41 protein-coding genes are annotated in these 55,093 nt (G+C 71.5%); 25 read left to right on the top strand and 16 right to left on the bottom strand.

Going from position 1 to position 55,093, the window contains the following annotated elements:
- The 4 genes from QLQ12_RS43885 to QLQ12_RS43870 form a co-directional block, all read right to left on the bottom strand.
- Positions 1-200: hypothetical protein (locus QLQ12_RS43885; RefSeq protein ID WP_282767011.1), on the bottom strand; the 200-nt coding region annotated here is incomplete at its 3' end.
- Between the two features lie 881 nt (positions 201-1,081).
- Positions 1,082-1,882 (bottom strand): SWIM zinc finger family protein, encoded by an 801-nt coding sequence (locus QLQ12_RS43880; protein WP_282767010.1) that lies wholly within the window; start codon positions 1,880-1,882, stop codon positions 1,082-1,084.
- 178 nt (positions 1,883-2,060) lie between these two features.
- Complete coding sequence (locus QLQ12_RS43875) at positions 2,061-5,096, bottom strand: DEAD/DEAH box helicase (protein WP_282767009.1); 3,036 nt, start codon at positions 5,094-5,096, stop codon at positions 2,061-2,063.
- Between the two features lie 84 nt (positions 5,097-5,180).
- Positions 5,181-5,624, bottom strand: coding sequence for a DUF5990 family protein (locus tag QLQ12_RS43870; RefSeq protein WP_282767008.1), 444 nt, complete (start codon positions 5,622-5,624; stop codon positions 5,181-5,183).
- 67 nt (positions 5,625-5,691) lie between these two features.
- Here QLQ12_RS43870 and QLQ12_RS43865 point away from each other — a divergent pair, with 67 nt between their 5' ends.
- The 4 genes from QLQ12_RS43865 (at position 5,692) to QLQ12_RS43850 (ending at position 11,491) form a co-directional block, all read left to right on the top strand.
- Positions 5,692-6,666, top strand: a complete 975-nt coding sequence (locus tag QLQ12_RS43865; RefSeq protein ID WP_282767007.1) for an alpha/beta hydrolase — start codon at positions 5,692-5,694, stop codon at positions 6,664-6,666.
- A gap of 20 nt (positions 6,667-6,686) precedes the next feature.
- Positions 6,687-7,922, top strand: coding sequence for an ATP-grasp domain-containing protein (locus QLQ12_RS43860; RefSeq protein WP_282767006.1), 1,236 nt, complete (start codon positions 6,687-6,689; stop codon positions 7,920-7,922).
- Between the two features lie 32 nt (positions 7,923-7,954).
- Positions 7,955-10,147 (top strand): glycoside hydrolase family 9 protein, encoded by a 2,193-nt coding sequence (locus QLQ12_RS43855; protein ID WP_282767005.1) that lies wholly within the window; start codon positions 7,955-7,957, stop codon positions 10,145-10,147.
- Positions 10,148-10,210: 63 nt separating this feature from the next.
- Positions 10,211-11,491, top strand: coding sequence for a cytochrome P450 (locus tag QLQ12_RS43850; RefSeq protein WP_282767004.1), 1,281 nt, complete (start codon positions 10,211-10,213; stop codon positions 11,489-11,491).
- 1,020 nt (positions 11,492-12,511) lie between these two features.
- Here the strand turns inward: QLQ12_RS43850 and QLQ12_RS43845 are convergent.
- Entirely contained in the window at positions 12,512-12,691 is a 180-nt protein-coding gene (locus QLQ12_RS43845) for a hypothetical protein (protein WP_282767003.1), read from the bottom strand.
- Between the two features lie 347 nt (positions 12,692-13,038).
- On the bottom strand, positions 13,039-13,365 hold the full coding sequence (locus QLQ12_RS43840; RefSeq protein WP_282767002.1) for an STAS domain-containing protein: 327 nt from the start codon (positions 13,363-13,365) through the stop codon (positions 13,039-13,041).
- 281 nt (positions 13,366-13,646) lie between these two features.
- Here QLQ12_RS43840 and QLQ12_RS43835 point away from each other — a divergent pair, with 281 nt between their 5' ends.
- The 6 genes from QLQ12_RS43835 to QLQ12_RS43810 all read left to right on the top strand — a co-directional run bounded on the left by QLQ12_RS43835 (position 13,647) and on the right by QLQ12_RS43810 (position 19,044).
- Positions 13,647-15,137, top strand: a complete 1,491-nt coding sequence (locus QLQ12_RS43835) for an amino acid permease (protein WP_282767001.1) — start codon at positions 13,647-13,649, stop codon at positions 15,135-15,137.
- On the top strand, positions 15,134-16,021 hold the full coding sequence (locus QLQ12_RS43830) for a universal stress protein (RefSeq protein WP_282767000.1): 888 nt from the start codon (positions 15,134-15,136) through the stop codon (positions 16,019-16,021). Before QLQ12_RS43835 ends, QLQ12_RS43830 begins: the two co-directional genes overlap by 4 nt.
- Positions 16,022-16,109: 88 nt before the next feature.
- A complete protein-coding gene (locus QLQ12_RS43825) occupies positions 16,110-16,631 on the top strand; it encodes a cysteine hydrolase family protein (RefSeq protein ID WP_282766999.1) in 522 nt (173 codons plus the stop codon).
- Entirely contained in the window at positions 16,628-17,062 is a 435-nt protein-coding gene (locus QLQ12_RS43820; RefSeq protein WP_282766998.1) for a MerR family transcriptional regulator, read from the top strand. Before QLQ12_RS43825 ends, QLQ12_RS43820 begins: the two co-directional genes overlap by 4 nt.
- The gene (locus tag QLQ12_RS43815; protein WP_282766997.1) at positions 17,059-18,093 is read left to right on the top strand and encodes an aldo/keto reductase; all 1,035 of its coding nucleotides are present in this window, start codon (positions 17,059-17,061) and stop codon (positions 18,091-18,093) included. The genes QLQ12_RS43820 and QLQ12_RS43815 overlap by 4 nt, the downstream gene beginning before the upstream one ends.
- A 96-nt stretch (positions 18,094-18,189) precedes the next feature.
- Positions 18,190-19,044 carry a GNAT family N-acetyltransferase gene (locus tag QLQ12_RS43810; RefSeq protein ID WP_282766996.1) on the top strand — a complete coding sequence of 285 codons (855 nt, stop codon included), beginning with the start codon at positions 18,190-18,192 and terminating at the stop codon, positions 19,042-19,044.
- 60 nt (positions 19,045-19,104) lie between these two features.
- Here the strand turns inward: QLQ12_RS43810 and QLQ12_RS43805 are convergent, their stop codons facing one another.
- From QLQ12_RS43805 to QLQ12_RS43795, 3 genes are all read right to left on the bottom strand, one after another.
- Entirely contained in the window at positions 19,105-20,091 is a 987-nt protein-coding gene (locus QLQ12_RS43805; protein WP_282766995.1) for a serine/threonine-protein kinase, read from the bottom strand.
- A gap of 333 nt (positions 20,092-20,424) precedes the next feature.
- On the bottom strand, positions 20,425-21,336 hold the full coding sequence (locus QLQ12_RS43800; protein ID WP_282766994.1) for a hypothetical protein: 912 nt from the start codon (positions 21,334-21,336) through the stop codon (positions 20,425-20,427).
- A 47-nt stretch (positions 21,337-21,383) separates the two neighbouring features.
- Positions 21,384-22,337 (bottom strand): sulfotransferase family protein, encoded by a 954-nt coding sequence (locus tag QLQ12_RS43795; protein ID WP_282766993.1) that lies wholly within the window; start codon positions 22,335-22,337, stop codon positions 21,384-21,386.
- 927 nt (positions 22,338-23,264) lie between these two features.
- Here QLQ12_RS43795 and QLQ12_RS43790 point away from each other — a divergent pair.
- From QLQ12_RS43790 to QLQ12_RS43765, 6 genes are all read left to right on the top strand, one after another.
- Positions 23,265-24,230 (top strand): glycosyltransferase family 2 protein, encoded by a 966-nt coding sequence (locus QLQ12_RS43790; protein ID WP_328518348.1) that lies wholly within the window; start codon positions 23,265-23,267, stop codon positions 24,228-24,230.
- A 116-nt stretch (positions 24,231-24,346) separates the two neighbouring features.
- Positions 24,347-25,303, top strand: a complete 957-nt coding sequence (locus QLQ12_RS43785) for a glycosyltransferase family 2 protein (RefSeq protein ID WP_282766992.1) — start codon at positions 24,347-24,349, stop codon at positions 25,301-25,303.
- Positions 25,300-26,625 carry a glycosyltransferase family 2 protein gene (locus QLQ12_RS43780; RefSeq protein WP_282766991.1) on the top strand — a complete coding sequence of 442 codons (1,326 nt, stop codon included), beginning with the start codon at positions 25,300-25,302 and terminating at the stop codon, positions 26,623-26,625. Before QLQ12_RS43785 ends, QLQ12_RS43780 begins: the two co-directional genes overlap by 4 nt.
- An 86-nt stretch (positions 26,626-26,711) precedes the next feature.
- Positions 26,712-29,159 carry a hypothetical protein gene (locus tag QLQ12_RS43775; RefSeq protein WP_282766990.1) on the top strand — a complete coding sequence of 816 codons (2,448 nt, stop codon included), beginning with the start codon at positions 26,712-26,714 and terminating at the stop codon, positions 29,157-29,159.
- Positions 29,156-29,935, top strand: a complete 780-nt coding sequence (locus QLQ12_RS43770; RefSeq protein WP_282766989.1) for a DUF1616 domain-containing protein — start codon at positions 29,156-29,158, stop codon at positions 29,933-29,935. Before QLQ12_RS43775 ends, QLQ12_RS43770 begins: the two co-directional genes overlap by 4 nt.
- Before the next feature lie 21 nt (positions 29,936-29,956).
- Positions 29,957-31,129 (top strand): glycoside hydrolase family 26 protein, encoded by a 1,173-nt coding sequence (locus QLQ12_RS43765; protein ID WP_282766988.1) that lies wholly within the window; start codon positions 29,957-29,959, stop codon positions 31,127-31,129.
- Here the strand turns inward: QLQ12_RS43765 and QLQ12_RS43760 are convergent.
- Together QLQ12_RS43760 and QLQ12_RS43755 are read right to left on the bottom strand one after the other, a co-directional pair.
- A complete protein-coding gene (locus QLQ12_RS43760; protein ID WP_282766987.1) occupies positions 31,119-32,183 on the bottom strand; it encodes a glycoside hydrolase family 26 protein in 1,065 nt (354 codons plus the stop codon). The genes QLQ12_RS43765 and QLQ12_RS43760 overlap by 11 nt on opposite strands.
- The gene (locus tag QLQ12_RS43755; protein WP_282766986.1) at positions 32,180-32,989 is read right to left on the bottom strand and encodes a polysaccharide deacetylase family protein; all 810 of its coding nucleotides are present in this window, start codon (positions 32,987-32,989) and stop codon (positions 32,180-32,182) included. Before QLQ12_RS43755 ends, QLQ12_RS43760 begins: the two co-directional genes overlap by 4 nt.
- 251 nt (positions 32,990-33,240) lie before the next feature.
- On the opposite strand from QLQ12_RS43755, the gene QLQ12_RS43750 reads away from it, so the two are divergent.
- The 7 genes from QLQ12_RS43750 to QLQ12_RS43720 all read left to right on the top strand — a co-directional run bounded on the left by QLQ12_RS43750 (position 33,241) and on the right by QLQ12_RS43720 (position 43,012).
- The gene (locus QLQ12_RS43750) at positions 33,241-33,909 is read left to right on the top strand and encodes a hypothetical protein (RefSeq protein WP_282766985.1); all 669 of its coding nucleotides are present in this window, start codon (positions 33,241-33,243) and stop codon (positions 33,907-33,909) included.
- Between the two features lie 187 nt (positions 33,910-34,096).
- Positions 34,097-34,771 carry a nucleoside/nucleotide kinase family protein gene (locus tag QLQ12_RS43745; protein ID WP_282766984.1) on the top strand — a complete coding sequence of 225 codons (675 nt, stop codon included), beginning with the start codon at positions 34,097-34,099 and terminating at the stop codon, positions 34,769-34,771.
- A gap of 131 nt (positions 34,772-34,902) precedes the next feature.
- Positions 34,903-36,090, top strand: a complete 1,188-nt coding sequence (locus QLQ12_RS43740; protein ID WP_282766983.1) for a metallophosphoesterase — start codon at positions 34,903-34,905, stop codon at positions 36,088-36,090.
- A 111-nt stretch (positions 36,091-36,201) separates the two neighbouring features.
- Positions 36,202-39,684: an ATP-binding cassette domain-containing protein gene (locus tag QLQ12_RS43735; protein ID WP_282766982.1), complete on the top strand. Its 3,483-nt coding sequence runs from the start codon at positions 36,202-36,204 to the stop codon at positions 39,682-39,684.
- Between the two features lie 224 nt (positions 39,685-39,908).
- On the top strand, positions 39,909-40,640 hold the full coding sequence (locus tag QLQ12_RS43730) for a hypothetical protein (RefSeq protein WP_328518347.1): 732 nt from the start codon (positions 39,909-39,911) through the stop codon (positions 40,638-40,640).
- A gap of 124 nt (positions 40,641-40,764) precedes the next feature.
- A complete protein-coding gene (locus QLQ12_RS43725) occupies positions 40,765-41,919 on the top strand; it encodes an acyltransferase family protein (protein WP_282766981.1) in 1,155 nt (384 codons plus the stop codon).
- Positions 41,879-43,012 carry an NADAR family protein gene (locus QLQ12_RS43720; RefSeq protein WP_282766980.1) on the top strand — a complete coding sequence of 378 codons (1,134 nt, stop codon included), beginning with the start codon at positions 41,879-41,881 and terminating at the stop codon, positions 43,010-43,012. The genes QLQ12_RS43725 and QLQ12_RS43720 overlap by 41 nt, the downstream gene beginning before the upstream one ends.
- Before the next feature lie 87 nt (positions 43,013-43,099).
- Here QLQ12_RS43720 and QLQ12_RS43715 read toward each other — a convergent pair whose 3' ends face one another.
- The 4 genes from QLQ12_RS43715 to pgi form a co-directional block, all read right to left on the bottom strand.
- The gene (locus QLQ12_RS43715; protein ID WP_282766979.1) at positions 43,100-44,275 is read right to left on the bottom strand and encodes a dienelactone hydrolase family protein; all 1,176 of its coding nucleotides are present in this window, start codon (positions 44,273-44,275) and stop codon (positions 43,100-43,102) included.
- Positions 44,276-44,393: 118 nt separating this feature from the next.
- Positions 44,394-45,701: a glycosyl hydrolase family 18 protein gene (locus QLQ12_RS43710; protein WP_282766978.1), complete on the bottom strand. Its 1,308-nt coding sequence runs from the start codon at positions 45,699-45,701 to the stop codon at positions 44,394-44,396.
- A gap of 76 nt (positions 45,702-45,777) precedes the next feature.
- The gene (locus QLQ12_RS43705) at positions 45,778-46,848 is read right to left on the bottom strand and encodes a winged helix DNA-binding domain-containing protein (protein WP_282766977.1); all 1,071 of its coding nucleotides are present in this window, start codon (positions 46,846-46,848) and stop codon (positions 45,778-45,780) included.
- A 33-nt stretch (positions 46,849-46,881) separates the two neighbouring features.
- The gene (gene pgi, locus QLQ12_RS43700) at positions 46,882-48,513 is read right to left on the bottom strand and encodes a glucose-6-phosphate isomerase (protein WP_282766976.1); all 1,632 of its coding nucleotides are present in this window, start codon (positions 48,511-48,513) and stop codon (positions 46,882-46,884) included.
- 239 nt (positions 48,514-48,752) lie between these two features.
- On the opposite strand from pgi, the gene QLQ12_RS43695 reads away from it, so the two are divergent.
- Both QLQ12_RS43695 and QLQ12_RS43690 read left to right on the top strand, forming a co-directional pair.
- Positions 48,753-50,093: an SWIM zinc finger family protein gene (locus tag QLQ12_RS43695; protein WP_282766975.1), complete on the top strand. Its 1,341-nt coding sequence runs from the start codon at positions 48,753-48,755 to the stop codon at positions 50,091-50,093.
- Positions 50,090-52,795, top strand: coding sequence for a DUF6493 family protein (locus tag QLQ12_RS43690; RefSeq protein ID WP_282766974.1), 2,706 nt, complete (start codon positions 50,090-50,092; stop codon positions 52,793-52,795). Before QLQ12_RS43695 ends, QLQ12_RS43690 begins: the two co-directional genes overlap by 4 nt.
- Before the next feature lie 1,313 nt (positions 52,796-54,108).
- Here QLQ12_RS43690 and QLQ12_RS43685 read toward each other — a convergent pair.
- Positions 54,109-54,795, bottom strand: coding sequence for a WapI family immunity protein (locus QLQ12_RS43685; RefSeq protein WP_282766973.1), 687 nt, complete (start codon positions 54,793-54,795; stop codon positions 54,109-54,111).
- Between the last annotated feature and the right edge of the window lie 298 nt (positions 54,796-55,093).

Raw genomic sequence — 55,093 nt, 5'->3', positions numbered from 1 at the left:
GGGACCGCCGCCAGGACCGCCACCGGGACCGCCACCGGGACCGCCGCCAGGACCGCCGCCAGGACCGCCGCCAGGACCGCCACCGGGACCGCCGCCAGGACCGCCACCGGGACCGCCGCCAGGACCGCCGCCAGGACCGCCACCGGGACCGCCGCCAGGACCGCCACCGGGACCGCCGCCAGGACCGCCGCCAGGACCACCCGGGAATCCGGGCTTCTTCCACTTAGGGAAGCCGTGCGGGAAGCCCTTCAGCGGTCCGTACTTGATGCCCTTCTTCCACTTGAAGGGATGCGTGTACGGGCCACCGATGTGGTAGTTCCCGTGGACCAGGTAGGCAGGCCTGTAGGGCCAGCCCCTGGGCCATCCGCCCATCCAGTTGTCCCAGTACCAGTCGTCCTCTTCGACCTCGAGGACCCACACCCAGCCGTAGCGGGGAACGAACGCCGGGTAGCAGTAGTAGTCACCCCAGGCGCCGGACTTCTCACCCCACCAGCCGGCCTTGTTGCACTGCCATTCGGAGCTGAAGTAACCGACCACGTAGTCGTCGTCCCAGCCGAGGTTCTGGGTCTGGGTCTGCGTCTGGATCTGCGTGTGGGTCTGGTTCGGGGTCTGTGTCGACTTCTTGGTGGCGGCCGCCTTGACGGCTGGTTCCGCGTGGCTGGGAGCCGGAGCCCCGATCAGCGCCGCTGCCGCCAGGCTCATGCTGGCGGCTGCCGCTAGCATTCGCTTTGGGTTTTTCATGTCACACCTTTTCAGGACAAATCGCCATGACACGCGTAGCCCATCACGGTGCCGAAAGCCGGATCGGCCATTTACCGGAAAGCTGACCGTTCGGACGACCCGCCCGGTGTCCGTAAAGTCAGGGTTGCCATCGTCGCGTTTAGCCAGCGAAAGTCCTCTGACCTGGTCTTTCGCCGCAGGACATAAGGGTCCCGCCGAGCAGCGCGACGCCCTCTTTCGTCCGCAAACCCCACGCGGGCACGGCAAGGGAAGTCACCGCCGCAACAGCAGTCCCATCCGTACAGCGGCAATCAATTCCGGCCATAGGAGACCGGGATTCCCACACCCTTACGGACCCTCCTCAATCGAGGGTCGGATTATCCGGCAAGGCGCGGTACGCCTCTCGCAGCACCTCGACGACGGACTGTCCATGATGGGTGATCGGCGGCGCGTCGAGCTGGTCGAGCAACGCGTCCGGCCGCACGCCGGGGCCCCCCGGCTCCGGTTCCGGCTGGAGCGCCCGGCCCCAGAAGGTGGCCGGGTCCGATGCTGCCGGCGGCCGGGAGTCGCGCTCCGGAACCTCGCGCCCGGAATCGGCGCCATCGGACGCCGCAGCGCCGGGGGTGTCGACGCCCGCCGCTCCGGTCGCGGCCGCCTCGCGCAGCCGCCGCAGGCGCATCAGCAGCTCGTCGCGGGACCGGCCGCGCCACGTGAAGACCTCGAACGGATCACTCTCGAACGTCCTGGCCAGGGCGTAGCAGGTGGCGGCGAGATGAGCGCACGGCATCGGCCACCGCTCGCAACTGCAGTCCATCGCCACCTCGTCGAGCGAGAGCGGCAGCAGGCCCAGTCCCGCGCCGGCGAAGATCGCCTCGATACCCGGTGGCATCCGTCCGTCGAGCAGGTCGGCCACGAACCGGGCCTCAGCGACCAGGGCCGTCTCCACCCGCGCCCACTCGGACGCCCCGAAGGCGCGGACCGCGATCCGCGACCGGAACGCGACCGGATCGTCCGGCCCGCGCACCAGAGCGACGACCAGGCTGCCGGAGACGGTGAGGCTGCGCACGTGCCCGGCCCGCTCGTCGCGCCGGCCCCGCGCGAAGGTCGGTCCCATGCGCAACGCCTCGAACATGCCCAGGAAGGCGAGCGGGAAATCGGTCATGACCCACCCCCGCTCCGTGAGGCGGATCCGCCATGCGAGGAGGCGCCGACCGCCCGCGGCCACGATGACCGGCGGCGGCCGCGGCAGCGCTCGACACGACCGGGCCGACGGCCGGCAAGGTGGTCAGTCAACGATCGCCTCCGGAAGAACACGACCCGGCCGACAGCCGGCGAGATGGTCAGTCAACGATCGCCTCCGGGGAGAGAGCGAACAGGTCGCGGATCTCCTGGGCGGAGAGGGCGCTGAGCCAGCCCTCGCCGGTGCCGACGACGCGTTCGGCGAGGACGCCCTTGTCGACGAGCACCCGGTCGATGCGCTCCTCCAGGGTGCCGAGGCAGACCAGGGTGTGGATGTGCACGTCACGGCGCTGCCCGATGCGGAACGCACGGTCGGAGGCCTGGGTCTCGGTGGCCGGGTTCCACCAGCGGTCCACGTGTACGACGTGGTTGGCGGCCGTCAGGTTGAGCCCGGTGCCGCCGGCTTTCAGCGAGAGCACGAACACGCCGGGCTGCTTCGCCTCCTGGAATTCGGCGACCATCGCGTCGCGCGCGCCACGCGAGGTGCCGCCGTGCAGGAACCGCACCGGCACGCCGAATCGTGCCGACAGATGCGGGGTGAGCATCGCGCCGAACCGGGCGAACTGGGTGAAGCACAGCACGCTCTCCCCCGCTCCGAGCGCATGGTCGACGATCTCCTCCAGCCGGTCGATCTTGCCGGATCGGCCGGGCAGCGGCGAACCGTCCTTGAGCAGGAGCGCCGGGTGCACGCACGCCTGTTTCAGCTTGGTCATGGCGGCCAGGACCAGGCCCTTGCGCCATTTCTCGCCCGGTTCGGCGAGCCGTTCCACCAGTTCGTCGAGGACCGCGCGGTAGAGGCTGACCTGCTCGGTGGTCATGCCGCACAGGTGCCGGACGTGCCGTTTCGACGGCAGCTCGGCGGCGATCGCATGATCGGTCTTGGCGCGGCGCAGCAGGAACGGCCGGGTGGCATGGCGCAGGCGGGCGGCGGCGTCCTCGTCCGCGTATCTCTCGACGGGGACCGCGAACCGGGCGCGGAACGTGTGCGCCGACGCCAGCACGCCGGGGTTGACGAAGTCGAGGATCGACCAGAGCTCGGCCAGCCGGTTCTCCACCGGGGTGCCGGTCAGCGCGATCCGGTTGCGGGCCGGGAACCGGCGCACCGCCTTGGCCGCCGAACCGCCGCTGTTCTTGATGTGCTGGGCCTCGTCGAGCACCACCCGGTCCCAGGAGATCGCGGCGAGCGCGTCGGCCTCGCGCACCGCGGTGCCGTAGGTCGTGAGCACCACGTCGGCCTCGGCGGCGAGGACGGCCGGGTCTTCCCGGTCGGCGCCGTGCAGCACCCGCACTCGCAGCGACGGCGCGAACCGGCCGGCCTCGCGCTGCCAGTTGCCGAGCACCGACAGCGGGCAGATCAGCAGAGCCGGGCCTTCCCGGTGGTGCAGCAGCAGCGTCAGCAGCTGGACGGTCTTGCCGAGCCCCATGTCGTCGGCGAGGCAGGCCCCCAGCCCGAGCGAGTCGAGGAACGCGAGCCAGGAGAAACCACGGATCTGGTACGGCCGGAGCTCACCGACCAAGCCCTCGGGTGGTGGCAGCACGTCGAGGCGCTGGTCGAGACGCCCGCTCAGCAGGTCGGCCAGCCAGCCCTCGCCGCGCGCGTCGGTCACCGGCAGAGGGAGCCCCTCGGGCGGGAGCAGGCGCATCATCCGCAGCGCGTCGCCCGCGGTCATCCGCCCGCCGCCGCGCCGCAGGAAGGCCAGACCGGCGGCGAGCCGCTCCGGATCGAGGAACACCCACCGCCCGCGCAGCCGGACCAGCGGCACCTTGGCCCGGGCGAGGTCGGCCAGGTCGTCCTCGGTGAGGGTGCGGCCGCCCAGCGCCAGCCCCCACCGGTAATCGACCAGCTCCCGCAGCCCGACCGCCCGGTCGCGGAGAACATGTGAGACCGGGTCGCGGCCGCGCACCTCGAGCGACAACCCGAGGTCGGGGCGGCGACGCCACCAGGCCGGCAGGAGCACGCCGTAGCCCGCGTCCTCCAGCAGGGCGGCGTGGCTCAGGAACCGGTGCGCGCCCTCGGTGTCGAGCAGCATCTGCCCGGGATGGGTGCCGCGCAGCGCCTCGCCCAGATCGGGATAGAGGCGGGCGGCCCGCCCCAGCCCGGCGAGCAGCCGCTCCTGCGGGTGCGAGGTCCATCTGCGCAGCGGCGCCGACCGGTCACGCCACACGTCGGCGGCCGGGACCAGCACGCTCGGCTCGTCGACCGCCTGCAGCAGGAACTCCAGCCGCCACGCGTCCTCCGGCAGCGGCACGTCGTCGGGCATCACCGGCTCGTGCTCGCGCGGATCGCTGAGACGGAAGCAGAGTCGCACCTCGGCGCCGCGCGCCGCCTGCTCGAACCAGGCGTCCAGCCGGTCGGCCAGCTCGTCGGCCAGCGCGGGTGCCGCCTCGAACTCGGGCTCCCCGGTCAGGGCGGCCAGCCACCCGTAGTCGGCGAGGGTCACCCCAGCCTCGGCCAGGCGGGTCCGCACCAGCCCGTCGACCAGCCGCTCCAGCGCGACCGCCAGCACGTCGGCCGCCGGCGCCCCGGCGGCGCCGGACACCGGCTGCTCGGCACGGCAGGCCGGGGGCATGCGGTCGAGGAGGGCGGCGTGCCGGACCGCGTCGCCGCCGGCCACCACCGGCCGCCAGCCCGCCACCGGGTTGCGGCCGCCGATGCGGACGCCGGGCAGCACCCGCCCGCGCCGGACCAGGCCCGCCGCGAACCCGCACAGCTCGACCAGCCACTGCGCCGACGGCGCGACCCGGCCCTCGAACTCGGCGACCAGGTCGACGTCGACGAACGGCACACTGACCGCCGGCACCCGCCAAGCCCGAGCCCGGGGCACGCCGCGCCGCTCGGGCAACCCCAGGTGCGGTGACGGCAACGGACCCGACCCGGTCGAGGGGAGCGTCAGCGTGGCGCCGGCCCGTGCCTGCCCCGCCGGCAGCGCGTCGCCCGGCACGGCGAACGGGTGCGCCGGCGCCGCTCCACGGCCGGCGGTGAAGCCGGCGGCGGCCGTCGCGTCCTCGGCCCAGAGGCTCAGGCCGCCGTCGGGGCCCACCAGCCCGTGCAGCACGCGCACACCCGGCCCGCCCACCACGACGGACCGGTCCGGTGAATCCCCGGTTTCCCGCTGCGGCAGGTGGTCGCTGAACATGTCGCCGACTCTAGGCCGACCCCCTGACAGTTCCCGGCCGCGGCGACCCGGAAAGCCCACAGGCGCCCCGAAGAGTAACCACCGTCACCGCAGAGTCCAGACGATGTCGGGTGGGCGGACCCGGGCGCAGCGCGGCCCGCCGTCCGGTCCGGTCAGCCCGAGCCGCCCCACCAGGACGCCGTCCCCGCCCGCGGCGGCCCGCAGCAGGTCCCCGGGGACGTCGCCGAACAGCAGTTTCGCCCGCCGGAACCCGGCGAACTCGCCGGTGCTGGTGCTGCCCCAGCTCAGGTAGAGGAAGCGGGCGCCCGGACGGCCGTGCACCCACGGTCCGCCGACGTCCATCAGGTCGTCCACCTCGCGGGTGTCGACCTCCAGCTCCCAGACGGCTTGGGCGGCGTCGACCGCGACGTGGCCGACGACCTCCCGGCGGCGTTGCACGCCGACCTGGACACCGCCCAGCCGCAGCGTCTCCGCCTGCGGCGCACCCGCCCGCCCGGGCAGGTCGTACCCCTCGATCCGGATCCGCACGCCTGCGACTATAGGGCCGCGCCGGCAACGGTGAGCGGTCCGGCGCGGGCGGCGCTAGGGTGCGTTCATGGAGGGTACGGACGGGGCCTGGTGCGACGGCTCCGTGCTCCGGTTCCGGCGCGCCGATCCGGGGCGCAGACTGGCCGGGGTCCGGGTGCTCTCCTCGGCGTTCCGCGCCGACCTGCGGTTCCGTTCCGGAGCCGGCGCGTGGGAGCTGAGCCGCGAGCGGCCTCCGCTGTGGCGGCTGGAGTACCGCCTGGAGCTGACCCACCGCGACGGCGCCCGCGAGGATGAGGGGCCACGGGAACTGCGCTGCCCCGGCTATGCGGAACCGGACTGGCTGCGCCTGCCGGCCGCGCCGGGCCGGTGGCGATCTCTGCGGCTGCCGGTGGGCGAGACCCGCGTCTGGTCGCCGGCGGCGCCGACCGACCGGGTGCTGGTCGCCCACGACGGTCCTGAATACCAGCACCGTGGTGCGCTTGCCGACTACACCGCCGCCGCGATCGGAGATGGGCGCGTTTCCCCGTACCACCTGGTGCTTCTGCCGATCAGCGACCGGGAGCGGAATTTCTCGGCCGACCCGGGATATGCCCGGGTGCTGGGGTCGGAGACGCTGCCGCGGCTTCGCGCACGCCTGGGCGGGCGCCCGGTGGTGGGGGCCGGGGCGAGCCTGGGCGCGCTGGCGATGTTGCACGTCCAGCGCAGGTTTCCGGAGGCCTTCGCCGGGCTGTTCCTGCAGTCGGGCAGCTATTTCCAGCCGCGGCACGACCGCCAGGAGTCAGGCTTCCGATATTGGGGGCGGATCGTGCGTTTCGTCAGGGAGGTCCGGCACGCCCGGACCGGCCCGGCGGCGCCGACGGCGCTGACCTGCGGCGCGGCGGAGGAGAACCTGGCGAACAACCGCGACATGGCGGATGCTCTGCGCGAACAGGGGTACCCCGTGGACTTCACCGAGAACCCGGACGCCCACACCTGGACCGGGTGGCGCGACACGCTGCATCCACACCTGACCGGGCTCCTGCGGCGGGTGTGGCCGGACTGATCTCCAGAAGGGGAGGCGACGTGGCCGACGTCGAGCACACCATCGGAATGCTGCTGGGCACCGAGGACGACTGGCCGCGCGCCTACGAGCAGCTGCTGCGCCGGGTGGGCAACGTCAGCGGGCCGGACGGGCGCAGCCACCGGGCGCTGCCGGTGCGGGTCACCATCGAGCCGTTCAACCTGCGTGACAAGCCGCGGCACGACCTGGTCATCGACCGCCTGGCGTACTGGTACTACCACCCCCGCGAGTGGCTCAAGAAGATCGCGCTGATGGACGACGTGTACCTGCTGAACAGCCCGTTCACGTTCCAGTCGATGGAGAAGCACGCCGCGTACTGCGCGATGATGCGGCTCGGTCTGAAGGTTCCGGAGACGGTGCTCGTCCCGTTCAAGAACCCACTGGAGAACTCGCGGTGGGCGTACACCGCGGCCCGGTACAACCGGCCGTTCGACCTGGAGGCGACGGCGGCGTCGGTCGGTTACCCGCTCTGGATGAAGCCGTACGACGGCGGCGCCTGGGTGGGGGTGTCGAAGATCCGGAACCTGGACGAGCTGCACTCCGCCTACGACGCCTCCGGGGAGCGGCTGATGCACTTGCAGGCGTCGGTCGAGGGGTACGACGTCTTCGCCCGGTCCCTGAGCATCGGCCCGGAGACGATGGTGATGAAGTTCCGGCCGGAGCAGCCGATGCACGCCCGTTACGAGGTGGACCACGGCTTCCTGTCGGCGGACGCCGGCGACGAGGTGGTGACGATCTCCCGGCTGGTCAACGCGTTCTTCCGGTGGGAGTTCAACTCGTGCGAGTCGCTGGTGCGCGGCGACGACGTGCACCCGATCGACTACGCCAACGCCTGCCCGGACGTGGCGCTGACCTCGCTGCACTACTACTTCCCGTGGGCTATGACGGCGCTGCTGCGGTGGACGGTCTTCTGCGTGGTCACCGGCCGTAAGCCCCGGCTCGACATGGACACCCGCGCCTACTTCGAGGTGGCCGACTCGGACCGGACCTACGCCGAGAAACTGCGCGAATACCGCAGGCTCGCCGACGACTACTTCGAGATCGACAGATACCGGGAGTTCTGCGAGAAGAACCTGAAGAACGTCGATGACATCGTGTACGACTGGGTCACCTCCGAGGAGTTCCGGTCGCTGCTGCGCGAGACGGTCCGGGCGATGTACCCGGTGCACGAGCACGAGAAGTTCCTCGCTCACTTCGGCGGGTTGATCGACGCCTGGATTAGCGATCAGGGGCGTTGACGCGGCAACACGCTCGCAACCAATATGTTTCCATGCATCTATGGGAGCGCTCCCTGAAGGTAGCCACCATCACCGTCCTCGTGGTCGCGGGCGCCGCTGCCCCGGCCCATGCCGAAGAAGTCGAACAGGTCGTCAACGGCGGTTTCGACAACGGCGCCGACCCGTTCTGGACCAACGCCGGCATGACCATCGCCCTCGCCGACGGGCGGGCCTGCGTGGACGTTCCCGGCGGCACCACCAACCGCTGGGACGCCGTGGTCGGCCAGAACGACGTCGATCTGGTCGCCGGTGAGACGTACCGGTTCAGCTTCGAGGCCTCAGGAGACGCCGGCCACGTGGTCCGGGCCGTCACCGGGCTCGCGGTCAGCCCCTACGACACGTATTTCGAACAGTCACCGGTCCTCGGCGACTGGCAGCACTACGAGTACACGTTCACCGCCAACGCGAGCACCGCACAGGGCCAGGTCGCCTTCCAGGTCGGCGGCAGCCCTGACCCGTGGCGGTTCTGCGTCGACAACGTGTCGCTGGTCGGCGGCGTCCCGCCGGAGGTCTACGAGCCGGACACCGGGCCCCGCGTACGGGTGAACCAGGTCGGCTACCTGCCGGACGGCCCGAAGGGCGCCACGCTGGTCACCACGTCGACGACCGCCCTGCCGTGGGAGCTCCGCTCCGCCTCCGGCCGCACCGTCGCACGGGGCGCCACCGCCCCGCGCGGCATCGACGCGTCCTCCGGCCAGAACGTCCACACCATCGACTTCAGCCGTTTCACGAAACGGGCGCAGGACCTCACCCTGGTCGCCGACGGCGAGACCTCACGGCCGTTCGACGTCGGTTCCTCGGCGTACGAGCGACTGCGCACCGACGCGTTGAAGCTCTACTACACCCAGCGCAGCGGCATCGAGATCCGTGACGACCTGCGCCCGGGGTACGCGCGTCCCGCCGGCCACGTCGACGTGGCCCCGAACAAGGGCGACGGCGCGGTGCCCTGCCAGCCGGGCGTCTGCGACTACACCCTGGACGTGCGCGGCGGCTGGTACGACGCCGGCGACCACGGCAAGTACGTCGTCAACGGCGGCATCTCGGTCTGGGAACTGCTCGCCGAGTACGAGCACAACCGCGGCTCCCGCAAGGTGAACCTGACCATCCCGGAGAGCGGCGACCGCGTGCCGGACATCCTGGACGAGGCTCGCTGGGAGCTGGAGTTCCTGCTCAGCATGCAGGCCCCGACCGGCCTGGTGCATCACAAGATCCATGACCAGGCGTGGACCGGCCTGCCGCTGCTGCCGCATCTCGACCCGCAGCCCCGCGAACTGCACCCGGTCTCGACCGCGGCGACGCTGAACGTCGCCGCCACCGCCGCCCATGCCGCGCGTCTCTACAAGCCGTACGACAAGGCATTCGCGGCCCGGGCCCTCGCCGCCGCCCGCACCGCCTATGACGCCGCCAAGGCCAACCCGGCGTTGTACGCGCCCGCGTCCGACGGTGTCGGCGGCGGCGCCTACAACGACGACAAGGTCACCGACGAGTTCTACTGGGCGGCGGCCGAGCTCTACCTCACCACCGGTGAGAAGAAGTACGCGGCCGACATCCTCGCCTCGCCGGAGCACACCGCCGACGTGTTCGGGCAGGTCGCGTTCGACTGGGCGGTCACCGCGGCGGCCGCGAAGATCGACCTGGCGCTGGTCCCGAACCGCCTGCCCGGCCTGTCCGCGGTGAAGAACCAGGTGGTCAAGGGCGCCGACGAATACCTCGCGATCCAGCGCCAGCACCCGTACGGCGTCGCCTACGCCCCGGCCGGCAACGTCTGGGACTGGGGCTCCAGCAGCGTCATCGCGAACAACCTGGTGGTCGTCGCGGCCGCGCACCGGCTCACCGGCAAGGACCGTTACCGCAACGGCCTGCTGACCGGCCTGGACTTCCTGTTCGGCCGCAACGCGCTAAACATCTCCTACGTCACCGGGTACGGCGAGGTCGCCGCCCAGAACCAGCACAGCCGCTGGTACGCCGCCCAACTCGACCCGTCGCTGCCGCACCCGCCGGCCGGCACCCTGGCCGGCGGCCCGAACTCGTCCATCCAGGACCCGGTGGCGCAGAGCAAGCTGAAGGGCTGCACCGGCCAGTTCTGCTACATCGACGACATCGGATCCTGGGCGACCAACGAGCTGACCATCAACTGGAACGCCGCCCTGGCCCACCTCATCGGCTACGTCGCCGAGCTTGACTGACATCTGTCACTTACGGTACGGGTTCCCCCTGCCCTAGGCTTCGGTCAGGGAGAGGGGGAACCCGTGCGGGCTCTACGATTCGCCACCGCCCTTTATGCGAGCCGGCTCGACATCGCCTTTCACGGCTATGTCCGCCACGATCCGATGTCCCGGCTGCACCTGGCGCCGGGCCGCAACGACCCCTATGCCATCTACGAGGGTCTCCGCGCCCAGGGCGACCTGGTCCCCACCCGCCTGGGCAACTATGTGAGCACCAGCCACACCCTCTGCAACGCGATCCTCCGGGACAGGCGGTTCGGCGTCCGCGCGACGGACACGCTCGGTCCGATGCCGGGCGACGAGGTCGACATGTCGTTCCTCGACCGCAACCCACCCGACCACACCCGGCTGCGCCGCCTCGCCCAGCCGTCGTTCAGCCCGCGACAGATCGCCGGGTTCCGCCCGCGAGTCGAGCAGACCGTCGACAAGCTCCTCGGGGCCGCGCTGGAGCAGGGTTCATTCGATCTGGTCAGCGCGTTCTCCGCGCCACTGCCGATCGCGGTCATCACCGACCTGCTCGACGTCCCCGACGCCGACGCCACCCGGTTCGCCGAGCACGGAGCGGTGATCGGCAGCGCCCTCGACGGCATCCGGTCGCTGCGCCACGCGGCCCGGCTCCAGGCCGCCAGCGACGAGCTCGACGACGTGTTCGTCCGGCTGATCACCGTGCGGCGAGCCCGGCTGGAAACGCCCGGCACCCCGCCGGTCGACGACGTCATCGGCCGCATCCTGGCCAGCGAGGGCGACCAGATCAAGCCCTCCGAGATCCTGCCCATGCTGCGGCTGCTGCTGGTGGCCGGGTTCGAGACGACGGTCAACCTGATCGGCAACGCGGTCAACGCCCTGCTCGACCGCCCCGAGCAGTGGGAGGCCCTCCGCGCCGACCCGGCCGGCCTCGCCGAGGCCGCGATCGAGGAGACGCTGCGCTGGGATCCCCCGGTCCAGCGCACCGCGCGGTGCGCGCTGGAGGAGACCGAGGTCGCCGGACGTGTGATCCAGCGCGGCCAGTTCGTGGTCACCCTGCTCGGGGCGGCCAACCGTGACCCGGCCGTCTACGCCGACGCCGCCCGGTTCGACATCCACCGCCGGCCCGAGGTCGACCACCTGGCCTTCTCCAGCGGCATCCACTACTGCGTCGGCGCGCCACTGGCCCGTCTCGAGGCGACGGTCGCGCTGCAGCGCCTGGCCGAGCGGATGCCGGGCCTGCGGCGCGCCGGGGCGGTGCGCCGCCGCAATTCCGGCGTGATCCGCGGACCGCTCCACTTGCCGGTCCGCGTCAAACAGCCGGCCCTGGTCACCAGCTGACCACCCCACCGGTAAGCCAGCCCTCAAGCGAGCCAACACATCAAGGCTGACGACCACACCGGCAGGCGGCACATCAAGTTGGCCGGCACATCAAGATCGCGGCCCCCAGGCCGCCAGCAACCCGCCCCCCCCCACAGATCTTGAAGCGTCGGCCACCGCATCGGGTGGCCGGCGCAACAAGATCGCAGCGGTCAGGCCACCAGCCACCCGGCGCCCTTAGATCGTGAAGCACTGACCACCGCACCAGGAAGGCAACGCACCAAGATCGTAGGCACAGCATCAAAATCGCGGTGACAAGCCGCCATCCACACGCCACCCCCGCAGACCTTGAGGCGCTGACCACCGCATCGGGTGGCCGGCGCAACAAGATCGCAGCGGTCGAGCCACCAACCACCCCGCCACCCCCGCAGACCTTGAAGCGCTGACCACCGCATCGGGTGGCCGGCGCAACAAGATCGCAGCGGTCGAGCCACCAACCACCCCGCCGCGACATGTCACCAGCCAGCGGAGCCCCACGCTGCCTACGGCCCACCAAACCCGCCACCGTCAGGCGCCGCCAGCCGTAGCCCTAACGCCCTACCAGCCAGCGGAAACCCGCTTGGGCTGCGGCCCGGACCGAAAAACCGCCGCCCTCGGGCACCACCAGCCGTAGCCACGACGCCCCACCAACCCACGGAACTTCGCCTCGGCTAGGGCCCAACCGCGAACCGCCACCCTCGGGCACCACCAGCCGTAGCGTCAACGCCCCACCGGCCACACATAACCCGCGAGCTACGGCCGGACCGCGAACCGCCGCCTCTCGGGCAGCGCCAGCCGTAGCCACAACGCGTCACCGGCCAGCGGAAACCCGCTGGGCTACGGCTGGGCCGGTGGGTGCCTTTGGTGGGCGCGGTCAGGGTCGAGGTGGTGACATCGGCCGGCCGGGTGGTCGATAAGTTCGGCGCTGGTTTGACCAGCTCGGCGAAGCGGGCGACCAACTGAGCCCGCGTGTCGCGCGGGGTGGTCGTCACAGGCCGGGAACTACGGGCACGGGTACATGCAGTGCGGCGACCAGGCGGCGACCCGGCCGGTGGCGATCAGCCGCCCGGCGGCGGCGAAGACCTCAGCCACGCCCGGCCGCTCGGCGGTGGCGAGGACCTCAGCCGCGCCCGGGCCGCCCGGCACTGAGAAATGCGCCCGCCTGAGGAGCAGAAGCGGCAAGCGCCCGCCCCAGCAAGATGCGCCAAACACCCGCCCGAGGAACTAAAGCGGCAGCCCTCCTCGCCAGCAATAGAAACCCAGACGCCCACGCCGGCAACAGAAGCCCCAGGCGTCCAGGCAGCGAACAGAAGCCCCAGACGCCCGCCGCAACAACAGAAGCCTCAGACGTCCACGCCGCGAACAGAAGCCTCAGACGTCCACGCCGCGAACAGAAGCCCCAGACGCTCGCCGCAACAACAAAAGCCTCAGACGTCCACGCCGGGGACAGAAGCGCCAGTCATCTGAGGCGGCGACAGAAGCATCAGGCGGCCGCGTCGGCGACAGCAGCGGCGCGGGTGTGCGGCGGATCAGAAGCGGTAGGTGTCGGCGGCGGAGGGCAGGCCGAACAAGTCGGTGAGGCCGGTGATGCGCAACTGCCGGAGGACGAACTCGCTCGGGTTGCGCAACACGAACCGCGCCCCCAGATCGCGAGCCGCCTGATAGCCGGCGACCAGCATGCCGATGCCCATCGAGTCCATGAACGTCACGAATGTCAGGTCCACGGTCATCAGCCCGGGGCGGTCACGCTGGAGCGCGTCGAGAAGCGCGGCACGGACGGCGTCGATGGTGGTGGCGTCGAGGGTGCCCCGCACATCGACGACGACGGCCCCGTCGGCTTGTCGGCGTGTGGTCATCACGGCCTCACCCATCGCACGCCCTCCGAGCCGGCGAACTGCCCGTTCGCCTCACCGTACAACCCTGGTTGTCCGGTTCGCAGGCTGCCGCGCCAGGCGGCGATCACGGCGCACACCGCGTACGCCGCCGGAATTTCGTTGTGTGATGGATCTGGAGGAAACCGCAACTCCAGGGATGGGAATCGGCGCATAGCGCCGATCATCTTGCGGTCCGCGGTGCGCCTCGGCGACGGTGACAGGCACGGCGGCGGGGGCCGCCGTAATGCGGGAGGGGGCACGCCATGGCCAGGCACGGCATCTTCGCCGTCCGTGATGTGGGGTCGCTGATCAGCGAGACGTCCGAGGAGGGTACGCAGCTCAAGAAGGCGGTCAGCGCGAATCAGCTCACCGCCATGGGCGTCGGCGCGATCATCGGCACCGGCATCTTCGTGGTGATCGGCGAGGGGTCGGCGATCGCCGGGCCCGCGGTCATCCTGTCGTTCGTGCTCGCCGCCGTGGCGTGCGCCTTCTCCGCCCTCTCCTATGCCGAGCTGGCGTCGTCAATCCCGGTCTCCGGCAGCGCCTACACGTACACGTACGCGACGCTCGGCGAACTCGTCGCCTGGATCATCGGCTGGGACCTGATCCTGGAGTACGGGGTGTCGGTCGCCGCGATCGCGGTCGGCTGGGGTGGCAACCTGAACGCGTTCCTGGACGCGGCGTTCGGTTTCGCGCTGCCGGAGGCGATCTCGTCCTCGCCGGAGGACGGTGGTGTCTTCAACCTGCCGGCCGTGTTCATCGTTCTGGCGATCACGTTGCTGCTGGTGCGTGGCGTCACCGAGAGCGTCAAGGCCAACCTGATCATGGTCGTGATCAAGCTGGCCGTGCTGGTGTTCTTCATCGTGGTCGCGTTCGTGAACTTCGGCACCGGCAACTTCACGCCGTTCGCCCCGGACGGGGTGGACGGGGTCACCGCGGCGGCGGCGATCATCTTCTTCGCGTACATCGGTTTCGACGCCGTCTCCACCGGCAGCGAGGAGGCCCGTAACCCGTCCCGTGACCTGCCGCTGGCCATCATCGGCTCGCTCGTCATCTGCACGATCTTCTACGTGCTGACCGTGGTGGGCGCGATCGGCATCGCCACGCCGGAGCAGATGTCCGCGAGTGACGCGCCGCTGGCCGCCGCGCTGGATCAGGGCGCCGGGCTGACCTGGGCGGCCGCGATCCTGGCGCTCGGGGCGGTCGTCGCGATCACCAGCGTCGTGCTGGTCATCTTCTACGGCCAGACGCGCATCTTCTTCGCCATGTGCCGCGACGGCCTGCTGCCGCGCCGCCTCGCGACGGTCAATCAGCGGTACGGGACCCCGGCGCGCCTGACGGTCGTCCTGGGCATCCTGATCGCCATCCTGGCGGCGCTGGTCCCGCTCAGCACGATCGTCGAGCTCGTCAACATCGGCACGCTGTTCGCCTTCGTCCTGGTCAACATCGGGGTGATCGTGTTGCGGCGGACCCGGCCGGACATGCCGCGCCCCTACCGGGTGCCGTGGTCGCCGGTGCTGCCGCTGCTGGGCATCGTCTTCGCCATCTATCTGATGGCCGACCTGCCGCTGGACACCTGGCTGCGGTTCCTCGGCTGGCTGGCCGCCGGCCTGCTCATCTACCTGCTGTACGGCTACCGCCACTCCCGCCTGCGCACCGCCGATGTCCCGCCGCCGTCCGAGGTCTCGCCGTCGTCCGAACTGCCGCCCCGTGCCGACGACGCGGGCGCCGGCGAGGACGGGCCGCGGTCATGACCGCCCCGGACGCGGGCGGCCCGGTGCTGGCCGGGGTCGACGGGGGCGCGTCCTCCGCCGACGCCCTGGTGCTGGCCGGCTGGGCCGCGCGGACCCTGGACGTGCCGCTGGTGGTCGCCGCCGTGCACCCGGCGCCGTCGGCGATCGGCTCGGGCCGTGTCGACGCGGAGTGGGTCAGCAGTCGCCGTGACGCCGCCGAGCAGGCCCTCGACGAGGCCCGCGCGTTCCTGGCCGAGACCGGGCCGCTCCGGGCGGAGTACCGGGTGGTGGCCTCGAGTTCGGCGGCGCACGGGCTGCACGACCTGGCCGAGCAGTCAAGGGCGGCGCTGATCGTGGTCGGGTCGGGGGCGGCCGGCCCGGATTCGCGGACGTTCGCCGGCAGCACCGCCGAGCGGCTCCTGGCCGGAAGTGTCTGCCCGGTCGCGGTGGCGCCGGCCGGGATGCCGGAGCCGCCGGGCTCGCTGGGCCGGATCGGCGTCGCCTATGTGGACACGCCGGACGGCCGGGCCGCCCTGGCCACCGCCGCGGACCTGGCCCGCCGCACGGCGACGCCGCTGATGCTGATCACGGTGGTGGCCCGCGGCGACGCGGCGCGGCCGTTCCTGCTGGGCTCCGACGCCGAGCGGGCGTTCCTGGACACGGCCCGCGAGTCGTACGAGGAGGCCCTGCGCAAGGCCGCCGCGTCCGTTGCCGGCGTCGAGGTGGGGTGGGATCTGCGGTCCGGCGATGTGGTCGAGACCCTGGCCGACCTGGCCGACGTGGACGTGCTGTTCTGCGGTTCCCGTGGTTACGGCCCGGCGCGGCGGGTCCTGCTCGGCGGTGTCTCGGCCCGGCTGGTGCGGCGCGCCCGCCGTCCCGTCGTCGTGGTGCCCCGGGCCGCCTGATCCGCCGACGTGCCGCGAGAAACCCGGCCGGCTGTGACACCACGGGCTTGCGTTGGAGTGCACTCCAACCCGTAGCGTCGCGGACGTGATGGGAACGAAACGACCGAGAAGGACCACTCTGCTGGAGATCGACTGGCAGTCCTGGATCGTCGACATGGGACATGACGTCGGAGCCGTCGACCGGGCACGCGAGGTGCGGTCGGCGGCGCGTGCTCGTGGCTGGCCGGTGGTGTGCAGCCGTTACGTGTCGCGTCACCCCGAAGACGGGCCGCGTGCTGACCCGGAGAGTCCCGAGGCTTCCTTCGTGGCGGGGCTCGGACCGGACTCCGGCGGCACGGTCGTGACCAAGTGCTCGCGCGACATCTTCGACGTTGCCGAGACTGCGGCCGCGCTCGCTCGTCTTCGTACCGAACATCTGGTTCTCACCGGTGTCATGACCGACCATGGGGTCGCGCTGGCGGCACGTAGCGCCGCCGCGCGCGGGTTGGCGGTCACCGTCGTCGCCGACGCGTGCGCGGCGACGAGCGCCCAGGCGCACGACCGGGCGCTGGCCGATCTCCGCTCGGCCGGGGCCGAGATCATTCGGGCGGCCGGCCTGGCGGCGCGGTGAGTGCCACCCTCTCGATCGCCGAGGTCGCCGAACGGACCGGTCTCTCCAAGGACACCCTGCGGTGGTACGAGAGCGAAGGACTCATTCCGAGCGTGCGCCGCGACGCCAGTGGCTACCGGGCCTACGACGACGCGGTGGTGCGGATGATCGAGCTCGTCATCCGGCTGCGTCGTACCGGCATGCCGGTCCGTGACGCCAAGGCCTTCGTCGCCATGGCACGGCAGGGAGCGGCCACTCACGGGCGTCGTCTCGCACTGCTGCGGGAACACCGTCAGCGCGTGCTCGCCCACCTCGCCGAGGTCGAGGGTGACCTGCACGCCATCGATTCCAAGATCGACCACTACGTCGACCTCATCTCCCAGGGCCGCGACTGTGCCGACCAGGTCGTGACCGACCTGGAGATTCTTTCTCAGCAGAGGAGTTCACGATGACCGGTGCCGTACCCACCGTCACACTCGGCGATGGCTTGACCGTCAGCAGGATCGGCTTCGGCGGCATGGCTCTGAGCCACGTCTACGGCGACAGCGACCCGGACCAGGCTCTACGGACGCTGCACCACGCGGTCGACCACGGGACGACGTTCATCGACACCGCTGACGTCTACGGCGAGCCGCGCGAGGGCGCCGACGGCCCCGCGGGCACCAACGAGGAGCTGATCGCGAAGCTCCTCGCGAGCCGGCGCGGCGAGGTCCAGATCGCCACGAAGTTCGGCATCGCCGGCCGGATCGGCGTCCCCGGCGCCCCGCCCACTCGCGGCGACCGCGCCTATGTGCGCAGCGCCTGCGAGGCGTCGTTGCGGCGGCTCGGGACCGACGTCATCGACCTGTACTACCTGCACCGCCGCCAACTCGACATTCCGATCGAGGAGACGGTCGGGGCGATGGCCGAACTCGTGGCCGAGGGCAAGGTCCGTCACCTGGGCCTGTCGGAGGTGACCGCTGCCGAACTGCGAGCCGCGGCCGCGGTCCACCCGATCGCCGCCGTGCAGAGCGAGTGGAGCCTGTGGTCGCGCGACGTCGAGGCGCGAGTGGTGCCGGCGGCCCGTGAGGTAGGGGCCGGGTTCGTGCCGTACAGCCCCCTGGGCCGTGGATTCCTGACCGGCGCCATGACGCCGGAGCGGATCGCCGGCAGCATGCTGCGCAACGAACCACGCTTCGTCGAGCATTTCGCCGCCAATCAGCATGTCGTCGACCTCGTGAGGAGCATCGGCCAGGAGATCGGGGCCACGCCCGCGCAGGTCGCTCTCGCCTGGTTGTGGTCACAGGGCGAGGCGTTCGGCCTGCCCGTGGTTCCGATCCCGGGAACGCGGTCGCCGCAGCGGGTCACCGAGAACGCCGACGCCCTGCGGGTGCGTCTCAGCCCGGACCAGAGGTCTCGTCTGGACAAGGCCGCTGAGCTGGTTCACGGCGACCGGAACCTGACTTTCACCTCGAAGAACTGGATCTCCGCGGCCCGCGAGTGAGCCTCCCGAGGCCGGCGCCGCCACGGGCCCACGAGCGGGGCTTGCGGTTCGGAGCGGCCGTGGATCAATCAGGCAAATCGCCGATAAGATGCGGAGGTGGCTCGATTCGATATCTCGGTGGCCAGCGCCGAGGAGATGCGATTGATCGCGAAGTGGGCGGCGGCCGAGGGATGGAACCCGGGAGAGGGTGACGACGAGGTCTTCTTCCCCACTGATCCACAGGGCTTTCTGGTCGGCCGGCTGGATGGCCGGCCGATCACCTCGATCTCGGCGGTCCGCTACGGAACGGGCCACGGATTCATCGGGCTGTACATCACGGTGCCGCAATGGCGGGGGCACGGCTACGGCCTGCGCACGTGGCAGGCCGGGATCCAGCGACTGGCCGGGCGCAACATCGGGCTCGACGGGGTCGTGGCACAGCAGGCCAATTATCAGAGAGAGGGCTTTCGCGAGGCCTGGCGGACGACCCGTTTCCAGGGCCTGCCGGCCGGTGCGCGGCAGGCGGCCGGGGTCGAGACGGTGGATGCCCGGAGCATCGGGTTCGCCGAGTTGGCCGCCTTCGACCGGCGGTTCTTCCCGGCGGAGCGGGACGCGTTCCTCGCGCTCTGGATCACGGTGCCGGGGCGGCGAGCGGTGGCGGCCCGGCGGAACGGGAGCGTGGTCGGGTTCGCGGTGCGGCGCCCGGCCGGGGCTGTGGACCGGATCGGGCCGCTCTTCGCCGACTCACCCGAAGTCGCCGAGTCGCTGCTGGCGGCCCTGAGCGCGGGCGATCGTCACGGGGCGGCGCCGCCGGTGATGATCGACGTGCCCGCGAGCAACGCCCCGGCGGTCCAGCTCGCGGAGCGGGTCGGGCTTGCGGCTGCCTGGGACACGGCCCGGATGTACACCGGCGGTGTCCCGCAGATCGATCAGGAGGGGATTTACGCCGTCACCACGCTGGAACTGGGCTGACCGTCTGGCGAACTGGCGCATGGGCCGGATCGCCGGGGCCTTCGGCGGACGGTGGCCCCGTCATGAACGTGCGCGGTGGCGGCCCACGTGGTCGTCCTGTTGTTCGGTGACCGCCGCGGGTCCGGGGGCGGCGACGGAGGTCGGGGCTCCGGCGGCGCGTTCGTCCCATGGGGACACCCGGGGGGTGGGCCGGGCCTCCGGTTCGAGGCCGCCCAGGGGCACGTAGACGCGGGCGTCGACGGCCTCGGCCAGCAGCAGGGCGGCCATCAGCGCGGTGGGGCGTTCGCTCGGGTCGCGGGCCAGGCAGCGGGAGCAGAGGTCGAGAACCTCCGGCGGCAGGAAGTCCAGGTGCGGCAGTGGCTCGGGGTCGGCGAAGCGCTGCGCGATGACCAGTTCGGTGTGCGAGCGCGCGGTCCACGGCAGCCGGCCGGAGAGGCAGTGGTAGAGCAGGGTGCCGAGGGCGAACATGTCGGCGGCCGGGGTGGCGGGCAGACCGTCGAAGCGTTCCGGGGCGATGTAGGCGGGGGTGCCCATCACCGGGCCTTCGGGGCCGGCTTCCGGCGAGCCGACGAACGCGGCGATGCCGAAGTCGAGGACCTTGACGCCGGCCGGGGTGAGCATGATGTTGGCCGGTTTGATGTCGCGATGCACGACGTTCTCGGCGTGTGCGGCCGCGAGGGCCGCCGCGACCTCGGCGCAGATGCGCACCCCGATGCGCCAGTCCAACGGCCCGGCGGCGAAGTGTTCGCTGAGGGTCTGGCCTTCGACCAGTTCCATCACGATGTACGGGACGTCGCGCTCGGCGCCCGGCGAGGTGCCGAAGTCGTGCACGCCGGCGACGTTGGGGTGGGTGAGCCGTGCCGCCGAGCGGGCCTCGGCCTGGACCAGGGCGACTCCGGTCTCACCGAGGGTGCCTTCCACCGCCGGATGCATGATCTTCACGGCGACCGGGCGGTCGAGGACGCCGTCGTGGCCGCGCCACACCTCCGACATCCCACCCAGGCCGATCCGGTTCACCAGCCGGTACCGGCCTCCCAGCGTCCGCATCCGCACCCCTTCCGACCAGCACCTCCGGCCGTCCCGGAGTGCCGATACCCCCGGCTGTTGCAGCACAAACGCCCGGTCACCGCGGAGGCCGCCGAAGGAATGAACGTCCGATCGACTGAGAGTGACGAAACAGAAATGGCGGAGCCGTTCCTTGTGGGTCGGGCTCCGCCATCGACAGTGCGGCCGGTTTCGCGCGCACCTGACGTCGCCGACGACGTTAAGGCATGTGGATCAAGGAATCCAACCCGGCCCCCGCCAAGCGTGATCACCCTCTCCAAAAGACCGGCCGCGAGCGCCGGTGCGCCCGCGGCCGATCACTGCCGGTCACCTGGATCAGAACAGTTCGGTACGCAGGTCGTGCGCGCCGTCGGCCCGGGTGGCCTCGTAGTAGAGCCGCTGCCGGCCGCCGGGCAGGGCGACGAGGCTCAGGTATCGCAACCCGAACGGCTCGTGCGGGCTGCCGACCGGAGCCCGGTCCTCGGCGGTGAGTTCGCCGAACGTGCCGTCCGCGAGGCGCACGCCGCGGGCCACCCCGGTCCGTTCCTCCCAGTTCTCGCCGGCCGTGGCACGGCCGTCGTAGGAGACGGTGATCCGGTCGCCCTCCACCACGACGGAGGAGACCCGCACGCCGCGTGCGTCCCACTCGCCGGCCCGGCCGGACAGCGCGGTCCGCACCCAGGTCCAGTGCACGCCGTCGGGGCTGGTGGCGTACTCGGTGGTCATCCGGTCGGCGTCGTCCCAGGAATCGAGCGGGTGCACCGACGCCCAGAGGTGCCAGCCGTGCTCATCGTGGTGCAGCACCGGGTCCTTGACACCGGCGGTCTCGTCGCCGGCGAGGACGGTGCGGGCCGGCGCGGTGGCCAGTTCCTCCGGGGTGCCGGCCTCGATCAGATCGACCCGCCAGTGCTTGGTGCCGGGGGTGGCGGCGCTGACGTAGAGCCGCCACTTCCCCTCCGGGGTGCGCACCAGCGCCGGCCGCTCCAGGGACTCGGCGCCGAAGCGGTCCTTGCTGATCTCCGCCACGGTGGTGAACTCGATGCCGTCGGCCGACCGGGCCACCACGTTGGCGATCCCCCGGCCGGCGCCGATCGGCAGCCGGAGGCGGTACGCCAGGTAGACGAACCCGTCGGCGAGCACCGAACTGGGGGCGCCGGACCAGGCGCCCGGCTCGGTTCCCGGGGGTTCCACCACCACGGTGGAGTCCTCCCAGCCGGGCATGGGCAGAGCGGTGATTCCGATGGTCAAGGCGGCTCCCGAGGTAGCGGCGACGAACCCGGTCAAGTTTGCATCATCTATCGACTTTGTGGGCTTTGCTCGGCCTTGGCGTGTCGGTCCAGGCTCAGCCAGTCGTCGTAGCTCTCGCCGGTGACCTCTTCCAGGAGGGCGATGTCCTCGGCGAAGTACGGCAACAGGGCGGCCCGCTCGTCCGGCGTGGTCACCGGGCGGTTGCCCTTGGTGCGGTGCAGCAGGGTGAGCAGCGGGCCACGGGCGGCCAGGCGCAGCGGCACCGGGAAGTGGTGACCGAAGCCGCCACCGGCGCGCAGCAGACCGCGCAGCACCCGGTTGAGCCCGTTGTCCTCGACGTAGTGCCGGTTCACGTTCTCCCGCGGGATCGCGGTGAGCACGCCGGTCCGCACCTCGAGGAAGGAACAGACCCGGTCCAGCGTCTCGGCCGGAGCATCCTTGAGGTCGCGGTAGCGCAGCAGCAGGACCTGGTCGCGGGAGAAACGCTGGAAGAGGTGCCGCAGCTGACGTCCGTACAGCCCCAGCCCGATGTAGTGCCAGAAGGCCGCCCACTGCCGGGCCTTGCGGGACTCCTCGGCGCGGCAGGCGGCGAGGAAGTCGGCCTCCCGCTCCAGCCCGGCGACCCACAGGTGGGTCCAGTTGGAGTGCGCGCGGTCGACCGGGTCGCGTAACAGGATGATCAGCTTCACGTCGGGGACGAGCGCCCTGATGCGGTCGTGGGACGCCAGGTCGTACAGGTAGAAGGGTGTGGCCTCGCCTTTGAGGGTCCCCGGCGGCGCGGGCGCGAAGAGCTTCTCGTAGTCCGCCCGGCGCCACACGTGCTCCTGATAGGTCTGCACGTCCCCGGGGCCACCCACGGTCGGCGGCGGCCCGTCGGAGAGGAAGAACTTCGGCTCCTTGACCGGCGGCAGGAACAACTCGGGGTGTCCGGCCAGCGCGGCGTGCAGCGCCGTGGTGCCGGCTTTGGGCACACCCGCGATCAGGAAGTCGGGAAGTGACATGGGATCTCCCTCGGCTCAAAGTGAACTTAGCCTACAGATCCAATAGGACTTCGCAGCCTTCCGCCCACCTGGCGGACGCCTCATTGAGGCCACCATGCCCGTTACGGACCTCACGGTCATCGAGAACCGGCATTCCGGCCGGTGACCGTCGGCCGGAATCCGGCGGAACGGCCGGGCGGCGATGGCCCGGCCGACGACGGCCGGGCGACCCCCGGTCAGCCGAACGGCGATCGGCTCAGCGGCGGCCCAGCAAGCGCCGCCACCAGCTCGTGGCCGGCCGGAACCGCGGACAGCCCCGAGCTTCGCAAAGGGCGCATTCCGTGCCGGGCCGGTAGTGCTCGTGCGCCCGGTGCGGGTGCCCACAGACGCAGAGTCCGGTTTCAGTCGCCATATCTCCCCAACACCCCACAGACGCGCAGGCCACGGGCGCGACCGGCGATTTCCAGCAAGGTCGATGCTAACGGACTCCATCGCTCACGCTCGGCAACACTCTGAGTACGCGGCCCGGCAGGAAATCGACCTTCCGTGACCGCTCCGTACACGCTACGGAATGCCGGGCTTGCCCATGTTCGCGGCGATCGAGAGCTGTTTTTCAGATTCGCCGGAGTCGTTCCCCGGTGGGCCGCCTGCAACGTGGTGACCGTTACTGAAAGTGACCTTGGCCGCTCGCCATTCCCGCGCGCGGGAGCGCTGGAAGCACAATGAACAGGAGCTTTGGGTTTGCTGTGACTTGAACCGTCTCGTCGGACTGTTGACGCTACGTAATCTCTTGCTAGGTTGATGACCCGAAGCGAGCGGCTGTTGCTCCCGGCCTCGGGAGTTCACGCACGGGTCTTATTGCCGCCCCCGGAAGGGACCGACATGGAGCTTTCGCACTTGAACACGAACACTGACAGTAACCGCCCGCAATCACCGACCGTTAGTGTCGTGATTCCTACCCTGAACGAGGAGCGGAACCTGCCGCACGTGTTCGCGAAGCTTCCATCGATGATCAGTGAAGTGATCATCGTTGATGGCGGCTCACGCGACCGGACGGTCGAGGTCGCCCGTCAGCTGCGGCCGGACGCCGTGATCGTGCAGCAGACCCGCACCGGCAAGGGCAACGCGCTGGCCTGCGGTTTCGCCGCCTGCACCGGCGACATCATCGTGATGATCGACGCCGACGGCTCGACCGACCCGGCCGAGATCCCGCTCTTCGTCGACAAGCTGGTCCGCGGCGACCACTTCGTGAAGGGCTCCCGGTTCAGCCACGGCGGGCACAGTCACGACATCACCCGGCTACGCAAGGCCGGCAACGACGGCCTCAACCTCGTCGTGAACATCCTGTTCCGGACGCACTTCACCGATCTCTGCTACGGCTACAACGCCTTCTGGCGCTCGGTCGTGCCGGCTCTCGACCTGCCGGACGTGAAGCTTCCCCGGCCGGCCGACGGCAGCAAGCTGTGGGGCGACGGCTTCGAGATCGAGACGATGATCAACATCCGGGCGGTCGCCGAGAAGCTCAAGGTCGGCGAGGTCGGCAGCACCGAACACGAGCGCATCCACGGTGAGAGCAACCTCAACACCTTCCGCGACGGCTTCCGGGTGCTGCGCACGATCTTCAGCGAGTTCGGACGGATGCGCAGCCGTCGCCGCGCCGGCCTCCGCCCGTTCGTCGAGGGCCTGCGGCTGATCGCGGCGCCGGCCGCACCGCAGCAGCGCGGCCGCGACCAGGCCGCCGGCTCAGTGACGCCGGTCGCCCCCCGGCACGCGACCGACCCCCGCCGGGACGGCCTCGCGAACCGGGCCGTCCGCCGCCCGGACGACGTCAACGCGGTCCGCGCCCGCGGGTTCGAGGACCGGCCGACGCAGGACATCAACATGCTGCGCAGCCGCAGCTCGCTCGACGACTGAACGTCTCGACCGGCAAAGGCCAGCCGGCCGACGCCGGTCAGCGGACCCGCCGGCCCCGGCCTGACGCCGAGTTGAGACAGGTTCCTCGAACGCCCTCCCACAGGAGACCTCCCCCCGTGAACCACACCCCCCTCGCCACGACGATCGTCATCCCGACCTACTCCGAGGTCCGCTGGGACTACCTCACCCGGACCCTGGCGTCGGCGCGTGCCCAGTCGCACACCCCCGCGGAGATCGTGGTGGTGGTCGACCACAACCCGGCGATGTTCGAGCGGATCCAGCGCGAACTGCCCGGCGTCACCGTGCTGCAGAACGCGTACGCCCAAGGCGTGTCGGGCAACCGCAACACCGGCGCGTTCCACGCCCGTACGCCGCTGATCGCGTTCCTGGACGACGACATCGTCGCCGACCAGCACTGGCTGGGCCGCCAGATCGAGCCGTTCGCCGACCCAACCGTGGTCGGCACCGGCGGCGCGATCGAGCCGGCGTGGGAGGGGCCCGCCCCGCGCTGGATGCCGGCCGAGTTCCTGTGGGCGGTCGGCGGCTCGTACGCCGGCATGCCCACCCGGACCGCGCCCATCCGCAACGTCTGGTCCGCCAACATGATCGTCCGCAAGGACGTCTTCGAGGCGGCCGGCGGGTTCCGGGTCGGTTTCGGCAAGCTCGGCTCCCGCAACCGGCCCGAGGACACCGACCTGTGCCTGCGGATGAGCCAGGTCAGCGGCGGCCGCTGGATGTACGTGCCGGACGCCGTCATCCAGCACGAGGTCCCCGCCGAACGGGCCAGCTTCCGGTTCTTCGTGCGCCGCTGCTACGCCGAGGGGCGCGGCAAGGTGCAGATGGCCGGCCTGCACGAGAACGACGCGCTCGGCGCCGAGCGGGACTACCTGTGGTCGCTGCCCAAGGCCATGTTCCGGCACCTCGGCGCGGGCCTGTCCGGCCAGGGACCGGACAACTTCCTGCGTGCCGGCGGAGTGGTCGCCGGTGTCGCGGCCGCCGGGTTCGGTGGCGTCGTCGAGACCGTCAGCTCCAAGCGGCCGAGCCGCCGTACCCCCGTGGAGGCCGCACCGTGACCGCGACGTTCCCGGCCGCCCCGCGGCTCGACGAGGAGAGCGGCCTGCTGCCCGCCGTCGTCCTCGACCTGGAGCTCTCCGAACCGCTGCCCGGGGTCGGCTCGGTGGCGCCCGACGGCCGGCGGGTCCAGCAGGCCTGGGCGCTGATCCGGCTCTTCACCGAGCCGCTCGGCACCGTGCTGGTCGACGTGCCGTCCTACGGGCTCAGCCCGGCCGACCTGGCCGCTGCGATCGACGCCGCGCTCGGCGACGTGATCCGCCCTCGGCTGGGCGGCGCCGCCGTGCCGGTGCGCGGGTTCGTCCCGGACACCGAGCCCGCGTTCCTCGCCGGACGGCGCGCCGCCCTGGCCGCCGCGCCCGACATCACCGTGGTGGTCTGCACCCGGGAGCGGCCGGGCGCGCTGGCCCGCTGCCTGGACAGCCTGCTCGACCAGGAGTACGCCCCGGCCCGGATCGTGGTCGTGGACAACGCCCCGGTCACCGACGCGACCGCCGAGGTGGTCCGCTCGGCGGCCCGCCGCGGCCGGGTCGACTATCTGCGGGAGCCGAAGGCGGGCCTGTCGTTCGCCCGCAACACGGCCGAGGCCGCCACCCGCGGCGAGATCGTCGCCTGGCTCGACGACGACGAGCTGGCCGACCGGTACTGGCTGGCCGAGGTGGCCCGGGCACTGGTCGAGAACCCGGACGCCGATGTGATCTCCGGCGTGATCGTGCCGGCCGAGCTGGAGACCCGCGCGCAGATCTGGTTCGAGCAGTTCGGCGGGCACAGCAAGGGCCGCGGCTTCAAGCCGGACACGTTCGGTCCGCACACCGCGCACCGGCAGAGCCCGCTCTACCCGCTGCCGCCGTTCGGTACCGGCGCGAACATGACGTTCCGGCCCGGCGTGATCGCGCGGATCGGCGGCTGGGACAACGCGCTCGGCGCCGGCACCCCGGCGATGGGCTCGGAGGACACCCTCGCCTTCACCCAGGTGCTGCTGGCCGGCGGGACGATCGTCTACCAGCCGACCGCGGTGACCCACCACTACCACCGGCGCGACTTCGAGGGCCTGCACAAGCAGATGGTCGGGTACGGCACCGGGCTGACCGCGGCGTACACCGGCCTGCTGCTGCGGCGTCCCGGCCTGCTCTGGTCGCTGATCAAACTGGCGCCGACCGCGCTGCGCGACCTGACCGGCGCGGACAGCCTGCGGGTGTCGACTCTGCAGGACGATTTCCCACGTGAGCTCCTGACGGCCAACCGGCGGGGGATGATGGCCGGACCACGTGCGTACCTGCGAGGACGCCGGGCGGCCCGGGCGAAGCTCCGCGGAACCCGCTGACCGATCTTCCGGACGCGTCCGCCCGTGCCCCCGCCGCCGGGGGTGCGGGCGGACGTGCTGTGAACCGAACTGTGGAGGCTCTGTACATGGGGGACCAGCCGACGTCCGACGGGGAACGGACGCCGGAGGAAGCGACCGCGAAGGCTGCGGAGCCGCGACCCGAACCGGACGAACCCGGCACCGGTGACGCGCCTGCCGCGGGGCCGGCGGACTCCGGCGCGGCCGCGACGACCGAGGAACCCACGGCGGCCGAGGAACCTGCTGCGGCCGAGGAACCTCCTGCGCCCGCCGAACCCGCGGTCTCCGCGGAGGACACGGCCGTCATCAGGCTGCCGGGCGCGCCCGCGGTCGACGACACCGTGCTGATCACGCTCCCCGGCCCGCCCTCGATCGACGACACCGTCCTGATCACGCTGCCGAAGAAGCCGGTCGGCGAGGACACCGTCATCATCCGGCTGCCGGACAAGGCCACCGCGGCGAAGAAGCAGGCCGGCGAGGACACCGTCATCATCCGGCTGCCCGGTGCCAAGCCGAAAGGCGCCAAGGCTCTGACCACCGCCCGCAAAAGGGCGGCCGGCGACGACACGGTGATCATCCGGTTGCCACAGGCGCCGCAGAAGAAGGCGGCCGGCCGGGCCGTCGTCAGCGAGCCGCCGATCGAGGACACCGTCCTCCTCCAGCTTCCGGCCGAGCCGAAACCCGAGCCGCGCACCGCCCTCGACCTCGGCTGGGCGCCGTGGGTGCTCGCCCTGTCCAGCCTCGGTGTGGTGCTGGTCGCGCTGGCCTACGCCGGCGGCCGCCACGAGACCGGCTGGGCCATGACCGCCTACTGGGCGGGTCAGGTCATCGTCTTCTCCCCCGTCGTGTTCCGGCTGCTCAGCCGGCTGGCCGGGGTCGCCGAGTCGTTCGTCCTGGTGATGGGGCTGGCGGCGAACCAGTACATGCTCAAGTGGATGTACAGCCCGGACCAGTTCCGGTTCCCCGACGAGCTGCAGCACTGGCTGGCCACCACCCTGATCGCCGAGTCCGGCGACCTGTTCCGGCAGAACAACGCGCTGCCCCCGGCCGTGCACTTCCCCGGCCTGGCCGAGATGGGCGCCGGGTTGTCGCTGCTCACCGGGCTGCCGGTGACCGGAGCCGGCACCATCGTGGCCGCCGTCGCTCATCTGATGTTCGTCGGCCTCCTCTTCGCGGCGGTGCTGCGGGCCAGCAACTCGCCGGCGATGGCCGGGGTGGCCTGCGTGACCTACGCGACGGCCATGCACTACCTGTTCTTCAACTCGATGTTCCTGTACGCGACGGCCGCGCTGCCGTACTTCATGCTCACGGTCTGGGCGCACCGGCGCTGGCGCACCGGCGGCGGCGCCCGGTTCCTGGCCCTCGCGGCGCTGGGCATCGCGATGACCACGGTGAGCCACCACGTGACCGCGTTCGCCCTGGTCGCCACCCTGCTGCTGCTGTCTCTCACCGAGCTGGCGCTGGAGCGGCCGCGGCCCTGGGAGACGCTGATCCCGCCGGCCCTCGCGCTGGCCGTGGTGTGCTGCTGGATCGGGTTCGTGGCACAGGACGTCGTCGCCTACCTGGAGGCGCCGCTGGGGCGGCTCGCCTCCTCGCTGGACCAGATGTTCGGCGGCGCGGCGGCCGAGGAGGGCGGGCCCACCAAACCGGTGCCGCTGGCCCAGCTCGCGGTGCAGGGACTCGGCATCCTGGGCCTGCTGGTGCTCTACCTCGCGGTCGCCCGGGACATGATCCTGCGCAAGGACCGGGACACCTGGCGCTGGGCGGCCCTGGTCGGCGGCGCGGCGTTCTTCGCCGGCAACGGCGCCCGGTTCCTCGGCTCGGGCGGCCCGGAGATCGCCGGCCGGCTCTCCACCTTCACCTACGTCCCCATGTCGATCATCGCGGCGATCGCGATCGTGCACGCGGTGCGGATCGTCCCGCCGAAGGACGAGAACGGTCGCCGCTGGCTGTCCGTGCCACCACCGGGGGTCGCGGTCACCACCGGGCGCCGGCTCACCAATCAGGTGTACATCGGCACCACGCTCATCACACTGCTGATGATCGGCGCACGGACTGGTGGCTGGCCGCCGGTGTCGGCGCTGCTGCCGGGCCCGTACCTGGCCGCGGCCTACGAGCGGTCGGTGGACGATTTCGGCGTGGACGCGGCTCGCTGGCAGGAACGGAACCTGCCCCGTGAGTCCCGGGTCGGCGGCGACATCACCGCGGTGGCGCTGTCCTCCACGTACGGGCGGATCGACCCGGTGCGCGAGGTCGGCGAGCTGTACTACGCGACCTCGTGGACCCCCGCCGAGCAGACGATCGTCCGGCAGCTCGCGATCGACTACCTGGTGGTGGACGAGCGGCTGGGCGACCTGCTGCCGTCGGACAACGCGTACTTCCAGGACGACCCGATGGCCGGCCGGATCACCGAGCCGCTCAGCGACACTCAGCTGGGCAAGTTCGACAAGGCTGCGGCGATCTCCCGGGTCTACGACAACGGCACGGTACGGATCTATCGAATGGAACCCTCGTGAACCCGGTACGCGCCGGTGTGCTCGCCGGCCTGACTGTCGCGGCCGCGGCCGCCGTCGAGTTCGGTCCCCTGGTGCTCTCCGTGCCGGGTGGCCTGCTGCTGGCGTTCGTGCTGCCCGGCCTCGCGCTGATCGAGGCGATCTTCCGGCCCGGGCGGCGCGACCTCGGGATGGTGGAGCGGGCCGTGCTCGTGCCGTCGCTGAGCCTCACCGTCCTGGTGCTCGGCGGCTTGGCCCTGTGGAGCGCCGGCGGCCACCTGAACCGGGTGAGCTGGATGCTGGTCTGCGCGGTGACCACGCTGGTCACCATCGGGGTCGCGTTCTATCGGGCCCTTCATGCGCCGGCGCCGGCGCCGGCGTCCGCCGCGACAGCGCCGAGGGGGCTCTCGCAGGAGCGGCTGATCAAGGACGTGCTGCCGCTGACGCTGGCGGTGCTGCTGCTCGCCGGTGCGGGCGTGTGGTCGTTCGCCGACTCGGTGGACACCTATGACCTCACGGTCAGCACGCTGTCGGCCGGGCAGCCGGGGCAGGCGGGCGCGGACGGCAACCGGCCGGTCCAGGTCAGCGCCTCCGGGCTGCCGCCGGCGGAGGGGCCGTACCGGGTGGTGCTCAGCGGCGCCGCCGGTGCGGAGCTCGGCAGGCAGAGCATCACGCCGGGCGCCGACGGCAACTGGACCGGGCGGCTCACCGTCCCGGGGGACGAAAGGGTCACCGTGCGCCTTTTCCGCGGTGCGGAGACGGCTGCGTTCCGTACGCTGATCATCGCCGCCGCCCCATAGCCCACCCGGAGCCCCGCCCGCATGTCGGTCGTCCCTGACGCGCCCCGGCGCGGCCGCCTCTGGCTGGCCGCGGCCGGGGTCGCGGTCCTCGCCATCGGCATCGCCGTCGCCATCACCGTCAACCCGGCCGACGATCGCCCCACCGCGTCGGCGCCCGCCTCGGTGCCGGTCTCCGCGACCGCACCAGCCTCCGCGACGGTCTCCGCGACGGTCTCCGCCTCGGCGACGGTCCCGCACACGGCTCGGCCACGCTCGGCACGCGACCGGATCGCCCTCCCCCGCCCGGCCGGCGTGTGGCCGGGGGAGCACGGGCTCTCCGGCGTCAACGGCTTCCCCGTCCTGAACACCGCCTCGGTGAACAAGTTCTGCGCCGCCCGCGGCCGACCGTGCACGATGGCCCAGACCTACACCGACCGCACCGACTACGAGTCGATGACCCGCGGCTCGGGCTGGGTGTTCGAGTACTTCGCCGACTTCGACGGCGTGCTGGTGGTCTCCCAGGCGCTGGTCCCGGACGGGGGCGAGGCCCTGGTCGACGACTGCGCGGCCGGTGACTACGACCGGCATTGGCGCGACTTCGGGGCTCTGATGGTCCAGCACGGGCGGGGTGACTCGATCGTGCGGCTGGGCTGGGAGATGAACGAGCCGTCGATGGCCTGGCGGGGCCTGGACCCGGCCGGTTACATCGCCTGCTACCGGCGGGCCGCCGACGCGATCCGCGCGACCAACTCGCAGGTCGTCCTGGACTGGACGATCAACGCGCACAACACGCCCGCCGGCCTGTGCGGCGGGCTGAGCACCGACTGCTACCCGGGCGACGGGTACGCCGACATCGTCGGCATCGACAACTACGACCACCACCCGTGGTCGCCGACGAAGGCCGACTTCGACCGGACCGCGGCCGCGCCGGAAGGCCTGACCTGGCTCTTCGACTTCGCCCGCGCCCACGGCAAGCTGTTCTCGGTCGGCGAGTGGGGCGTGATGCCCACCGGGGACGCGGGGAAGGACAACCCGGAGTTCGTGCGCTGGATGCACGCCTGGTTCGCCGAGCACGCGCCGTACCTGGCGTACGAGGCCTGGTTCCAGCGCTGCGACGGCAAGGTCTCGCAGTCGGCGATCCTGCGGCCGAGCGATCCGTCGTGTCTGCCGAACACCGGCTCCTCGACGGTCTACCGGGAGCTGTTCAGCCGCTGAACCGGTCGCTGCCGGCCATCTCCCGGTACACCGCGGCCGACTCCGGCCGGGTGTCGAAGCGCCAGTGCTCGCTGTACGCGTCGTGGGTGTCGGTGTCGAACCAGACCACCCCGCCGATCGCCGGGCGCTGCCCCACGTACGCCGAGAAGTCCCGGATCCAGTCCTCCTTGCTGGTCCCTCCGTGGTCCTTCGCGCCCACCTCGGTGATCATGATGGGTTTGCGGGCCGAGTACGCCGTGTAGACCGGGTCGAACAGAGTCGCCGGCGACTCCCGGCTGAGGTTGTAGCCGGAGACGCCCACCCAGTCGACGTACTCGTCGCCCGGGTAGTAGGCGTCCATCCGGTTCCACGCCTCGGGCGGGGCGGAGTTCCAGTTGGGGCTCCACACCCAGGACACGTTTCCGGCGCCCTCGTCGTCGAAGATCTGCCGCAGACGCCGGAAGCACGTGACGTACCCCTCGGTGTCCTGCTTGTTCTCGAAGCCGCTCCACTCGTACCAGCGGCCGTTCATCTCCCATCCCCAGCGCAGCAGGGTGGGCCGGCCGAGGTCCCTGATCCGGCGGGCGGCCGCGGCGATCAGGTCGTCCGAGGCGCCGCTGAGGATCTTCTGGTACCGGGGAGCGCGCCACGACACTAGCGGGACGGACTTCTTCGGCATGCCCTCGATCCGGTTGGGCAGCCGGTCCGGCCAGGCGTAGAAGACGTGCGTGATCCGCTGGTCCCGGCCGAGTTGCTCGCGGCGGAGCTTCACCGCTTCCGGGTAGCTCTTGCCGTCCAGGCTCAGATAGGAGCCGAGCATCGCCTTCCCGGCGACGAACGGCACGCTTCCGCCGAGCTTGCCCGGGTCGGTGGCCTGGGCGAACGGGGCGGGGGTGACCAGCGGCGCGGCCGGGGCGGCGCTGGCGGCAGGGGTGCCGCTCACGGTGGCCGGAGAGTCCCGGGCGGCCGCCTTCCACAAGCCGAGGAGGCCGGTGGCCGAGGCCACGCCGAGACCGGCGAGGCCGAGCACGTTGCGGCGGCTGACCCCCGGCGCGCGGCGGTTTCCGGCCGTCACGTCAGATTCCGGCCGGCCTTGCGGGCCAGTCTGCGGACCATCCGCCAGCCGGGCTGGGCGTACTGCTTGAGCTGTGCGGCCAGCTGCGGCCCGCCCTCGATCAGCCGGACCAGGTCGGCGCCGGTGTGATCGGGCGTCGGCTGGAACCGGGGCACGGCGAACCGGCGCTCCGACGGCGTGTGCACCCGGCGGCCCACCTCGGTGGCGTTGTCGTGCCCGGACTCCTCGACCACCTTGCGGACCAGGCCGCTGTTGTAGCCGTGCGGGTAGGCGAACGAGCGCACCTTCCTCTGCAGGCGCTGTTCGAGCTGGTCGTGGCTGCTGACGATCTCCTCGCGCAGCCGGGCCGGGGTGAGCACGTCGAGCGGGTGGTGGATCAGGCTGTGGTTGCCGATCTCGATCCCGGCCGCGGCCACCTCCGCGAGCTCCGACCAGGTCAGCATCGGGCCGAAGTCGGGTGACCACTGGCCGAGCCAGCCGGCGTGACCGCCGAGGTGGCCGACGGAGGCGTACAGCGTGGCGCCGGCGCCGGCGGCCCGCAGGGCGGGCACGCCCGCGGTGAGGAAGTCGCGGTAGCCGTCGTCGAAGGTGACCGCCACCATCTTGTCGGTGCTGCCGGCGGCCAGCAGGTCGAGCGCCTCGGTGAGGCCGACCAGACGGTAGCCGGCGTCACCGAGCGCGGCGAGCTGCTCGGCCAGGCGTTCCGGCGGCACCGCCAGGTCACGCAGCGGACCACCGACCGCGGAGACCGAGTGGTACATCAGCGCGGGCAGCGTGGTCCAGGTTCGGGCCACTGAAGCGGTCACGTCGTCCCCCATGAATCTTGTTCTACCGGCCGCGAACGCTACCCGCGGCGACCTTCCCGACGACTCCCCCGTTCGACTGGGACCTCTAGCCTTTTCTCACTACAGCGAGTAACGTCCGGGACCTTCCGGCTCTCCGGCCTGCACAAACAGTGTCACTCGGTCGCTACTTAAAGTGATATCTGAACCGAAGCTCATCCGGAGACGTATCGGAGGAGGACACCGAAACCGCTCTAACCCCGGGAGCGCGCACCATGTTCCGCCTCATCCAGCTGCACACCGAAGCCGGCGTGCCACGCATCGGCGTCGACCCCGACGGCTACGTCAGCGCCCGCGCCGCACTGGCCCACTACCGCACCGCCCCGGCGACCTATTTCGCCGTCGGCCGGTTCGATCACGAGGGCACCCTCACCGAGGTAATCCTCGACCCGATCTGCGGGCTCGACGGCGCCTGCCAGCGCCCCGCGTCCGTGGTCCACTCCAAGACCTACGAGCGGCTCTGCGAGCGCTGCGCCTCCGGCCTCGAAGTGCTCACCGTCCCCCAGCTGGCCCGCCGCCTCGGCATCGCCTGCCGGCTCGCCCCGTCGGTGGCCCGTTTCCGGCAGACCACCCTCGGCGGCCTGCGCGCGCCCTCCGGCAACCGGATCGCCCGTGAGTTCCCCGATCACGTCCACGACCCGGCCTGGCGGCAGGAGCTCTGCATGAGCCTGACCCAGAGCCCGACCGCCCTGAACGGCCTGCTCATCGGCGTCGGCGCGCTCAGCCACCGCCAGGTGCTCGACCTGTACCCGGTCCTGTGCGCGCTCGGCGAGGAACTCCCGGCCGCCATCGGGTCCGACCTCGCCCGCGCCACCGCGCGGCCGCTCTCCCCCGCGGGCGTCACCGGCCTCCGTCTCGGCCTCCGGCTCAACCCCACCATTTAGTACGGCTACGCATGCCGGAGTGGCTACGACGCGACGCGACGCGGCCGGCGATCCGGGCCGCGGCGCGACTCTCGGGCTGAGGCCGCTGGTCACCGGCTGGACGTCAGCGGCGTACCCGCAGAACCGCGCCGCCGCCCCGGCAGTCGCGAACCCGGGCCCGCCCGCGGACGACCGGTACCGTCGTCGTATGACACGCACGTTCCCCGACCTGGTGACCCGTGCCCGGGGACTGGCCGGCGACGGCCGGCGGGCGGTGCTCGGCATCGCCGGCCCACCCGCCGCCGGCAAGACCACCCTCGCCGCGGAACTCGTCGGGGCGCTGGCCGCCGACCCGCCGCCCGGCCACGGCGCGGACTGGGTGGCGCACGTGCCGATGGACGGTTTCCATCTGGCCGACGTGGAGCTGGAACGGCTGGGCCTGCGCGACCGCAAGGGCGCGCCGGACACGTTCGACGCCTACGGATACGCCGCCCTGCTGCGCCGGCTGCACTCCGACCACGACGAGATGATCTACGCGCCCGGGTTCGAACGGGAACTGGAGCAGCCGATCGCCGGGGCCATCGGCGTGCCCCGGTCGGCCCGGCTGATCATCACGGAGGGCAACTACCTACTGCTCGACGAGCCACGCTGGCGGCCGGTGCGCGAGTTGCTGACCGAGGTCTGGTACGCCGACCTGGAGAACGGCGAACGGCTGCGGCGGCTGATCGAGCGGCATCAGCGGTTCGGCAAGGACCGGGACGCGGCGGTGGCGTGGGCGACCGGCACCGACGAGCGCAACGCGGAGCTGATCGTGGCGGCCCGCGACCACGCGGACCTGATCGTCGACTCGGCGCTGCTGCGATCGCTGGAGGCACGCGCGTGACCCCGCCCGACCGTCACGGACTCCACTGAGTCGCGACGGCCGAGGCGGCCGGCCCGATCCCACCGCGGGTGTGGGCGTGGTCTCGCGCAGCCGGAAGGGTTTTGTCACACCCGGGTGGCATGCTTGCCCTCATGTCGGTGGGTGAGGCGGTCGAGACCGAGCCGCGTAAGCGCGGCCCTCGGTTCGCGCGGTTCGGCGTGATGCTGTTCGCGGTGCTGTCGCTGCTGTTCGGCGTGCCGTGGGTGACTCTGGTGTGGTCGGGCAACGCCTGGCCCGGCGTGGTCTTCGCGGGCGGCACCCTGCTGTTCACGGGCCTCGTCACGGTGTTCCCGTGGCTGATGTTCCGCGGCCACGGCGGGCACAACGATCGCGCCGCCCGGATCGCCGACACCCTGCTCGGCGTGATGTGGGTGCTGTTCACCTGGTCGCTGATCGGGCAACTGGCCGGCCTGGCGCTGCTCGCGCTGGGCGTCGAGGATCCGGTCCGGTCCCGTGTGGTCTCGGCGGGCGTCGTGGCGATCTCCGCCGGCCTACTGCTCTGGGGCCACCACGAGGCGATGCGGGTCTCCCGGGTGCGCGAGATCGACGTCACGCTGCCCCGGCTCGGCCCCGGCCTCGACGGCCTGCGCGTCGTGCTGATCACCGACACCCATTACGGGCCGATCGACCGGGCCGCCTGGTCTCGCGGCGTCACCGAGGTGGTCAACTCGCTCGACGCCGACATCGTCGCGCACACCGGCGACATCGCTGACGGCACCGTGCAGGAGCGCCTCGAGATGGCCGCGCCGCTGGCCGACATCCGTGCCAGGTTCGCCCGGGTCTACGTGACCGGCAACCACGAATACCACAGCGGCGCCCTGGGCTGGGTCGAGCACATGGAGAACCTGGGCTGGGAGACGCTGCACAACCGGCACGTGGTGGTCACCCGCGGCGGTGACTCGCTGGTCGTCGCCGGTGTCGACGACCGCACCGCCGGCGGCTCCGGCCTGCCCGGCCACCGCACCGATCACGAGGCCGCGCTGGCCGGCGCCGACCCGGGCCTGCCCGTCCTGCTGCTGGCCCACCAGCCGCAGCAGATCGGTGACGCGGTCGCACACGGCGTCGACCTGCAGTTGTCCGGGCACACCCACGGCGGCCAGATGTGGCCATTCCACTACCTGGTCCGCACCGACCAGCCGGTCCTGCAGGGACTGTCGCGTCACTCCGAGCGCACCCAGCTCTACACCAGCCGCGGCACCGGTTTCTGGGGCCCGCCGTTCCGGATCTTCGCCCCCAGCGAGATCACGCTGCTCACCCTCCACGCTGGGGGAGCGTCCTGATTGACCCCTTCCATGCGGGTGTTTTGCCGGGAATAAACCTGTTGAGTAGTGCTCCCGGGGCCGAGCAGGATGGGGTCACCGCCTTCCCCTCCCAGCTCCGAGGACTTCTTCATGCGTCTGCTCCGCGACCTGTGGGCCACAAGCCGAAGTCGCTCCGCGCTCGTCGCGTTCCTGATCGTGCTCGGCGCGGCGGGTTCGGCGAGCGCGCTCGCGCTGGCCGGCCCGGTGCTGGTGGACCGGTCCTTCCCCCTGTTCGTCATGCTGGCCACAGCCCTGGTCGCCGCGGTGCTCAGCGACGTCGTCGTCGGCCTGGTCGTGGCCCGGCTGACCGCCGACTGGGCGGCCCGCGCCCGGCGCCGCCTCAACCGGGTCGCCTTCGGGCAAGACATCCCCACCCTGGAGAACACCCCGGTCGGTGAGCTGCTCGACCGGATCGACTCGGACGTCTATCAGGTCGGTTCCGAGCTGCGCGGCAGCGGCGTGCGCCTGGCCCAGTCGGTCGCGGTGGCCAGCCTCTCCGTGGTCACCACGTTCTTCGTCTGGTGGCCCGCCGCGCTCGCCATGATCGCGGTCGGCGTCCTGCTGTTCGTGGTGATGAACAAGCCGGTCCAGCGGATCGGGCCGATCCGCATCGCCGAGGAGGAGGCCTGGTCCGACCTCGCGGCGGTGATGGAGGAGGCCATCCACGGGCAGGACGACGTGCGCACCAGCCTGGCCGCTCCCTACGTCCGCCGGCTCTACGCGCTGCGTTCCGCCGAGGTGCTGCGGCGCGGCCGCCTGGTGTGGCGGGCCTCCGCCAAGGTGACCACGACAGCCGGCGCGATCACCCGCTCGCTGATCGCCGTCCTCGTGGTGGCGGGCGCGTGGGCCCTGCTCACCGGGCACATCAACGGAGCCCGGCTGACCGCGGTGTGGCTGCTGGCGCTCGGTTTCGGCGGCACCCTGGAACATCTGACCCGCATGGTGCCCGAGATGCAGAACGCGCTCGGCGCCTGGGGCCGGGTGGTCCTGCTCAGCGAGGTGCCGCAGGAGCCGACCGACGGTGTGCCCCCGGTCGACGGCGACCTAGAGGTCCGCAATCTGACCTTCCGCTACGGCGAGGCGGACAGCGGTCGCCCTCCGGCGCTGCGCGACGTGAGCGTCACGTTCGCCCGCGGCCGTTCCTACGCGCTGATCGGCCGCACCGGCTCCGGCAAGTCCACTCTGGCCAAGGTCCTGACCCGGGCCGTCGACGTGCCCCGCGGCACGGTGTTCCTCGGCGGGGTCGACATCAACGACATCGGGGTGGAAGGCCTGCGCCGCCGGACGGCGATCGTCCCGCAGCGCACCGAGATCCTGGCCGGCACCCTCGTCGAGAACATCGCGTTGTTCGACCCGGAGCTGCTGCCCCGGGCCGGCGCGGCCCTGGAGGAACTGGGCCTGACCGCCTGGGCCGACGGGCTGCCCGACGGCATCGACACCAGACTCGGTGAAGACGGCTACAAACTCTCCGCCGGGCAGGAACAGCTGGTGGCGTTCGCCCGGATCCTGGTCCGCGACCCGCAGGTGGTGATCCTCGACGAGGCCACCGCCCGGATGGACCCGGTCACCGAGACCTGGGTGCAGCGGGCCACCGACCGCCTGCTGGAAGGCCGGATCGGCGTGATCGTGGCGCACCGGCTCTCCTCGGTGCAGCGCTGCGACGAGGTGGTCGTGCTGGCCGACGGCCAGGTCCTGGAGTCCGGTCCGCTGCGTGAGTCGCGCCGGTTCGCCGAGCTGATGGCCAGCAGCAACCTGTCGGTGCCGGCCGCCCCGCCGGCGGCCGGCGGCGTGCTGCTCGCCGAGCGCGACTGGGACTCCGCCATGCAGGAGGAACTCGGCCTGGACTCGCTGGCGAGCCCGCTGCCCTCGGTGGAACCCCCGCCGCTGCCCGATCCGCCGCCGGCGCACACCATGCGGGAGATCATGCGGCTGGCGCTCAACGACCGCCGCTACGGCCTGGGCGCCTGCTTCTTCTTCGTGTTCCTGGTGCTGCTCGGCTTCGACGGCGCGATCCTGCCGCTGCTCTGGGCCCATGTGGTCGACGGCATCGGCAACCCGCTCTACCCGGCCCTCGGCATCGCGGCCGGCCTGCTCGTGCTGATCCCGACGCTCTACTACACCGGCGCCTGGTTCCCGGAGTGGTGGGTCCGGCAGATGCTGCGGATCAGCCTGCGGCTGCTGCACGGCCAGATCGGCCCGCGCCGGGTCAGCAAGCACACCCCGGCCGAGGTCGTCGCCCAGGGCGGCGACACCGAGCGGGTGGTGCAGCTGGCCGACAACGTCATCGACAACACCGTCGCCATCTTCGCCCTGGTGTCGATGACGGTGTTCTCCCAGTCGATCGTGCCGGGTCTGTTCTTCCTCGGCACGATGGTGCTGTCCGGCCTGGCCGCGACCCTGTTCGGGCCGCGGCTGGAGCGGGCGGCCCGGCGGACCGTGGCGGCGCGGGCCGCGTTCGCCACCTCGCTGGTGTCGTCACTGTCGGCGGCGCGCACGGTGAAACTGGCCGGCGCGACCGAGCCGGTTCTGGCACACCTGGCCCGGCTCGACGGCGTCCGCAGCGAGCTGCAGCGGCGGGAGATCGCGATCCAGGTGTGGGCGCGGTCCACGCCGTCGATCGCGAGTGGCCTGCTGCCGATCGCGGCCTGGGCGATGTATCTGGCCGGCAACCTGTCGGCGGCGGCGACACTGATCGCGGTGTCGGTGCTGGGCGCCGCGCGGTGGTTCGCGTGGACGACAGCGTCGCTGGTGTCGCACTTCCCGTCCGCGAAGGTGTGGACCCGCCGCACCGCCGCGATGACCGGCGCCTCGGAATACTCGGCGGACATTCCCGGGGTGGACATCTCCGCCGGGACGGCGCCGGCGCCGCCGACGGCGCCGCGCAACCCGCTGCGCACACTGGAGCTGGCCGGTTTCAGCGCCGTGCACGAGAACGGCGCCCTGGGCGTGCGTGACATCGACCTGACCGTCCAGCGCGGCGAGTTGGTGCTGGTCGTGGGCCCGGTCGGCTCGGGCAAGTCATCGCTGCTGCGGGCCCTCGCCGGGATCGTGCACCACACCGGCGAGCTGCGCTGGAACGGCGAACGCGTCGACGAGCCGGAGATGTTCCTGCGTCCCAACCAGGTGGGCTACGTGGCCCAGCTGCCACGGGTCCTCTCCGGGACGGTGGCGGAGAACATTGAGCTCGGCCACGAGGTGGACGCCGCCGACGCGGTGTCGGTCGCCCAGCTCGAACACGACCTGGCCGCCGCCGGCGGTGGCCTGCAACTGCTGATCGGGCACAAGGGCACCCGGCTCTCCGGCGGCCAGTTGCAACGGCTGGCCCTGGCCCGGGCGCTCGCGCCACGGACCGAGCTGCTGATCGCCGACGACGTCTCGTCCGCGCTCGACGTGACGACCGAGCTCGCGCTGTGGGAGGCGCTGCGCGCGCACGGGGTGACCGTGGTCGGCTCGACGTCGAAACGGGCCGCTCTGGCCCGGGCCGACCGGGTGGTCGTGCTAATCGGTGGCCGCGCCGTGCACCTGGGCCCGGGGGCGGCGCTGGCCCACCGGTGGGCCCACCGCGCGGGCTGAACCGGCGCGGGTGGAGCCGAGGCATGCCGTGCCTCGGCTCCACCGGCGCGCCGCGGGCTGCCGCGAATCCTTAGAATTCCGGGGTCGGCGCCGACTGGCACCGGCACCGACCTCAGGAGCCCGGCATCACCGTCATCGCCTCCCGCGTCACGACTGAGCGCGCGTTTCTGCTTCTCAAGCCCGACTGCCTGCGGCTGGGGCTGACCGGCCCGGTCGAGAGCGCGGTGGCGGCGGCCGGGCTGCGCATCGACTGCCGGCACGCCGTCGAGCTCTTCCCCGCCGATGTGCGGCACCTCTGGTCGGAGTACGACGACCGCGGCCATCCGCTCGCCACCTCGTTCCTGGACCGCTATCTCACCGGCGGGCCGTCCGAGGTGCTGCTGGTCAGCGGGCCGGACGCGTTCGAGGCGGCGCGCCGGGTCAAGCGGCAGATCCGGTCCGAGCACGCCGCCGGGCCGTTCGCCAACGTGGTGCACGGCGCCGAGCGGCGCGGTGAGCTGGCCCGCCAGGCGAACCACCTGCTCGGCCGCTGCGACCACTGCGCCGAGCCGTTCGTCTCGGACGAGCCGGCGCTGAACCCGGCCCGCCCGCCGGGCATCGACTTCCGTGAGCACTTCGACGTCGCCGCCCTGGTCGACGAGGTGTGGCCGCTGACGCAGGGCGTCCCGGCCGATCCGGGGCCGGTGCGGCTCGACGACGACGCGACGGACACGGCGGTCTATCTGGGGCCCGACCGGGCGCACACCCTGGACTCGACGGTGACCGCGTTGTGGTTCGCGCTGCCGGGCGTCACGCCTCGCCAGGCCGTGCTGCTGGCCATGCACGCCGGGTTCTCCGGGGGCACACCGATCGCGGTGGGCGGCCGGCGGGCCCTGCGCCGCTGCCTGCGGACGCTGCACGAGCACGGCATCCGCAACTGCGGGAAGGGCCCCTGTCCGCCGGTCCGGCCCGGGTGACGCGGACGCGGCGCACGGCGCGCCGGGATGGCCGGCCACGCGAATCGCCGAGCGGGTTGCCGCGCCACGCCCGCGAGGTCGCTGGACCATATCGACACACACCCGAGTGAACTATCGTTTCCCGGTGAGCGCACCCAGGATGGCTTGGCTCGACGGCCTGCGCGCCGTCGCCGTGCTCCTGGTCCTCTACTCGCATCTGACCCGCGCCCTGTTCACCGGCCTGTGGACGGCCACCGACGAGTGGCTCCACACCGGCACCGCCGGGGTGATGCTGTTCTTCCTGGTCAGCGGCTATATCATTCCGGCGTCACTGGAGCGCCACGGCGACCTGCGCGCCTTCTGGCGCAGCCGGGTCCGGCGGCTGTTCCCGCTCTACCTCGCCGTGATCGCCGTCCTGGCCATCACCCATCCCGTGAATGATCCGCTGGCCTCGGCGGTGGGACACGCGACGATGCTGCCGTTCCTGTTGGGTGTGCCGCTGATCACGCCGGTGTTCTGGACGCTCTCCTTCGAGATGGCCTTCTACCTGCTCGTCACGACCCTCCACACGATACGGGCACAGCGTTCCCTCCTCCCGCCGGTCATCCTGGCCGTCGCGGGCATGGCCACCACGCCCCTCGTCCCGCTGCGGTTCGGCGCGATCCCGGCCGCCGGGGCGTCACTGCTGCTGGCCGGGCTGACCGGGGTGCTGTCGCGCCGCCGGTGGGCCGAGATCGCCGGCGGACTGCTGCTGGGTGGTCTGGTGCTCGGCCTGCTGCTGTTCAACGAGGATCCGGCACACGCCCACGACGGCCTGCTGATCGTCGCGGTGATGTTCACCGGCACCGTGATCCACCGTGCTGAGCACGGGCAGACCTCCTGGTGGCGGGCCGGCGCGGTGATCGCCGTGGTGGCGACCGGGTTGCTGGTGAGCTGGTTCGCCGAGTTGGCCGCGCTGCACACGGTCACGCCGCGTTACGTCATCCGGTCCGTGCTGACGCTGCTCGTCTTCGGCGGGGCCTTCGCCGCCGGCATGACACTCCGGCGCCGGCGTACGCCGTCGTGGCTGGCGCGGATCGGCGTGCTCAGCTACTCGATCTACCTCGTCCACTATGCGGTGATCGAACTCGCCGGGCCGGTCCTGGAGTCGGACGTCCCGGCGCCGCTGCTGGCGGCCGGCTATCTCGTCGTGGTCTTCGTGGTCTCCTGGCTCACCCACCGATACATCGAAGTGCCCGGTCAGCGACTAGGGTCCTCCCATGCCGGACAGCACCCCCACCTGGCGGAAGGCCGACGATGACATCGTCCACGGGCGGCAGCGCCTGATCTTCGTCCGCGACGGATCCTGGCAGCTCACCGCCCTCGCCTACTTCGCCGACGGCCAGGTCACCTGGCAGTACGGCCCACCTTCCGACCTCGCCGGGCTCCGGCAGGCGCTGGCGGACGGGACACTGGCCCTCGCGCCTCCGGACGGCACCGTGGTGCACGTGCCCGGCGCCGGCCGGTTCACGATGACCGCTGACGGCGCCCCGTGGACAGCCCCGATGGTGCTCGGCGACATCGCCGACGAAGTCGACGGGCTCAACCAGCGGCCGGACTCGTCGCGTCGCGCCTATGACGCGTTCCGCGCCTATGCCGACGACCCGTCCGAGGAGAGGTTGGAGACGGCACGTTCGGCCTATCTCGCGGTCCCCCGGCACCGGCGCATCTACATGCTCGGCGACATGGACCACAACGACGTGCCGGCCCGGATCCTGCTGGCCGGGATCGGCGAGGAGATACCGGCCAGGCGGCCCGGCACGACCCTGACGGTGACCGCCGAGGCCAAGGACGGCGCTCTCGACTACTTCCTGCGGATCACGCCGGCCGTCTCCGCGTGGGAGAGGCGGCACACCGCCGACGGCCCGGACACCCCCACGGCCGCTGCCGTCGTCATCGGCGGCCACGTCCATCCGCAGGGCTGGCCTGATCCGCCCGGCCTGGACGTGCTTCAGAACGACTATCCGGCCTCGGTCGTGCACCGCGGCCGGGAGTACCGCACGGTGACGCACGCCTACTGGGCGCTGTCGACCGGCGATCCGGCCTGGCACGACCGGATCGCTGACGCTGATCGCGGGTTCGACGCCGTCGAGGTCGCTTTCGCCGCGCCACGCCGGGACGGGTGGGCCGCGGCTCGGCTGGCGGTGATGGGCACCCTGCTGCGGGACAAGTGCCGGCGGCACCCCCTGATCGCCGCGACGCTGCTGTCCACCGGTGACGCGCGCGTCCTCTACAGCGACACCGGATCCTGCTACTGGACGCGGGACGGCCGGGAAGGCTCCAACTGGATGGGACGGCTGCTGGAAGTGGTGCGGTCGGAACTGGCCGCCGGACGGGGCGGCATCCTCTCCTGAACCTTCGTGGACGCTCGGCGCTCTCGCGCGGACGTGCGGGACACGGTGGTGCGGTCGGCGGCGATTCGGGTCGTACGACAAGGTGGGTCAGAGGTTTTGATCCAGCCAGGCGAAGGCGTCGTCCTGCATCTCGGCGGTGAAGACGTGGCCGAGATCCGGCCAGATGCGGGTGCGCAGGCGGGAGCGGGCGCGCTGGGAGGCCCAGACGCGAGCCATCTTGTCGTAGGCGACGGCGATGCCCTCCGCGGTGAAGAGCGGGTCCAGCGCGCCGTCGGTGAGGTACATCGGGCGCGGGGCGGCGAGGCTGGCGACGTCGGGGATGTCGAGGTGGCGGTAGAGGCCCGGATGCAGCATGTAGAACGCGGACTGACCACGCAGCGTGTTGTTGCCGGGGACCATCATCTCCTTCAGGCCGGTCATCCAGCAGGCGGAGACCGTCGCGGCGATGTGGTCGGAGAGGGCGGCGACCTGCCACGCCCGGTAACCGCCCATCGAGAAGCCGACCGCGGCGATTCGGCGCGGATCAACCTCGGGCAGAGTGGCGAGCAGCGCGGCGGCGCGGGTGTCCTCGCGGGCCATCAGGCCGGCCGGTGACGATCCGAGGTTGAAGAGGTTGGCCGCCAAGGCCTGCTGGCCCTCGTAGGCGAGGCCGCCGCGGTCGCCCCAGCCGAGGGCGTCGACGGCGAGGACGGCGTAACCGCGGGTGGCGAGGTGGTCGCCGGGGAACCGTCCGCTGAAGTACTTCGCGGCCCAGGCCTGTGCCGAGGTCAGGCGGGCGCCGTCGTACCACGGCTCGATCAGTTTCTCCTTGCCGATGTCGAACCTCGCGCCGTGGTCGTGCAGGAGAAGCGCGGCGGGGAACGGGCCGGGCCCGTCGGGGATGAGCATGGTGGCGCGGACGCGGCTGTGCCGGGTGACGTTGAAGAGCAACTGGCGGCGGCGGTATCCGGCCGCGGGCTGCTCGTCGACGACCTCGGCCCGCAACGGTGTGCGGTCGGCGGGCTGGCAGAGGAGGCTCTCGAACTGGGCGCGGGCGCGGCGCTTCCAGGAGCGGAAATCGCGTTCGCGGGCGTGCGGCCAGGCCAGCGGGAAGGTGAGTTCGGCTTTGAGTCGCTCGTAGAAGACGGGCAGATTGCCGTCGATCACGGAGGGGCTCTCGAAACCGGCCGCCGCCCGGGCGTCGGTGGTTCGCAGATGCGGGGCGGCCAGCGCCGCAGCCGGGAGGGACATCACGGAGCGCCGCTTCATCAGATTCCTTCTCATCGATGGAATCCTGAGGCTAGAAAGCCCTTTCCCGCATGTCAACCAGCATGGGCCCGGTGTCGCTCTCCCTGGGGACGGTCCGGGGAGAGCGACACGGGGCCCGGTCAGAGTACGGCCATCAGCGGCCCTGAAGAGTCCTGACGTTGTCGCCGAAAGTCCAGCCCTTCGAACCGTCCCAGTTGATTGACCAGGTCATCAGGCCCTTGATGCCGGGGACGCCGCGGTAGGCCTGGGCGACCAGCGCCGGAGTCATGTGACCGCCGCCCGCTCCGACCTGGGCGGGCAAACCCGGGACCTGCTTGTCGAGCGGGATCCTGATGGTCGTGCCCTGGATGGTGAGCCCGCCCGCGAGGCACTGCGTCTGCACGGTGAAGCCCTGGACCGTGCCGGCCGCATACGAGTCGCCGGCGCAGCCGTACATGCTGCCGTTGTAGTACTGCATGTTCAGCCACCAGAGACGGCCGTTGTCCAGGTACTTCTTGATGATCGGCAGGTACGAGCCCCAGATCGAGCCGTAGACCACGGAGCCGCCGGTCACATACGCCGTCTCGGGGGCCATGGTCAGGCCGAAGTGGGACGGCATGGCCGCCAGCACCCCGTCGATGATGCGGATCAGGTTGGCCTGCGAGGTGGACAGGGTGTTGATGTCGCCGCTGCCGGTGAGACCGGTCTCGATGTCGATGTCGATGCCGTCGAAGTGGTACCGCTTCAGGATCGGCACGATGGTCGCCACGAAACGGTCGGCGACGGCGCTGGAACTGAGGTCGATGCCGGCCGTGGCGCCACCGATGGACATCAGCACGGTGGCGCCCTGGGCCTTGGCGGCGCAGACGTCGGCCGGGGCGCCGACCTTGACGCCGGCGTCCATGCCGTCCTCCCAGAGGACGGTGCCGTCGGAGCGGATCACCGGGAAGGCGGCCATCAGCACGTTGTAGCCGTGCTGGGTGATCCGGCTGTCGTTCATCGGGATCCAGCCGAGGCCGGGGTGCACGCCGTTGGAGGCGCCGTCCCAGTTCTCCCAGTAGCCCTGGAGGACCTTGCCGGCCGGGCGGCCACGCAGCCCGCATCCGGTGGGGGTCGACGGGCCGGCGCTCGCACTCACGCTCGGGCTCGCACTCACGCTCGCACTCACGCTCAGGGAAGGGCTCGGGGAGCTTCCGCCGGTACAGGCGCCCAGGCTCGTCCAGAGCGACGGGGTCGACGCTGGGTTCCAGCCCGCGCCGACATGGGCGGTGTGCGTGACCAGCGCCTGGTAGAGCGCCGACTGATAGGTGACCTGACCACCCGCGGTGTAGGTGCCGCCCTCGGCCCACACGACCGGGGCGCAGGCCACAGCCGCCACGCCGCTGGGCTGGAACGCCAGCACGGACCCGCTCGCCACGACCAGCCCGGCGATCGATGCCGTCAATCCGCGTCGAACTCTCATGCTGTCTCCCTGACACGTACGGATGCGTGCCCACATAGTGGCGTTCACATCCGTAAATATCAAGGACTCTTAACTATTAACCAATCTTCACCACCAGCGGCAGCCCGACGAAGGCGGCGTAAGGCTCGAGGGCCCGCGTGGCCTGCTCCACCTCGACATCGGCGAGCGGCAGCACAGTCACCGTCACGGCTTTCTTGCCCAGGGTCCGTTTCCAGGTCGCCATCACCCGGCCGTCACGCACCAGAGTCGACTGGAACACGCCGTTGCCACCGGGGATGATCTTCGCGACCTGCTCGGGGGTGGCCATCATCGACCGGTCCTTGTAACCCAGCATGTACTCGTCGAAGCCCGGCAACGCCCACCAGCCGGTCACCGGCCCCGCGTCGAGCACCTCGGGATCGGCCCACATCTCCACGCCGTCGACGTCGACCCTCTCCAGTTTCGCGGCGGCCACGCCCTTACGCGCGTCGCCCACCGGCAGACCGGTCCACCCGGCGAAGTCCTTGACCGTGGTCGGGCCGTGCGACCGGAAATAGCGCCCGGCCAGGATCGTCAGGGCCTCGTCCCGCGACGCGGGCGTGAACCGCCGCGTGACCCACTCGTCGAGCAGCACGAACGTCTGCTCCGACCCCTCGTTCGGCGCGATGGCGGTCACGCCGCGCTGACTCACATACCAAAGCAGGTGGTAGCCGCGCTGGCCCTCGACCGAGATGCCGCCGTCGGTGAGCGCGGCCAGGCACGCCGACCGGGTCAGCCGCCCACCGCCGGCCGTGATCGCGGCGGCCAGGACATCCATCGCCTGATGCGCGGTCTTCTCGTCGAGGCCCAGGTATTCCCAGCGCTTGGCCACACCGGTCAGCGCACGAACACCGGTCAGGTCGAGCATCCAGTGGGCGTCGGCGGACGGGACGAGATGGACGGTGCCGCGCATCGGCCACGTGCGCACCACGGTGCGCTCCTCGGTGGCGGCGACCACCTCGGGCAGAGTCACCCCTGGCAGGCGGGCGCCGAGCGACCAGAGAACGCTGTTGAGATCTTGCGCCTGCATGGCGCCGAACCACTCCACGATCTCCGGCACGCCGGGGCGGGAGCGGGACCCGAGGAGCAGGCTGGTCATCCGAAGGCTCAGGGCCGTGTTCGCGTCCACGACCCTGAGCCTAGAGAAGGGGTACGACAGAAGTCAGCGACCGCGGGCCGCGCGGTACCTCTTGATCAGCATGTTGGTCGAGGAGTCGGCGTCGTCTGCCGGAGTCTCCCGCGAGGTCAGCTTGGGCGCGAGCTGATTGGCCATGACCTTGCCCAGCTCGACACCCCACTGGTCGAACGAGTTGATCTCCCAGATCACGCCCTGGGTGAAGGTGATGTGCTCGTAGAGCGCCACCAGCTGCCCGAACGTGCCGGGCGTGAGCCGCTCAGCGAGGATCGTGGTGGTCGGGTGGTTGCCCTGCATGACCCGGTGCTGGGCCACCTTGGCATCGGTACCCTCGGCCTGCACCTGCTCCAGCGTGCGGCCGAACGCGAGCGCGCCGGTCTGCGCCAGGAAGTTCGACATGAACAGGTCGTGCATCTCGCCGATGTCGTGGTTGGGCACGCTGAAACCGATGAAGTCCGCCGGGATCAGCTTGGTGCCCTGGTGGATCAGCTGGTAGAAGGCGTGCTGGCCGTTGGTGCCGGGCTCGCCCCAGAACACCTCGCCGGTCTGGAAGGTGACCGGCTCACCGGACAGGCGCACCGACTTGCCGTTGCTCTCCATGGTGAGCTGCTGGAGGTAGGCGGCGAAACGGTGCAGGTATTGGGCGTACGGCAGGACGGCGTGCGACTGGGCGCCGAGGAACGTGTCGTACCAGACGTTGATCAGGCCGAGCAGGGCCGGCAGGTTGCGCTCGATCGGCGTGCTGCGGAAGTGCTCGTCGACGGCGTGGTAACCGGCGAGCATCTCGGCGAAGCGGTCCTTGCCGATCGCGATCATGACGGAGAGGCCGACCGCGGACGGCAGCGAGTAGCGGCCGCCGACCCAGTCCCAGAAGCCGAACATGTTGGCCGTGTCGATGCCGAAGTCGCCGACCTTCGCCGCGTTCGTGCTGACCGCGACGAAGTGCTTCGCGACCGCCGACGCGTCCCCACCCAGGCCCTCCAGCAGCCAGGCCCGGGCCTCCTTGGCGTTGGTCAGCGTCTCCTGCGTGGTGAAGGTCTTGGACACCACGATGAACAGGGTGGTGGCCGGGTCCAGGTCGTGGGTCTTCTCGAACAGGTCGGTCGGGTCGATGTTGGAGACGAACCGGCACTCGATGTCACGCTGCGAGAAGTCCTTCAGCGCCTCGTAGGCCATCACCGGGCCCAGGTCGGAGCCGCCGATCCCGATGTTGACGATCGTCTTGATGTGCTCGCCGGTGTGGCCTTTCCACTCCCCCGAGCGCACCTTGTCGGCGAAGGCGCCCATCCGGTCGAGGACCTCGTGAACGTCGGCGACCACGTCCTGCCCGTCGACGACGAGCGACGCGTCGCGCGGCAACCGCAGAGCGGTGTGCAGGACGGCGCGGTCCTCGGTGATGTTGATGTGCTCGCCCGCGAACATCGCGGTGATCTTCTCGCTCAGCTTCGCCCGCTGCGCCAGCGCGAACAGGGCGGTCAGCACCTCATCGGTGACGAGATTCTTGCTGTAGTCCACGTACAGGCCGGCGACCTCGGCGGCGTAACGCTCGCCGCGCTGCGGGTCGCTGCCGAACAGATCGCGCAGGTGCACCGCGGAGAACTTCTCCGCGAGCCCCTGGAGTGCCTGCCACTCGGCGCTGTCGGAAACGTGTTCGCTCATCTCTCCCACTCCGAACCTGGACGACGCACAAATCGTGGCACGATCCGCTGCCCGGCACCCGCGAACCGGCCGCACAGTCGTGTCCCGTCCGCGAGGTTAGTACCCGCCCCGCATCAGCGCGGCCTCGGTGTCCTCCTTGTCACTCCTTCCCGTTTCGGTGAACTCCATGCGCGTTCGTGACTGTGGCCGACTCGGACAGCGGGGCGAAAATGTCGTACCCGGGCTCTAGGTTCTCCGGCATGGTTTCCGCGGCGTACTCGTACCTCGGCTCGTCGGCCCTCGACGATCGCCTCACCCTGCAGACCTCCGGTGGTCCTGCGGCGCACCCCCGCTTCTTCACCGGCTTCCTCACCGCCCCCGGCGCCGCGGCCACCGGCCTGCTGGCGGTGGCTGAGGTCGCCCGCACCAGATACTTCCGGCCGCTGCCCCCGGCGAGCCTCGACCCGGTCGTCACGGCCGGCTCCGACCGGCTCCGATTCGAGTCGTTCTCCGGCTGCTGCGGCGTCTACGCCCGGATGGACGTGCTGCCCACCGGCCTCGACGGCGACATCGTCGCGCACGGCACCACCAACGTCGACGTCAACGTGCCGCTGCAGCGGGCGCTCACCCGGGTCGGCCGCACCGACCCGATGCACGTCGCGGTCGGCCCCGACGACCTCACCGTCACCACGTTCGACGGCGAGCTGGTCGAGCGGAAAGTGCCGCTCCCGTCGCGCTGGCTGCGCGGTTTCGCCGAGGCCCAGGTGCTCACCTCCCGCTTCGACCCGCGCGCCGAGATCGGCGTCGCCGACGCCCGCGTCCTGCTCAACCGGCTGCCCGCCACCGACAAGTCGGTCCTCTGGGCGGTCCCGGCCGGGCGGACGCTGCGCTTCACGTCCCGGCCGGCGCCGGGCGCGGTCTGCCTGCCGGGCGCCGGCCGCCTGGCCGCCTTGAAACCCTTCCTGCGGTACGCGACAGCTCTGCGCGTCTACGGCCCGGCCGTCGCCGCCGGCAGCGGTCCGGTGGCCAGCACCTGGGAGCTGAGCATGCCGGCGCTGCGACTGTCGCTCACCCTGTCGCCCGAGCCGTACCGCGGCTTCTCCGGCGAGGGCGCCGTCCTCGACGCCCTGGCCAGCGACGAGGCCGCCGACGACGCCGACCTGGTCAGCGCCCTGCTCTCGTGGGACCCGACGATCGACGTGGACGCGCTCGCCACCGCCTCCGGGCTCGGCGCCGGCCGGGTGCGTGACGCGCTCACTCAGCTCGGCACGGCCGGCCGGGTGGGCTACGACGTGGCCGAGGCGGGCTACTTCCACCGCACGCTGCCCTACTCCGCCGACGTGGTCGAGCGCTTGAACCCCCGCCTGACCGGAGCGCGCGCCCTGGTCACCGCCGGTGCGGTCACCACCGGGCCCGAGGTGTCGGTGGTGCGCAGCGGCGACGAGACCTACCACGTCCGCAACGCCACCTCGTGCACGTGCCCGTGGTGGGCGAAACATCGCGGCGACCGCGGCCCGTGCAAGCACGCCCTCGCCGTCCGCATGGTGCTCGCCGGCGCCGCCTCGGAAGACGCCGCGGACGAGGTCGAGGTGACGGCATGACCCTCGACTGGGAAACCCTCGACAGGCGGGCTCGCAGCGGCGACCAGCCCGGGGTGACCAGGTTGCTGCTCGAAGCGGGCGAGGCGGAGCGCCTCGCGTTCGCCAGGACGGTCGAGGCCGGCATCAAGGCCGTCGATCCCGACGTCTACTGGCGGGCCCCCGTCAACCCCGCCCCGGGTTACGCCCTCGCCGTCGTCGGCACCGCTCCCGGCGCGAGCCGGGCCGCCACCGTGCTGCTGCGCCGGGGCCTGCGCGGCGCGTGGCGGTCCGTGCAGGTCGACCGGCTCCTGCGGATCGCGGCGGCCCGCGAGCTGGCCTGGCTCGGCGACCTCGGGACCAGGCTGGCCGTGCGGCTCCCGGCCCGCGACGTCTGGGACGGCGGGGACTGGGAGTTCACCGCCGCGCTCATGCGGGCCGGCGGGGTGCAGCCGCCGGTCACCGAGGGCGTCGTGCGGGGCTGGCTGGCCGCGTTCATCCGGCCGCGCGGGCATCAGGCGCCCCCGCTGATCATGCGGATGCGCGATGATCCGCACCTCGACCGGCTCCTGCCCGGAGTGTTCGAGATCGACGGCATGGGCGCCGTCATCGTCAACGCCATCTGGGGTGACGACTCCAGCCTGCCGGAAACGGCGATCCGGTTCCACGACGTGGTCGCCGCGCTGACCGCCGAGGGCCGCCTGGAGCGCAAGACGATCCTGGCCGCCACCGTCGACCGGCTGGCCCGCGGCGACAAACCGCACGCGCTTCGACCGTTCGTGCTGCTGCACGACAAGCTGGCCCCGACCGTCGACGAGATCGCCACGCACGCTCTCGACTACGCACGCCTCCTGGCCGAGAGCCCCGGCCCGGTCGCCGCGATGGCGCAACGCGCGCTGCGCACCCTTGACGACACCGGCCTCCTCGGCCTGGAAACCCTGCTCGAAGCGAGCTTCCCGGCCCTGCTCCGCAAGGAGAAGGCGCTGGTCAAGACTCAGATCTCCTGGCTGGAGAAGGTGGCCCGCCGCGAACCCGGCCGGGCCGGCGAGGTGTTCGAGACGGTGGCCGCCGCGTTCGGCCATTCCGCTCTTGACATCCAGGAGCGCGCGCTGACCCTGGTCGGCAAGCACCTGCCCGGCCTGCCGCCGGCCACCGTCTCCCGACTGGCCGAAGCCACCGTGGTCCTGGCCGGTGACCTGCCGGCCCGTGCCGCCACCCTGTTCGGCGCCACCGGTCTCGCCGAGACCGCGGCGCCCCCCGAGGCCGTGGCCGAGCTGCCGGCGCCGGCCGGCCCGGCGCCGATGCCGCCGTCCATCGCGAGCGCCGCCGAACTCGCCGAGGAGGTCGCCGCCCTCGTCCACGAGCAGTCGGGCGTCCGCTGGGAGCGAGTTCTCGCCGCCCTCGTCACCCTGCACTCGGCAGGCGAGCGGGACGCGCTGGCCGCGGCCCTGCCACCGCTGCTCGACCGCTATCCGGGCGATCTGGTCGAGCACCCCTGGAACAGCGGATCGGCCCTGGTCTGCCTGGGCACCGCGATCCGGATGGCGACCGTCCCGCCCCGTGACGACAGCGCACACCGGCGCCTGTTCAGCGCGGTGCGCAGCGCATGGCAGGAAGGTCACCGGGGCGGCGGCGGCGTGAAACTGTCGACACTGCCCGACGGCGTCCTGGCCCTGCGGGTCGCCGAGATCGCCGTGCACCTCAACGGCTCGATGCAGCCGATGCTGGTCGCCACCCCGACCCAGGTGAACGGCAACCTCGATCCGGCCGTCCTGCTCGACCGGCTGACCCGGGCCGAGGCCGAGGGCTGGCAGCCCTGGTCCTTCGACCTGGAGCAGGCGCTGCTCCGCCTCCCGCGCACCCCCGCCGCGGCCGACGTGGCCGCCGGCGCCGCGCTGCTCGTCTCCCCCGCCGGGAGACAGTTCGCCCAATGGCTCACCTCGGGCGGCCTGCCCGACCCGGTCAGCGAGAGTTTCACCCAGCACCCCCGCAAGCACGCGCACAACGGATACATCTGGGACCCCGACGTGCCCCGGCGAGTCGTGGCGAGACTGCGCCCGTCCCGCGACGGTGGCCTGCGCCTGGAACGGCAGCTACTCACTCTCCACCCGCAACAGGCGCCGGAATACAGTCCCCAGCACTTCCGGAACATCGAGGGAGTCCTGGCCATGGTGCTGCCGCACCATCGGGAGGTGGCCGCCGCGTGGGCGCTCGGTGAACTGGCGGCCCTGGCCGACCAGGATCAGCGCGGCGGCGGCCGGCTGCTCCCTCTGCTGGCCGAGTGCGCCGGCCCGATCGGCCCGGCGCTGACGACCGCGATGGCCTACACCCTCGGCGCCAAGCAGGAATCCGACCGGGCCGCGGCCGTCGATGCCTTCCTGACACTGGCGGCCGGCTCGGAGCCGTTCGCCGGAGCGGTCGGCGCGGTCCTGGCCGACCTGTCGTCGGACAGCGCGGTGAAACTCGGCCGGGTGGTGCCCGCCCTCGCCGACGCCCACCGCGCCGGCGCGTCCGCCGCCGTCTGGGAACTGCTGACGACAGCGCTCCCCGCACTGCTGACGACCCGGTCGCGGGCCGTTCCCGAGCTGCTGGAACTCGCGACCCAGGTCGCCGTCGCCCTCGGCGCCCGCGCCGCGATTCCCGGCCTGGCCGAGGTGGCGTCCCGTCCCGGTTCATCCCGGCTGGTTCAGGAAGCCAAACGCCTCCGGTCCACGCTGTCCCAGTGATCGGTCGCGAGTCCGGGCGCGGTTGTCCCGCCGCCCGGGCCCGCGAGTCGCCAACCTAGCCCAGAGCTGGGCCCAGCCGGATCCAGCTGGGCCGCAGCCGGAAGCATTGCAGGTGGCCCGACTGCCCACTGGTGCCCTCGGTCCGCTGTCCGCTGGCCCCCGCTGGGCCGCTCGGCTCGCTGTCCGCTGGCCCCCGCTGATCCCCTCGGCTCGCTGTCCGCTCGAACCGGTGGTCCCCGCTCGGCCCGCTCGGCCGCCGTCCGAACCGCTTGGGAGACCGGCGTCCGTGACGGCCCGGACTCGGCTGGCCGCCGGTGGCCTGCCCGACCCGGTGAGCAGACGCGTCGAGCAGCGGCTTCGAGGTCTGCAGCACGATCCGGTCGCCGACGCGGCAAGACCGGTGTCCCGCGTGGTGGCGAACCTACGGCCCACGCGCACCGGGAGGCTGCGGCTAGCGGGGCAGCTACTCACCGTGGAACGGCCGCCGTTCATGTTCCAAATCGGAGCTGAGTTCGTCAGCGATCCCGGCGTTATGGCCATGGTGCTCCCCCACCGCCGGGAGGCCGTCGCCGCCTGGGCGCTACCCGGCCTCGCCTCGCTCGCTGGGGAGGGACGGGGCGCGGGACGCCTGCTTCCCCTTCTCGCCGACTGCACCGGCCCGGTGGGGCAGTCGATGGCGATGGCTCTGGCATACGCCCTCGGCGCCCGGGACACAGCGGACCGGGTGGCGGCGGTTCGACGCCTTCTTGGCGCTCACCGCCTGCGACGCACCACGAGCCTCAGGCGACCCACCTCACACCGCCGGCAGCAAGCCGTCGGCCACAAACAACGATCCACCCGCACCCAACGGCGAACCGCCGGCCGCTGTGGGCACAACGGGCGTCACTCACGGCGAAACCTGCCCCACGAAATGGCTAACCGCCCCTGGCGGAGAGCAAACCGCTCCCAGCGAAAAGCGAACTGTTCGCGTCGGGTAGCCGCTCGTTCGCGGCGGCGGTCGGCGGCGAGTTGGGCCGGTTGGCCGGCCCACACGGCCTGGTCATATTGAGCCGGTGGTGCCGGCGAGACCGACGCACATCGGGCCGGCGCATCGGCGGCGGTGTGGGAGACCGTTGCCGCTGCGCTGCCTGTTCTCCTGGCGGCGTCGCCACGAGGGTTGCCCGACCTGCTGGCACTCTCCACGGAGGTGGGTCACGCGGTGCACGCACGCGGTGAGATCGCCGGCCTGGCCGAAGCCGCCGGCCGCCGCGGTTCCTCCCGTCTGATCAAGGAGGCGAAACGACTCCACGCGCAGCTCACGAGTTAGAGAAGGGTTACACCGGTTCCGCCGGATATAGGGCAATCTCGTGTTCCCACTCAGCTGCGGCACGCTCCAGCTGCTCATAGCCGAAACTGCAGCGGATCGTGAAGGGCCCGCCAGCCCGAGGCCTGTGTGCCCACGGCGGGGAGAACTCCACATCGAGGCCGATGTCCAACACCACCTGGGTGGCCGAGTGCTCGACCAACGTCATAGACAGGTTCGGCTCGGTGAAAGAAAGGATAGGCGGGACTCCGGGCGCAGCATCGGTGCCGGCCGGTGGCAGTCCTTGGCCGGCGGTCCTCCGCAGCCACCGAGCGACATACACGGAGTCGTCACAGGTCAGCGCAGGGTAGCGGAACCTCCATGAACCTTCCGGACTGGTTGCCGTCCCCTCCACCACGTGCCAACTGTGTCGCAGGGAAAGGTCCTCAGCGTCCGGGAATTGGTATCCGACGACGCGAAGGTCCACGCCATAACCGGCAGCATCGATCAAACGCACGGGTCGTGAGTCTGCCAGGCAGGAAGACTTAACGAGATCGCGTAGCCAGATCATCATGGTGGCGATGTCTGCGGTGGCCCGGTTCTTGTCGTAGCGGGTGGCCACGGCCCGCAACTGCTTCAGCTTGGTGACGCACCGCTTGGTCGCCGCACATTTCACGACGGGGTTGGCCTCGTTCGGCGAAATGGGACCGGTCCGCAAGGCGGACTGCCCGGCGCGCAAAAGCTGTACCGGAACCCGAGGGTGAAGCCGAGAACCCTAGAGCGAAGCCGCGAACCGCGAGGCGAAGCCGAACCCAGGGCAGCGGCGCCAACCGCAAGGCGAAGCCGCGAACCGCAAGGCGTACCGAGGAGAAGGAATTTCGGGAAAAGAAAAGCGCCGCCCGGTGGGGGACCGGGCGGCGCTTGTGTTCGGGGTGGGTCAGCCGATCTTCACCTTGAAGATCGGGTTGGCGGCCAGCTTCTGGAAAGCGGCGAGGCCGGTCTTGGTGCTGTCGATG

The organism is Actinoplanes sandaracinus (assembly GCF_030009775.1).
GTDB lineage: Bacteria > Actinomycetota > Actinomycetes > Mycobacteriales > Micromonosporaceae > Actinoplanes > Actinoplanes sandaracinus.
Note: the sequence above shows the minus strand (reverse complement) of the source record. Positions and strands in the feature narration are given on the sequence as shown.

Coding starts and splice junctions, on each gene's coding strand:
- QLQ12_RS43880 (WP_282767010.1), bottom strand. CDS start 1,882: ATGACCGATTTCCCGCTCGCCTTCCTGGGCATGTTCGAGGCGTTGCGC.
- QLQ12_RS43875 (WP_282767009.1), bottom strand. CDS start 5,096: ATGTTCAGCGACCACCTGCCGCAGCGGGAAACCGGGGATTCACCGGAC.
- QLQ12_RS43865 (WP_282767007.1), top strand. CDS start 5,692: ATGGAGGGTACGGACGGGGCCTGGTGCGACGGCTCCGTGCTCCGGTTC.
- QLQ12_RS43855 (WP_282767005.1), top strand. CDS start 7,955: ATGCATCTATGGGAGCGCTCCCTGAAGGTAGCCACCATCACCGTCCTC.
- QLQ12_RS43840 (WP_282767002.1), bottom strand. CDS start 13,365: ATGACCACACGCCGACAAGCCGACGGGGCCGTCGTCGTCGATGTGCGG.
- QLQ12_RS43835 (WP_282767001.1), top strand. CDS start 13,647: ATGGCCAGGCACGGCATCTTCGCCGTCCGTGATGTGGGGTCGCTGATC.
- QLQ12_RS43830 (WP_282767000.1), top strand. CDS start 15,134: ATGACCGCCCCGGACGCGGGCGGCCCGGTGCTGGCCGGGGTCGACGGG.
- QLQ12_RS43825 (WP_282766999.1), top strand. CDS start 16,110: ATGGGAACGAAACGACCGAGAAGGACCACTCTGCTGGAGATCGACTGG.
- QLQ12_RS43815 (WP_282766997.1), top strand. CDS start 17,059: ATGACCGGTGCCGTACCCACCGTCACACTCGGCGATGGCTTGACCGTC.
- QLQ12_RS43805 (WP_282766995.1), bottom strand. CDS start 20,091: ATGCGGACGCTGGGAGGCCGGTACCGGCTGGTGAACCGGATCGGCCTG.
- QLQ12_RS43795 (WP_282766993.1), bottom strand. CDS start 22,337: ATGTCACTTCCCGACTTCCTGATCGCGGGTGTGCCCAAAGCCGGCACC.
- QLQ12_RS43775 (WP_282766990.1), top strand. CDS start 26,712: ATGGGGGACCAGCCGACGTCCGACGGGGAACGGACGCCGGAGGAAGCG.
- QLQ12_RS43765 (WP_282766988.1), top strand. CDS start 29,957: ATGTCGGTCGTCCCTGACGCGCCCCGGCGCGGCCGCCTCTGGCTGGCC.
- QLQ12_RS43750 (WP_282766985.1), top strand. CDS start 33,241: ATGTTCCGCCTCATCCAGCTGCACACCGAAGCCGGCGTGCCACGCATC.
- QLQ12_RS43745 (WP_282766984.1), top strand. CDS start 34,097: ATGACACGCACGTTCCCCGACCTGGTGACCCGTGCCCGGGGACTGGCC.
- QLQ12_RS43740 (WP_282766983.1), top strand. CDS start 34,903: ATGTCGGTGGGTGAGGCGGTCGAGACCGAGCCGCGTAAGCGCGGCCCT.
- QLQ12_RS43735 (WP_282766982.1), top strand. CDS start 36,202: ATGCGTCTGCTCCGCGACCTGTGGGCCACAAGCCGAAGTCGCTCCGCG.
- QLQ12_RS43720 (WP_282766980.1), top strand. CDS start 41,879: ATGCCGGACAGCACCCCCACCTGGCGGAAGGCCGACGATGACATCGTC.
- QLQ12_RS43715 (WP_282766979.1), bottom strand. CDS start 44,275: ATGAGAAGGAATCTGATGAAGCGGCGCTCCGTGATGTCCCTCCCGGCT.
- QLQ12_RS43710 (WP_282766978.1), bottom strand. CDS start 45,701: ATGAGAGTTCGACGCGGATTGACGGCATCGATCGCCGGGCTGGTCGTG.
- pgi (WP_282766976.1), bottom strand. CDS start 48,513: ATGAGCGAACACGTTTCCGACAGCGCCGAGTGGCAGGCACTCCAGGGG.
- QLQ12_RS43695 (WP_282766975.1), top strand. CDS start 48,753: ATGGTTTCCGCGGCGTACTCGTACCTCGGCTCGTCGGCCCTCGACGAT.
- QLQ12_RS43690 (WP_282766974.1), top strand. CDS start 50,090: ATGACCCTCGACTGGGAAACCCTCGACAGGCGGGCTCGCAGCGGCGAC.